Raw genomic sequence first — 56,934 nt, forward strand, 5'->3', positions numbered from 1 at the left:
GTGCCAACCCTGCATCGTGAACCTCAAAAGTGGGAGGCCACCATACCCGTTTACAAAGCGAACAGGAAAGTCAATGAAATCAACGGTCTACCCAGACCACCCCCGCGCCAGTGCTAGCTTTTCGTACCGTCACTTATTGCACTGAAAACGAGGAGACCCCGCCGCAGGCAAAACCGCCCAGCGCCAGCAGCAGGGTGCGCCGCCGGCCCCAGCGGTCGCTGAGCCGGCCCCAGAAACGCGCGAACAGGGCCAGGGTCAAGCCCCCGGCCGTCATCACCAGGCCGGCCTGCCACGGCGCGAACCCCAGGGTCCGCGCAATCGGCCCGAGCACGGCCACGAAGGACATCATGGCCAGCGAGCAGACGAAGGCTTCGAACAGCAGCGGCCGGACGTCGAACGCCCGGCCGGAAGTGGGCCGCGAAAGCATCGGCAGCCCTCAGCAGGCCAGCATGGCCTGGGCCTGCTGGCGGGCGCTGTCCCGGTCGCTCACCACGACCATGGGAAAGCCGTAGAGCTTGCGCACCGTCTGCAGGCGCCCTTCCAGCAGGGCCTGCAGCGTCGGATCGGCGGTCTCGTAGACGTAGCCGGCGCAGAAGCGCCGCAGCATGTCCTTGCGCTGTTTGAGCCACACCACCGAGCGTTTTTCGTCTTCGTGCGGCTCGTCGTCGTGGTCGTGGCGCGGCGGAATCCACACCATCACGAAGCGCTGCTGGTGGTCGAGAAGGCGGTCCAGCGAGCCGAGGATGCGGTCCACGCGCTCGGGCTCGTCGAGTTCGGGAAAACGGCCGTACACGACCGGCCATTCGCGGGTGTCGAACAGCACGGGGTCGAGGCTGGGTGGAGGGGACAGGGGTGTGGTCATGGCAGGCAAACGGAAACGGGTCAAACAGAAAGAAGAAAGGGACCAGGCAGCCCAGGCACCGCGCTACGGCGACCCGGCACGGCGCAGCCCGGCCAGCAGCCAGGCCGTCGACGCGACCAGCGCCGCCATGCCCAGGCCATAGAACAGCGGCCAGCCGAGCCAGCCCACCAGCTTGCCGGCGAACACGGTGGCCACGATGCCGGCCAGGCGGGTGCCGCAGAACAGCACGGCGTAGCGCGTGGCGGCCTGGTCGCCGGCGGACCAGCTCAGCATCAGGGCGGCGTAGACCACCATCAGCCCGCCCACCACCGTGGCCATGCCGACGGCGCCGGCGATCGCCAGGCCGGGCGCCTGCGCCAGGTAGCCCCCGGTCAGCAGCGCTCCGCAGCCCAGGCCCACGGCCGCCAGCACCGTCAGCGCGCCGCGGTGGCCCAGGCGGCGGATCAGCGGCGCGGTCACCAGCGACACCGCCAGCAGGCCCAGCGGCTGCAGCGTGCCGACGATCCAGGCGATGCGCTCCAGCGACACGCCCAGGTCGACCAGCATCACGCGGTTGAGCGCGGTCAGCGGAAAGATGGCGCAGGCCGCGGCCACCAGCATCGCCAGGCGCCGCCCCATGGCCGGCTGGCGCAGCACGCCCAGCAGCCAGCCGGCGACCGGCCGCTGGGCCCCTGCCGCGCCGTCTGCCGCCCGCAACCCCAGCACCGGCAGCACCGAGACCACCAGGAACGCGGCCACCAGCAGAAAGGTCGCCTGCCAGCCCAGTTGCGCCAGCAGCCCGACGAACACACCGCCGCCGAGCACCGCGCCCGAGGCCAGCGCCGCGAGTTTGAGCGAAGCCGCCAGCGGCTTGAGCTGCTCGCCGGTCATCTCCACCGCCAGCGCGTCGAGGGCCAGGTCCATGGTGGCGGCGGCGATGGCCACCACCAGGCCCAGGCCGAACAGCACGGCCAGCGGCGCGGCCTCCAGCAGCGCGACCACCACCACGCCGGCCACGGCCACGGCTTGCGCAGCGACGATCCAGCCGATGCGCGGCGAGAGGAACGGCAGGCGCACCCGGTCCACCCAGGGGGCCCACAGAAAGGACAGGCCGAGCGGCAGGTACAGCGCGAAGGTCCAGGCGATCTGGTCCATGGACAGGCCCCGCGCCCGCAGGATCGGCGGCAGGCCGCCCTGCAGCAGCGCCGCCATCACCCCGAAACCCGCGTAGAGCGCGCCGATGGCCAGCAGCACGCGCCAGCGGGTCGGCGCCCCCGGGGCCGGTTGCAGAAGCTCACCAGCCATACTTGAACGTGGCCAGGAAGGTCCGGCCCTGGCCGTAGTTGCAGAAGTTCACCCCGTTGCAGGTGAAGTACACCTTGTCCGCCAGGTTGGTGACGTTGAGCGCGATCGACATGCCGCGCATGGCCGGGTCCAGCATGCCCAGTTCGTAGCGCAGCATGGCGTCGGCCAGCAGGTACGACGGGATCTTCTGCGTATTGGCCGGGTCGGCGTACGCGGCGCCCACGAAACGCATCCCCGCCCCGACGGTGAGCCCGGCCAGCGGCCCCTGGCCCAGGCGGTAGTCGCCCCACAGGGAAGCGGTCGTGCGGGCCACCGTGATCGGGCGTTTGCCCAGATCGGCGCCGTTGCTGCGCGTGATCTGCGGGTCGATGAGGCTCAGGCCCCCCACGACGTTGAACGCACTGGAGGGGCTGAAACGGGCTTCGAACTCCACCCCGCGCGACCGCACCTCGCCGGTCTGCACCTTGGCGTTGGGCAGGCTCGACGTGGTGTCGCTGGTGAGCACGTTCTGCTGCGTCAGGTCGAACGCCGCCGCGGTGAACAGCGCGTTGCTGCCCGGGGGCTGGTACTTGACGCCGACCTCGTACTGCTCGCCGGTGGTCGGCAGGAACGGGGCGCCGTAGGGGTTGGTGGTCACCGACGGGTCGAACGACGTGGCGTAGCTGGCGTAGGGCGCCACGCCGTTGTCGAAGGTATGGACCACGGCGGCCCGCCAGGTCGATTCCGTCAGGGTCTGGTCCGCGCTGGAGCGGGCCAGCAGGTTGTTGGTGCGGATGTGCGCCCGGTCGAAGCGGCCGCCGAGCGTGACGCTCCACCGGTCGATCTTGAGCTGGTCCTGCGCGTACAGGCCCACCAGGTTCTGGCGCCGGTCGGGGCTGGTGTAGGCCGCCGGCCGGGCAATGGCCTGGCTGTAGTCGGGCGTCACGATGTCCAGCGTGGGCGCGGCCCCGTAGCCCATGGTCTGGGTCCAGCGGTCGCGCTGCAGGTCGAGCCCGAACAGCAGCTGGTGCTGGACCGCGCCGGACTGGATGCGGCCCTGCAAGTGGGTGTCGACGTTGACCGCATGCAGGCGCTCCGAAGACCACAGCGCGTAGCGCGACAGGCTGCGCTGGTCGGCCAGCAGGCCCGTGCTGCCGACCTGGCTCTGCTCCAGCGTCATGCGCCAGGAACGCAGGTTCTGCCGCAGCGTCCACTGGTCGTTGAAGCGGTGGCTCAGGGTGTAGCCGACGCCAGTCTGGGTGCGGTCGAAATCGTTGACGTCGGGCGAGCCGTCGAAGAAGTGGCGCGGGATCGCGCCGTACGGGTTGGGCAGGATGGTCCCGCTGGACGGCAGCACACCGTAGAAGCCGCCCTCGGGATCGTGCTGGTACAGCGCCAGCAGGGTCAGCGAGGTGTCCGCGTCGGGCTTCCAGGTGATCGACGGGGCCACGTAGGCGCGCGCCTCCTTCGTCAGGTCCACCGACGTGTCGGACGCGCGGGCCAGCGCCGTGAGGCGGTACGACAGGCTGCCGTCCTCGTTGAGCGCGCCGCCGCTGTCCCAGGCGACCTGCCGGCGGTTGTGGCTGCCTGCCGACAGGCTCAGCTCGTGGAAGGTCTCGGTCGTCGGGCGCTTGCTCACCAGGCTGACGATGCCCCCCAGCGGGGCCTGGCCGTACATCACCGACGCCGGCCCCTTGAGCACCTCGACCCGTTCGAGGCTGAAGGTGTCGATCTGCGGCACCAGGTACGACGCGCCCCGGGGCAGGCGCAGCCCGTCCAGGTACTGGAAGGTGTCGGACACGGCGCCCAGGCCACGGAAAGCCAGCATGTCGAAGCGCGAGGTGTCGCCGCGGATGTCGGCCGACAGGCCGGGCGTGTAACGCAGGGTCTGGGTGAGCTGCTGCGCGCCCTGGCTCTCGATCTGCTCGCGCGAGACGACGTTGACCGACATCGGCGTTTCCAGAAGGGGCGTGTCGGTCTTGGTGGCGGTGAGGCTGCGCCGGGCCACATACCCCTGCACCGGCCCGTCACCGGTTTCGTTCGTGGCCTGCGCCGTGACCACCACGGTCTTCAAGACGGTGGCGGCCGACGCGTCAGACGCCGGCCGGGGCTCGATCGTCACCAGGCTGCCTTCAAAGCGCCCCCACAGGCCGGTACCGGCCAGCAGCCGCTCCAGCGCCTCGGCCGGGCTCAGCTGGCCCGACACCGCGGGCGCCGTCTTGCCGGCCAGGGCCGCCTGCGGCGCCACGAGCTGCAGGCGCGTCTGCCGCGCCCAGTCGTTGAGCGCCTGGGCCAGCGGCTGCGCAGCGATCTGGATCGGCACCGGCGTGCCGGACGGTTGCGCATGCAGCGCGGGAAGGCCGAAGGCAAAAGCCAGGGCCAGAACAAGCGGCAGGGGCCGCGAGCGACGGCGGTTCATTCAGGGTCTCTCCAAGTGGAAAACAGGTGGGCTACCTGTGTGGACGCAGCCGCTGCCCGCAACCCTGTAAAGAATGCGAAAAATTCTTGTTCAGTCGGCCGCGAGCACCTCGGTGACCCCGTCCTGCTCGCGCAGGCGCACCGGCAGCACGCGCGGCAGCGCCTGGCGCAGCGCGCCGGCCGCCATCGGGTCGAAACTGCCCGACAGCCGCAGGGCGGCCACCGCCGGATCGCGCACGACCAGGCCGGTCGGGCGGTAGCGCTCCAGTTCGGCCAGGGCCTGCGCCAGCGGCACGTCCACGAAACTCACCCGCCGTTCGCGCCACGGCGCGATGCCGTCGGCCGGCACCGCAGCCACCCGGCCCGGCACGCCCTGGCGGTCGGCGCCCACCTGCTGGCCCGCGCCGAGCAGCGTGCCCGCCTGCAGGTCGTACCGGCCATCGGCTTCCTGCACCGGGTCGCGCCGGGCCACGCGAACCCGGCCTTCTTCCACCGCCACCTGCACACCGCTGTGGCCCGGCAGGCCGGGCGTGTAGCGCACCGCAAAGCGTGTGCCCACCACCGTCACGCGCGTGGACCCGGCCAGCACGTGAAACGGCCGCCCGTCGGGCTGCACCTCGAACACGGCCTGCCCGTCCAGCAGCCGCACCTCGCGGCGCTGGCGGTAGAAGCGCACCTCCAGCTGGGTGGCCGTGTCCAGGCGCAGGCGCGAGCCATCGGCCAGCGGCACCTGCTGCTGCTGGCCCCGTTCGGTGCGGAAGGCCTGCTGGTAGATCGGCTGGGCCTGCAGTTGCTGCCAGGCCACGTAGCCCACCCCGCCCAGGGCGGCGGCGGCCAGGGCCGACGCCGCCGGCCAGGCCAGGAAGCGCCGCCGCGCGGGGGCGGCCGGGGCCGCCTGGCCGCTGCGGTGGCCCGGCGGGCGGTGCAGGCGCGCGCGCAGATCGGCGGGCATGCCGTCCAGCGCCTCCCAGCGCTCGGCGCATTGTGCGTAGACCTCGGCATGGCGCGGGTCGGCCGCCAGCCAGGCCTGGAAAGCCGCTTCGTCCGGTGCGCACCAGCCCGCGTCGCGACGGCGCACGAACCAGTCCATGGCGGCCTGGCGCAGGCGCCGCGCATCGTCCGGAGCACTGTTCAGCGGGGTCATACGGGGGTTCTCATCGGTGTAGACGCATGGCGCGCTGCCAACCCTGTAAGGCGGACGGGAAGGAAGGGACGCACGGTCAATTCTCGGGGGGATGGTTTTTGGGCCGGCGCGACCGTGGGGCCGCGTCGCCGCCGTCCAGCTCGCCCAGGCGTTCCCAGCAGGCTGCCAGCGCGATCTGCACCTGCATTTCGACCGTCTTGACCGCGATGCCCATGCGCTGGGCCACTTCGGCATGGCTCAGGCCGTCGAACTTGACCAGGACGAAGGCTTCGCGGCAGCGCGGCGGCAGGCCGTCGACGATGGTTGCGATCGCTTCGAAGCGCTGGCGCGTGGCGAACGCCCGGTCCGGCTCCAGCGCCTCGGGGCCGGCGTGATCGTCGGGTTCGATGAGGCTGTCGCCGGCGTCCGGTGCCGCGGCCTGGCGGGTGCTGGCGCGCCGGTATCCGTCGGTCAGCAGATTGCGCGCCGTGCGGTACAGCAGGGCCCGCGGATCGCGGATGGCCGTGCCGGCGCGCTCGGCGGCGTAGACACGCGCGAAGCTCTCCTGCGTCAGGTCGGCCGCCGTGTCACGGTCACGCACCTTGAGCGCCAGGAAATTCAGCAGTTCTCGGTAATAGCGTTCGAACACGAACCGGACCATCCACAGGGGCTGACAACGCCCCGTGGACAGCGCGGTGGGCGCCACAGGACAGCGGGCATTCAGATAAGAATGCTTCGCATTATCCTTGAACAGCCGAAAGCTTCCGGGTGCGGTGTTCAGCGCACCGGTGGGGCCCCGTCGGCCCCCACGGCCCGGCGCAGCGCGGCGCGGGCCAGCAGCCGCGTGGAGTCCAGGGTGGGCAGGGCCGCGTTGTAATCGCCGATGATCAGGGGGATCTCGGTGCAACCCAGAACGACGGCGTCGCAGCCGCGTTGCGCGAAGCCCTCGATCACGGCCTGGAAGAAGGCCACGGTGTCCGGCCGGAACACCCCGCCCACCAGCTCGTCCATGATGAGGCGGCCCATGGTGGCGCGCTGGGTATCGTCGGGCCGCTCCCAGGCCAGCCCCTGGCGGGCCAGGGCAGCGGGGTACACATCGCTGCCCACCAGCCAGGCCGTGCCCGTGATGCCGATGCGCCGGAAGCCGCGCCGCTGCGCTTCGGCCGCCACCTCGTCCGCAATGTGCAGCCAGGGCAGGGGCGAGCGGGGTTGCACGCGCCCGAACGCCTGGTGGATGGTGTTGTCCGGGCAGATGAGGAAGTCGGCACCGGCAGCCTGCAGACGGCGCGCCGAGTCCAGCATGAGCGCGGCCACGCCATCGAGATCGCCACGGTCCAGGCAGTCGACGTACGCGGCCAGCGACGGCGTGTGCATCGAGACCTCGGGATGGGCATGCGCCCCCAGCCACGCCGGCGCTTCGGCGCAGATCGTCCGGTAACACAGCGCAGCCCCTTCGGCCGAACACCCCACGATGCCGATGTGCCGGGGCGAGCGGGAAAGTGGGGCGATGGCGGGGGCGGCGGGATTGGGCATGGCGGTCTGGCAGAACGGAAAGCTCGCCAGTATGCCCAGCCTCCGGGTCGCGCGGCGGCGCCCCTGGATGGCCCGGGCCTGGCGGCCCGCTACGGCCCGGAAACCTGGGCGCCGTGGACACGTCCCTGAGCGTCGAGATACCCCCGCACCAGTTCCTTCAGTCGCTCGCGCCCGAAGCTCGGGTCGTGGCCGGCGTGCACGACGTTCACCGGCAGGGTCAGCAGGCGCTCCATGGTGCGCGCGTAGGCGGCGCGGTCGGCGTGCGGCAGTTGGTCGAGCAGCGGGCCGTCGTAGACCGCGTCGCCCGAGAACAGGGTACCGGTCTTCGCTTCCCACAGACCGATGCTGCCGGGCGAATGGCCGGGCAGGTGCAGCACCTCGAAATGGCGGTTGCCCAGGTCGATGACATCGCCTTCTTCGAGTTCGCGGGTGACCGAGGCCTGTTGGATCTGCCAGGCCGACAGGTCGTAATCGGGTGAGGGCAGTGCGGTGATGGCGGGGCCGCCGGTGGTGTAACCGGGCACGTCGATGCGCACGTCGCCAAGGTCGAAGTCGGCCAGGGTGAAGGACGGATCGGCGCCGCGCAGTCCCGGCGCTTCGAGCCGGTGGCACCAGCATTCGGCGAATTCGTGGTGGCCGCCGACGTGGTCCAGGTGCACGTGGGTGGCCAGCGCGGCCACGCGCTGGCCGAACAGGTGGCGCGAGGCGCTGTAGAGGCTGCCCACGCCCAGGCCGGTGTCGACCACGAGGTCGGTGTCGCGGCCCTGGATGTGCCAGATGTTGCAGCGCAGGAAGGGGATGACGTGCGGCTCGGTGATCAGCGTCAGGCCGTCGCCGAGGGCGCGAAATTGAAACCAGTCGCCGTCGATGGGTTGGAGCATGGCGGTCCTGTGCCGGGAGGGGCCCGTCTAGGCCGGTGTTTCGCTGAACACCAGGTCGAAGTCCAGCAAGGCGCCGGCCATGTCCGGGTAGCGCTGCACCAGCGCGGCCAGGGTGTCGTCCGGCTTCAGGTCGGCCGGCCAGTCGGCCATGCGCGGCCGCACGGTGAGGGCATAGCGGCCGGCGACGAAGCGCATCGCGCCGGTGGGCTGGCCCTGCGCATCCACCTCACCCTGCGCGGCAAAGGCGCCGGTGGAGCCGGGCAGGCGTTCCCAGATTTCCAGGTAGCGGCCGTGCACGCCGGTCTCGATCACGCGCTCGGGCGTCTCGAACACCATGTGGCCCGCATCGGGCGTGCTGCGCGGCGGTTGCACGTCCCAGCGGCGGTGCCAGGTGCAGATGTCGGGCTGGCCGTCGCGCCCAGGTGTGATGCGCGTGAGGCCGCAGAAACCCTGCAACTGCGCGCGGCCTTCGGGCATCGCGGGGTCGACGCCAGCGGGCACGCGCAGGTCGGCGTGCCAGCCCTCGGTCTGCAGCCAGTGCACGCGGGTGCTGGTGTCGCGGCCCTCGGGTGTTTCGAGCAGGGTGCGTCGCCAGACGCCGCGATAGGCGGCGGGCACGGGCTCGTCGGGCACGGGCAGGTCGATCCAGTGGGTCATGGCTTCATGCCGCTTCCCGGTTCGCGCGCGGCAGGGCGTTGAGCGCGGCCACGGCATCGGCGGTGCTGCAGACGCCGCCGAGGATGCCGCCCTCGACACCGATCATGGCCAGGGCCGGGGCCTGGTGTTCGGGCTGGCTGGCGGCGGTGGCGTCGCCAACCGTGGTGCAAAAGAAGCCGCGATCGATGGCCTCGCGCAGCGTGGAATGCACGCACACCTCGGTGGTGACGCCGCACAGCAGCAGGCGGCGGATGCCGAAGGCGCCGAGCAGCGCGCCCAGCGTGGTCTTGTGGAAGGCGCCGTAGCCGGGCTTGTCGATCACGTGTTCGCACGACAGCGGGCGCAGCTCGGGCACGAAATCGTGGCCCTGCTCGCCGCGCACCAGCAGCCGGCCCAGCGGCCCGGGGCTGCCGATGGGCGCGCCGGCTGCCGCGCTGCGCGCCAGCTTGGCCGGCGGGCAGTCCGAGAGGTCGGGCAGGTGGCCTTCGCGGGTGTGGAACACGTGCAGGCCGGCCGCGCGCGCCGCCACCAGCAGGGCCTTCACCTGGCCCACCACGGCCTGCATGCGCGCGATGTCCAGGCCGGCCTGGTGCGCGTAGCCGCCCGGGCTGCAGAAGTCGCGCTGCATGTCGATGACGATCAGCGCGGTGGCCTGGGGGTCGAGGTCGTGCAGGGAGGTCATGGGCGTGTGAATCCAGTGGTGATGGCCTCGGCCATGCGGCGCGCGACCTCCTCGGACAGCAGCTGGCCCTTGACCGCGTCCGCGCCCTTGGCCGAGGACAGCACGCCCGAGGGCGGCACCCAGTCGGGGCGGCTGGGGTACATGTCGTAGGGCGGGAAGTCGGCCGGGCCGTCGTTCGGCAGCAGGTCCATGCGCACCAGGCCGGGGTGGTGGTGCAGCATCATCGACGTCTCCAGCACGGCCGCGTGCTCCAGCGCGAAGCCGGGGAAGCCGTCGGGGAACACGTGGCCCAGGGTCTCGGGCGTCATGAAGTCCCAGTACTCCAGCCGCATCACCTGCAGCGCGCAGGACGGGTCGGCGGCTTTGGCGTCGCGCAGGCCGAGGTCGATGCCTTCGATCAGGAACCACTGGTTTTCGTAGTGGCCGTTGACCACCACCAGCTTGTCGACGCCGTGGCGCGCGAACTCGCGCACCGCGTCGCGCACCTGGCCGATGAGCGTGGCGGCGTCGACGCTGGTGGTGCCGCAGAAATGTTGGCCACCGCCGCACTTGGGCTGCGACTTGTAGCCGTAGCTCAGCGTGGGCGCGACCAGGCCGCCCACGCGCGCCGCGGTGTCGGCCGCGACGGCGGCGGCCAGCAGGCCGTCGGTGCCCAGAGGGAGGTGGGGGCCATGCTGCTCCAGCGCGCCCACAGGCAGCAGCACGGGCGGGTGCTCGATGCGGATGCGCTGCTGGTAGTCGACCCAGGACAGCTGGTTCATCCAGACGGTGGTGTTCATGGTGTGTGCACGGCGGTGGGGGCGGTTTCGGTCAGGGGCTTCTCAGCGGGCGGGAACAGGGCCTCGGCCAGCGCCGCACAGGTGATCAGCGCGCCGCCGGCCCAGCCCATGGGGCTCAGGCTCTCGCCACCCAATGCAATGGCCGTGCCCACCGACACCAGCAGCTCGGCCAGCAGGATCACGCCCGCGCGGCTGCTCTCCAGATGGGTCACGCCGTACTGCCAGGTCACGGTGGCCAGCAGCATCCAGCCGAAGCCGTAAGCCAGCAGCGCCAGCCACAGCCACGCACCGATTCCGGGCAACGTGCGCCCTGTCAGTGCGGTGGCCAGCGCCGAGAGCAGGCCGCAACCGACGAAGACGGCGAAGGTCTTGGTGCGCAGGGGCACGCGGTCGGCGGCGCGGGCGATGACGTTGTTGGCGGCAAAGGCGAAGCCGGCCGAGAGCGAGAGCGCGTCGACCCAGGTGAAGGCCAGCGCCTCGGCGCCACCGACGCCGGGCCCGCCCAGCACCAGCCACAGCCCGACGATCGCGCCGGCCACCGCGCCCCAGCGCGCAGGCGGAATACGCTCGTTCAGGAACAGCCGCCCGCCCAGCACCGACCACACGGGCGAGAGGTAAAACAGGAACATCACCCGCGCCACATCGCCCAGCATCACCGCATTCACGAACGAGGTGTTGGCCCAGCCGCCGACCAGCGTGAGCGCAAGCACCAGGCCCCACTGCGCGCGCCACGCGGCGCGGTCGCGCCAGAGCAGCCCCACGGCGAGCAGGCCCACCGAGCCGTAGGTCAGCAGCGAGACCAGCGGGCCGGGCAGGCCCTGGGCGACGAACCACTTCAGCGGCATCCAGGTCAGGCCCCAGACCGTGGCCGAGAACAGCAGCACCGCCGTGGCGACGCGGTCGCTGGGGTGGGCTGGCAACAACTTCATGATGTACCGCGGAGCTCGGAGAACATGAGGCACTGAGTGCAGGGGGCCAGGCCAGAGACACCGAAGAACCGGCTTCGCCGGGCCTCAGCTGCCGCCCCTCTGAAGAGGGGTGACGCGAAGCGGCGCGGGGGGTGCTTCCTGTTCATGGCATGACGGAGCCACCGTTGGGCCCGAGGACCTGCCCGGTGTAGAAGCGCGAGAGGTCGCTGGCCAGAAAAAGCACGCTGTCGGCGATCTCCTCCGGCGCACCGAGCCGGTGCTGCGGAATGGCGAGTTCTTTCTCCACCCACTCCGCGCTCATGTGTTCGAGCGAGACCATCGCGGTGGCCACGGGACCGGGCGCCACCGCGTTGGCGCGGATGTGCTGCGAGGCGAACTCACGCGCCAGCGACTTGGTGAGCGCGATCACGCCGGCCTTGGCCGCGCAGTAGGGCGCGTAGCGCTCACGGCCCAGCAGGGCCAGGTCGGAGGCGATGTTGACGATGGCCCCCTGCCCCAGGCTCAGCATGCCGGGAACGAAGGCGCGGCAAACCAGGAACACCGCCTTGAGGTCCACGGCCAGCAACCGGTCCCAGTCGGCCTCGGTGGTGTCGAGAAAGGGCTTCTCCTGGATGACGCCGGCGTTGTTCACCAGCACGTCCACGGCGCCCACGGCTTCGGCCATGCGCTGCACCGCCAAGGCGTCGCTCACGTCGGCCTCGATGGTCTGGGCCCGGCCGCCGGCGGCGACGATATCGCGCACCAGCGCAGCGGCCGCGTCCGCCTGCCCGAGGTGATTGATCCAGACCGTCGCGCCGGCCTGCGCCAGGCGCACGGCGCAGGCGCGGCCGATGCCGGTGGCGGCGCCGGTGACCAGGGCGGTGCGGCCCTGCAGCGAGAGGGCGGGGATCACAGCATCACCTCGCCATGGCTGGCGCTCAGGCACTGGCCGGTGAGCGCGGCCGACCCGTCGGAGGCGAGGAACAGGAACACGCCGGCCAGGTCGGCGGGATCGAGCATCACCGGCACCGCCTGGCGCGCCAGGATCTCGCGTTCGACATCGGCTTCGCTGCGGCCCTGCTCGGCCGCCATCACCGCCAGCGAGCGCAGGGCCGCGGCGGTGCGCACCCAGCCGGGGCAGACCGCGTTGACGCGCACGCCGCGCGGCCCGAGTTCGAGCGCGAGCGAGCGCGTGAGGCCCACCACCGCGTGCTTGCTCGCGCCGTAGGCCGAGAAGCCGGCAACGCCGATGCAGCCCCAGATGGAGGACTGGTTGATCACGCTCGCGCCGCGCGGCAGCGAAGGCAGCAGCGCGCGCGTGAGGCGCCACATGCTGGTGGTGTTGTTGTCCAGCAGCGCGGCCCAGCGGGCGTTGGCGTCGGGCGCCGCGTCGTCGACGGGCGTCGGGTATTCGGTGCCCGCGTTGTTGACCAGCGCGTCGAGGCGGCCGAAGCGGTGGGCCACCAGATCGGCCACGGCCGCCACCGAGGCGTCGCTGCCGAGATCGCACACGGCGCTGTGCACCTGGTGGCTGCTCAGGGCTTCGACCAGCGCATCCAGCGGCGCGGCCTCGCGGTCCAGCAGCAGCAGCCGCGCGCCCTGTTCGAGGAAGGCCCGGGCCAGCGCCTGGCCGATGCCGCCGGCTGCGCCGGTGATGAGCACGGTGCGGCCGTCCAGGCCATAGTGCATCGTCATACCGCTGTGAGGAAAGACACGCCCACGGCGCCGATGAAGGTGTCGGCCCGGTGCGGCGTGCCACGCGGCCGGACCTCGCCGTAGTTTTCGGCCATCACGCGGGTGACGCGGTGGTGGTGGTACGCACGCAGCAGCTCGCCCACCGTGACCACCTGCGGGTAGTCGTCGGCGTAGAGCTGGCGGTGCAAGGCCGGCAACTGGTGCCAGGGCGCCACCGGGCGCTCGTGGTGCGCGTTGTGGAAGCCGAAATTGAGCCAGACCAGATTGAGCCACTTTGCGTCCAGGCCGACCACGTCGCTGTAGGTGTTGGCCTGTTCGTAGGCGCGGTCGCGCAGCTTGTCTTTCGGAATGGGCGTTTCGTCGAGGATGGGGTAGGTGTCGTAGGTGTGCTGGAAGCAGTCGGCAAAACGCAGCAGGTGCACGAACAGCAGGTACGACAGCGCGTACAGCAGCAGGGCCTTGAGCGACCACACCGCCAGCAGCACCCAGGCCGCCAGGCGCACCGCGGCCACGCCCAGGATGCGGCCGCGGGCGTCGCGCTTGCGCTCGTCGATGAAGGGCAGCGCCATCACGATGCCGCGCATCAGGAACTCCACCGCCGGGATGTGCAGCCACTCCAGCGCCAGCACACCGCGCCGCAGCAGCGGGCGTTCGCGCAGCAAGCGCTGGAAGTCGAAGGTGAGCACGTCGGCGCGTTCGACATGGTGGCGCATGTGCTTGCGCCGCAGGTCGGCGAAGCGGGCGTAGGCGCTGCCATTGATCCAGCTCATCAGCACGCCCCAGCGCTCATTGGCTTCGGGCGTGCGGAAGATGGCCTGGTGCGCAAATTCGTGAATGAAGTAGGCCGACCAGGTCAGCGTCAGGGTGACCAGCAGCACGCCGGCCACGTTCCAGACCCAGTGGGCCTGGCCGAGCAGGGCGATGCCCAGCGGCCAGCCCAGCACGGTGAAGGCCAGCGCCGCCGTGTTGGGCCGGACGCCATCGGCATGGCGGAACAGGGGTTTTTTCATCGGGTGTCTCCGTCGGACAGGGCCACCGGACCGTGAGCGCGGCGGCCAGGGCTCTGCCCGCCCCCGCATGCCAGCCGGCACGGTGAGGGCGGCAGATCCGGGCGCGGCGCCCGGCCGGACTTACTTGGCCAGGGCCTTGACGAAGGACGGATCCATCGTGGCTTCGGTGGCGGGCACCTTGCTGATCTGGCCCTTGGCCTTGAGCAACTCGCCGATCACCTCACCGCTGGCGTAGTACGAGGTCGTTTCCTTGGCTGGCAAGAAAGCCTTGGGCATCTCGGCCAACGGGATGTTGTAGACGCCGCTGAGCTGGTCCTTGACCTCGGCCGGCGGGATGCCCATGAACTTGCCGATGATCTTGGCGGCGTCGTCGGGCTTGGCCTTCATGTAGGCCAGGCCGTCGAGGTAGGCCTTGATGATGCCGTTGATCGGCGCCGGCTTGGCCTTGATGACCTTGTCGTCGAACACCAGCACGTCGGCGATCAGGCCGGGCGCGTCCTTGGAGGAAAACACCACCTTGAACTTGTTGCCGCCGCCCTGGCTGAGGATCTGCGACAGGCTGGGTTCGTAGGTCACGCCCACGGGCAGCTGGCCGGAGGCCATGGCGGCGGGCACGGCTTCGGGCGTCATGCTGACGGGGCTGATGTCCTTCTCGCCCAGGCCATGGACCTTGAGCGCGTACGACAGCAGGAAGTCGCTGGGCGAGAGCGGGTTGTAGCCGATCTTCTTGCCCTTGAAGTCCTTGACCGACTTGACCGAGGCATCGGCCACGATGGCGTCGCCACCGTTGGAGTAGTCGATGGGCATGACCACCTTCATGGCCTTGCCGGCCGCGACCTGGCCAACCACCTGGTCGTAGGTCAGCATGCCGCCGTCGACCGCGCCCGAGGCGATGGCCGGGGGAATCAGTGCCGGGTCGGTGAAGACCTGCAGCGAAACCTTGAGGTTGTATTTCTTGAACAGGTCCAGCGACTCGGCCACGTAGAACGGGCCGTAGCCGATCCACACGACGGTGGCGATCTTCATGCTGGTGACGCCCTGCGCGAACGTGGTGGCGGCTGCCAGCGACAGCGCTGCACCCAGCGCGGGTTTGAGGAGTCGGCCGAGCACGGAGGGAGAGGCTGCGGACGGGGAGAAGAGACCTGCCAGTTTCATAGGGAAGCTCCATGGAGTGGGACAAGACGCAGGAGAGACGATCAACGTCGTTCTCCCGGGCTTTTGTCCCTCCGTGGAGCCTGCGATCAGGCCGGTCCACTCTCGGACCAGACCCTGCGCTGCCGCAGACGGAACCCTAGTGGACCTACGCACGAGCCGCTGCAACAACCGTGTGCAGACCGCTCTCCATGCTGCCTTCACCTATGCACGGAGCGTGCCAGGCACGTCTGCGCGGTTTTGCACCAAAGCACGGCACGAACGGCCCGGCCCCCACCCGGGCCGCGCTGACCGCGGCTGAAACTGGTGCATGCCGCCACCGGTGACCGGCCCGGCCCTTCAGCGCAGCGCCAGCGAGTCGCGCTTCCACGCCGGGTCGGCCCAGCGGTTGAAGGGCCCCAGCGCGTCCGGGTCGAAGGCGGTGCGCTCGGGCAGGCCGGTGGTCACGCGCACCACCTCGAAACGGCGAACGGTCTTGCCTTCGGCCAGCGCTTCGCGCGCCACCAGCAGGCGCTGGCCGCCCGGTTCCCAGCCCGCGAATTCGGCATAGCCCGCACCGGGCTGCAGCGGCGCCGGGGGCAACACCTGCACACCCCAGTCCTGGCCCTCGCGGCGGAACACCCAGAGCTCGCGCCAGCCGTCCACCGGCTGCACCGCCAGCGCCAGCGCCGTGCCTTCGCGGTTGGGCGCGGCCGAGGCCGCCCACACCTGGCCCCAGGTGCAGCGCTCGGCCAGCGCGGGGGCATCGGCCCGGGCGCGGAGGTCGCGCAACGCGACGCAGGTCTGGCCGTCGTCGGCGCGGCGGGTCGCCACCGCCAGGCGCCCCGGCGCCGCCGCCGGCCCGGCGGCCGCCCAGCGCACGGCGTTGACGCGCACCGCGGCGGCGTGGAAGCGCGCCAGGTCGTCGTCGGCGATGGCGGTCTTGTCGACACGGCCCACCGCCCGGAGCGCGGTTTCAGTGGCCCTGCCGGCGGCGGCGGCGTCGCCGCGCTGGGCCCGCGCGAACGCGACGCGGCTCCACACCTCGGCCTGGCGCGTGGCCAGCCGGGCCCGCCAGTGCGGGGCCAGGCCCGGCGTGTCGGCACGGTCCAGCACGTCGGCCAGGCCTTCGTCGAGCGCCTCGCGCTCGGCCTGGCGTGGGGGCAGGTCCTGGCACTCGGCGCGGGTCAGCGCCAGCGCGGCACGGGCACGCTGTTCGGGCGTGGCCGCCGGCAGCGCCAGCAGGCGGCGCTGGGCGTCGCCTTCGTAACAGACCGTCACGCGACCATCGCGTTCGTGCGAGCGCAGCGCCACGCCGTGGCGGCTGGCCACGTCGGTGTGGGCGCTCAGCCAGGGGTCGGCGCTGGCCGCGTTGGCGCGGTCGGCCAGGCGGTCTGCCAGTTGGCCCACGGCGTCGAAGACGGCGGCCCCTTCGGCGCCCTGCAAGGCGGCGGCGGGCAGGGCCTGGATGCTGGCGGCCGCCAGCGCCAGCCCGAGCGGCTCCGCGCCCGGCTGCCCGCTCACGAAGGCCAGCAGCGCCAGCAGTTGCGGCGCCTCGGTTGCGGCCACCGACACCGGCATCACCAGCGTGCTGTGCACATACCCGCCGCGCTCGCGGTGGTGGTCCCAGACCTGGACGAAGTCGCCGCGCGTGGCCCGGATTTCGAGCACCTCGCCGCGCCAGAGATGGGCCAGGCTGGCGGCGCTCTCGCGCGGCGCGGCGCGCAGGGCCACACGGTCGCGGGTGACCAGGCCGGCGGTGGGAGCCGACGCCGCGGTGCCCGCCACGGGGGCCGGCGCAGCCGCCCGGGCCGACAGCAGCACGCCCGTCAGCGCCATGGCCAGCAAGGCCGCCCAGAGGTATTTGACCCAGCGGTGCATGTCATTCCTCCCCATCGTCCAGGCCCTGCCGGCCCCGGCCGGCGCTGGCCACGGTCCCGAGCAGGCCGCTGCCGATGAAGCCGTCCTGCGAGGGCGGCGCGATGATGACCTGCACCTTGTCGCTCAGGCGGTCGGCCATGGTCTTCTGGATCAGCAGCGGGTGCCTGGTGATCAGCGCGCCTTCGAGCGCCATCTGCTCGGCGTTGACCTTGCCGATGTTCTTGAGCCGATAGGCCTCGGCGTCGGCCAGCTTCTGGCGGGCTTCGGCCTCGCCGGTGGCCTCGATACGGCGGGCCTGCGCTTCGCCCTCGGCCAGCTTGACGCGCGCCACGCGCGCCGCCTCGGCTTCGAGCTGGCGCTGTTCCACCTGGCGCTGCTTGAGCGGCAGCACGTGCTTCATGGCCTCTTCCTGCGCCTTGGCAGCGATCACCTGCTCGCGCGCCGCGGCTTCGGCCGCCACCTCGCGCCGCGCCTTGTCGGCCGCCGCCGCCAGCTCGCTTTCCTTGACCTGCTTCTCGCGCAGCTCCAGCGTGTAGCGCATCTTCTCGGCCGACAGGCCTTCGGTCAGCAGCCCTTCCATGCCACGGCGGTAGTCCTCCGGCAGGTCGATCTTGCCGATGGTCACCGACCGCAGCAGCAGGCCGTCGGCCGCCAGGCGCTCGCGCAACTGGCCTTCGATGGTCTGTTCGATCTGCGCGCGCTGCGACGAAAAGATCTCGCGCACCGTGTGCCGCGCCACGATCTTGTAGACCGTGGCCTGCACCGCCGGCTCGATGACGCGGGCATCGAGGTCGGGCACGAAGGCCACCGCCCGCGGACCGGCCAGGCGTGCCGGATCGATGGCGTAGCGCACGCGCAGGTCCAGGCCGATGGACAGACCCTCGACCGTCTGCGCCGGCGCCGGGCCGTCGGCCGTGGCCATGGTGGCGGCCTGCCAGGTGCGGTCCTGCAGCGACCAGCTCACCGCCTGGTGGACGCCGGGCAGCACCCACACCGGCCCTTCGCGCCAGACCGTCACGGCGCCGCTGAGCTGGCTGGTGCGCACCACCCGGTGCCCGGGCTCGACCGGCAGCACCGGCGGGCGGGTCACCAGCACATAGGCCGCGCCGGCCGCCAGGGCCAGCGTGCCCAGGGTCAGGAGCAGGGGTGCCAGCGGCAGCGCCGGGCGCGCCGCCGGCACCGGGGCGTAGCGGTCGGCGGGCTCGGCCTCCTCCGAAACGGGCGCGCCTTCGGGGTCCGGCGCAGGCCGGCGGCCCAGCGCCGCCCGGGCCGATTCAGACAGGTTCTTCCAACGTGGCCACATGGGCTTCTCCTCCGGTTTTCGGGGCCAACCCACCGCGGGTTCGCCATGGCCTGCATCGTTCCGGAAGCCGCCGGAAGTCTCAATGCGGCCGGCGGGTGGCTTGGCGGACGGGCGCGGAAGAAAAACTCACAGGCCCTGCGCGCAGCGCGCTTCGATAATCGGCGCCATGGACACCATCGCCGTGATTGAGGACGACCGCCCGACCAGCGACCAGCTGGCCGGCTGGATCCGGGCCGCGCGCCCGGAGCTGACCGTCCACCAGTGGCACGACCGCGACAGCGCCGAAGCCGCCCTGGCGCGCGAGCGCTACGACCTGGTGGTGCTGGACATCGAGCTCGGCCGCGAGCGCCACGCGGGCGTGGCCGTCATCAACACCATCAACAAGCTGCACCAGGGCACGCCGGTGCTGGTGGTCTCGGCGATGCCGGCGGCGATCTACCGCGGCATCATGAAGGCGCTGGACGCCTGGGACTACCTGCAGAAGACCCACTTCGACGAGGCCGAATTCGTCGAAACCTTTCTCGACATCCTGCGCGCCTCGCGCGCCCGGCGCGGCAGCGACCCCGAACCCGCCACCGAAGACGGGCTGAGCCTGGACCCGCTGTGGCAGCGCAACCCGACCTGGCGCGGCCAGCGCATCAACCTGCCGCTGACAGCGCAGCGCATCCTGGCCACGCTGGTGCAGAAAAAGGGCCAGACGGTGAGCTACGAAGAGCTGTACGAGGTGGTCAAGAGCGGGCGCAACCGCGACAACGTGCGCAAGCACGTGAGCGCCATCCGCGACGCCTTCCGCGACCTCGACCCGGCGTTCGACGCGATCGAGAACGTGCCCATGCGCGGCTTCCGCTGGTCACGATGAAATTCGGCCCGCTGGACCTTCCTTCGCTGCCCGCGCTGGCGCTGCCGCGGCTGCCGCTCTCGGCGTTCCGCCGCCGCCTCGTCTTCCACGGCGTGTTCCTGCTGCTGGCGCTGGCCGTGGTGGTGCTGGCGGTGACGCTGCTGGCCGAAGAAAAGCAGCGCAGCCGCGACCGCTACGAGTCGGGCTTTCGCCAGCGCCTGTCGACCCTGACCGCACAACTGCGGCACCCGACCGGGCAGCTCGCGCTCATCAACGCCGGCGCGGCGCCGGCCGCCGGGCCAGGGCGCGTGCCCGTGGTGCTGCCGTTTTCGGCGCTCGACTATTCGGACCCGTTCAAGGCCCGGCAGGCGGTCGAAATGAGCGGCTGCGCCGTGCACTGGCCCGAAGACGGCGGACAACTGTGCGTGGGCGTGGGCAACAGCGCCTACGCGGGCGGCGTGGTCTATCTGGTGGCCGACCTGGTGCTGCCGCCGGCCCTGCCGCGCGAGCGCGGCACGCTGGCCCTGGACGGCGTGAGCCACGCGGTAATCCGGGCCGACACCACGCAAGGCAGCGAACGCTGGGTCGCGCCGCTCGAAGCGCCCGCCGACAGCCCGGTTGCGCAGGACGACGGCGGCCTGCGCGGGCGCCTGACGGGTTTCGCCGGCGAGGGCCGCATGCTGGTCAAGGGCTCGCGGCCGGTGCGCGATTTCCGCGGCTGGCTCTGGCAGGAGGCCAGCTGTGCCCAGCCCGAACAGGCGCTGCCCGGTTGCGCGCGGCGCACCCTGCTGTCGCTGCGCGTGCCGATCGAGGCCTGGCGCCGGGCCCTGTTCGCCAAGGGCCAACGCACCTGGCCGCCGGCCGACCTGGACCAGACCCGGCTGCGGCTGCAATGGATCGGTCCGGCCGGCGAGACGCTGTTCGACAGCGACCGCGCCGGGGCCGTGCAGCCGTTTTCGCTGCAGCATCTGGCCGCCACGCTGTCGGCCGGCGAGACGCTGCGCATCGAGCGCCTGGGCCCGGGCGAGCCCCAGCTGGTGACCGCGCTGCGCGGCCAGGACAGCCCCGAAGCCGCCGCGCCCTGGCTCACGCGCCTGGTGCTGCGCCTGCCGTCGGCCGACACCCGCACCCAGGTGCAGGCCAGCGAAACCGTCAACACCTCCAGCGGCCGCTACCAGTTGCGCCTGAGCGGCGAGCTGGCCAGCGTGGACCGCAACCTCAGCGCCACCGCCACCCGCATGAGCGGCTTCGTCGGCGCGATGCTGGCCGCCATCGCGCTGGCCTGGCTGCTGATCGAGGTCGGCCTGATCCGCCGCATCGCACTGCTGACGCAGCGTGCCGCGGCGCTGAACTACAACATGAAGGACCCGCAGATCGAGCGCCGCCTGGGCGATCTGGATGTGAGCGACATGGCCGGCCGCGACGAGATGGGCATCCTGGCCAGCACGCTGGCCGCGCTGCTGCAGCGCGTCAAGGAAGGCGTTCGCCGCGAGCACCTGCGCAACGAGCAGGAGCGCGAGATGTGGCACGCCGTGGGGCACGAAATCATGTCGCCGCTGCAGTCGCTGATGGTGCTGCACGGCGATCCGCAGGACCCGAGCCACCGCTACGTCAGCCGCATGCAGCAGGCGGTGCGCGTGCTCTACGGCAGCGCCTCGCCCAGCGAAGCCATCACCTCGGCCACGGTGGACATCGATGCGCTGGACCTGAACGCGTTCCTGGCCCATGTGGCCGAAAACGCGCCCTACGCCGGCATCGCCGACGTGCGCTACATCCGCGCGCCGGACCCGGTGTGGGTGCAGGCCGACGAGCACTCGCTGGAAGACGTGGTGACCCACGTGCTGCGCAACGCCGACCGCTACCGGCTCGCGGGCACGCCCGTCACGCTGAACCTGGACACCAGCGATGCCGCCATGGCCCGCGTCGGCATCCACAACCAGGGCCCCGCCATCCCGCCCGAACTGCGGGAACGTATCTTCGAATTCGGCGTGACCGACGGTGCCGCCACCGGCGCGGGCGAAGGCCGGGGCCAGGGCCTGTTCGTGGCCCGCACCTACCTGGCGAAAATGGGGGGCACCATCGCCGCCACCCACACCGGGGACGGCGTCCGTTTCGACATCCGCCTGCCCCGCACCACCGTGCACCCGTTTCCATGAGCCGCATCGCCGTCATCGACTTCGAAACCACCGGCATCTCGATCAGCCAGGGCAGCCGCGCCACCGAGGTCGCCATCGTGCTGATGGAGAACGGCCAGCCGGTGGACCGCTACCAGAGCCTGATGAACGCGGGCGTGTCCATCCCGCCCTTCATCACCCAGCTCACCGGCATCACCAACGCCATGGTGGCCGCCGCCCCGGCGGCCACGCAGGTGATGGCCGAGGCCGCGCGCTTCGTGGGCGACACGCCCATGGTGGCGCACAACGCCGGCTTCGACCGCCGCTTCTGGCAGGCCGAACTGGCGCTGGCCGGCCTGCCGGCGCCGCAGCCGTTTGCCTGCACGGTGCTGCTCTCGCGCCGGCTCTACCCCGAGGCGCCGAGCCACAAGCTGGGCATGCTGGCCGAACGCTTCGCGCTGCCGCGCAAAGGCGCCGCCCACCGGGCCCTGGTCGACGCCGAGATGGCCGCGTGGCTGCTGGTGCGCATCCAGCACGACCTGCGCGAACGCCACGGCGTGGCCGAGCCGGACCACGCCTTCCTGTGCGCCCTGCAGACCTGCACGACCAAGGCGCTGCCGCGCTTCCTCGCGGCCCACGGCCGCCGGCCGGTGCACTGAGCCGACGACCTGGCCGGTTCGCGCCCTCAGGCGTCGGCCGACGGGGCAGCGGCAGGCGGCGGAACGGTCTCCGGCACCGCTTCGGCGTCCAGCGGCGGGTGGGCCAGCGATTCGGGCGGGCCCTTCTGGCGGCGGTTCAGCCGGCCCTGGGCCAGGTAGTGGCCCATGCGCCAGATGTGGTGGGCGCTGCGTTCGATCCAGCGGTAGCTGTCGGTGCGGCGCAGGGCGTCGGACGCGCCCGCGGCGCCGCTGGCCGCCTGGCCCAGTACGGCCTGGCGGTGCTGGTTGGACAGGCCCGTCAGCGCCACGGCCTCCAGCTCCAGCGCGTCCAGGCTGGCGGCCAGGTCGCGCGCGGCCAGCCCGCGCCGCGCGATGTCGGCGATGCGGTGGCAGGGCGTCGTGGCCCAGGCGTAGTCGGGGCCACCCAGGGGCGCCGTGGCCTGTGCCAGGTCGTGCAGGCGCGTGCGCAGGCGCAGCAGGTGGTCGATGGCATGCAGCTGGGCGATGCGCGAGGCGGCGCTCGCCTCGTCGCCGGCCGGCAGCTCGATGCGGCCCACGAAGTCGTAGACGCGGTCGATTTCCCCGTCGAGCGCGCGCAGGCGCTCGGCCAGCGCGCTGCCGTCCTCGTCGCGCAGCCGGGCCTCGAAGATCGCCAGGGCCTCGCCGGCGAGGTGTTCGAGCGCGCGCTCGGACGCTTCCAGCGCCACGTCGGGCAGGGTCAGCAGGCTGGCGTCTAGGCGGGCCGTGGCGGCGCTGCCGGTGTCGGGCACCAGGCGTTCGATCCAGCGCGAGAACGGCCCCGCCACGGGCAGGAACAGCAGCACGCCCACGGCGATGAACAGGGTGTGGAAGGCGGCCAGGGAACTGGCCCCGGCGTCCAGCCCCATGTGCGCGTTCAGCCAGCCGATGGCGGTGTGGAACAGCGGCAGCAGGGCGATGGCGATGATGCCCGCGCCGGCGTTGAACAGCACGTAGGCCAGCGCCGTGCGCTTGGCGTGCACGGTGCCGCCGATGGCCGAGATGACGCCGGTGAGCGTGGTGCCGATGGCCGCGCCCACCACCAGGGCCGCCGCCTGATCGAAGTTGATCACCTGGCCGTGCAACGCCGTCAGCGTGGTGGCGATGGCCGCCGTGGACGACTGCATGATGGCCGTCATCGTCAGCCCGACCAGCATCACCGCCATGCGCGCGCCATAACCGCCCACCGGCAGCGAAGCCAGGTTGAACACCGTCGACAGCGCCTGCATGCCTTTGGAGAGGGTGTCCAGCCCGGTGAACATGAGCCCGAAGCCGGCCAGCGCCAGGCCCAGTTCGGTGATGCGGCCACGCCCCAGCAGCTTGAGGAAGGCGCCGACGCCGATCAGCGGCATGGTGTAGTAGCCCAGGCTGATCTTGAGCCCCAGCCCGGCCACGATCCAGCCGGTGGCGGTGTTGCCCAGGCTGGCACCGATCAGCACGCCGATGGCCTGCGAAAAGCCGATCAGCCCCGCGCTGACGAAGCCGATCAGCGTCACCGTGGTGGCGGTGGAAGACTGCACCAGCATGGTCACCACGGTGCCCGAGGCGAAGGCCCGGAACGGGCTGCCGGTGAAGCGGATCAGCGCCCGCTGCAGCGCGCCGCCGGCAAAACCGACCAGGCCTTGCGACATCAGCATCATGCCGATCAGGAACAGGCCGAGGCCGCCGGCAAAAGGAAACAGGATCTCCGTCATCGCCCGATTGTCGCCAACCGCCGGGCGCCTTCCGGGCGCGAAATGCGGCCGGTGGCGGCTTGCGGGCGCCACCAGCGGCTGCGGGCCTTGCCTTGCTCTGTTAAGGTTTCAAGCATCCGTGACTTATTCCACCCCGCGCCAGGAACCCGCTCCCGATGCCGCACGACGTCAGCCTGATTGCCACCATCGCCGCCGGCTTCGGCCTGGCGATGGTTTTCGGCCTGGTCGTCAGCCGCCTGGGCATGCCGCCGCTGGTGGGTTACCTGCTGGCCGGCATCGTCATCAGCCCGTCGACCCCGGGCTTCGTGGCCGACCTCGGGCTGGCCGGCCAGCTGGCCGAGATCGGCGTGATGCTGCTGATGTTCGGGGTCGGGCTGCACTTCTCGCTCAAGGACCTGATGGCGGTCAAGCGCATCGCGGTGCCAGGCGCGATCGTGCAGATTGGCGTGGCCACGCTGCTGGGCATGGGCGTGGCCATGCTGTGGGGCTGGTCGCTCGGCGGCGCCATCGTGTTCGGCCTGTGCCTGTCGGTGGCCAGCACCGTGGTGCTGCTGCGCGCGCTCGAAGCGCGCGGCCTGCTCAAGTCGGTCAACGGCCAGATCGCGGTCGGCTGGCTGGTGGTGGAAGACCTGGTGATGGTCATGGTGCTGGTGCTGCTGCCGGCCCTGGCCGGGCTGCTGCAGGAAAGCACCGCGGCCACAGCCCTGGCCCCCACCTCGCTGCGCGAGATCTGGGCCACGGTCGGCATGACGCTGGCCAAGGTCACGGCCTTCATCGTGCTGATGCTGGTGGTGGGCCGGCGCGTGCTGCCCAAGCTGCTGTGGTGGGTGGCGCGCACCGGCTCGCAGGAGCTGTTCACCCTGGCCGTGGTGGCCACCGCCGTGGGCGTGGCTTTCGGCGCCGCCAAGCTGTTCGACGTGTCGTTCGCGCTCGGGGCCTTCTTCGCCGGCATGATGATGCGCGAGTCCGAGTTCAGCCACCGCGCCGCCGACGAATCGCTGCCGCTGCGCGACGCCTTCGCGGTGCTGTTCTTCGTGTCGGTGGGCATGCTGTTCGACCCGGCCGTGATCTGGACCCAGCCCATCAAGCTGCTGGCGGTGGTGGTGATCATCCTGGTGGGCAAGACGGTGGCGGCTGTGGCCCTGGTGCTGCTGTTCCGCTACCCGCTGAACACGGCGCTCACGGTGGGCGCCAGCCTGGCCCAGATCGGCGAGTTCTCTTTCATTCTGGCCGGCCTGGGCGTGGCCCTGGGCCTGATGCCGGTGGAAGGCCAGAGCCTGGTGCTGGCCGGCGCGCTGATTTCCATCGCGCTCAACGCCGCCGCCTTCACGCTGTCCGAGCCGCTGCGGCTGTGGATTCTGGCGCGCTCCGCACTCGCCCGCCGGCTGGAGCTGCGCGATGACCCGCTGGCCGAGCTGCCCACCAGCACCGACCAGCGCCTGCTCAGCGGCCAGGTGGTGCTGGTCGGCTACGGCCGCGTGGGCCGGCGCATCGCCGGCACGTTGCGCGAGCGCGGCCTGCCCTTCGTGGTGGCCGAACAGAACCGCGAGCTGGTGGACGCGCTGCGCCGCGACGGCATGGCCGCGGTGAGCGGCGACGCCGGCACGCCCGAGGTGCTGATCCAGGCGCACATCGCGCGCGCGGCGATGCTGGTGGTGGCCATCCCCGACACCGTCAATGTGCGCAAGATGGTCGAGATCGCGCGCACGCTCAACCCCGGCATCGAAGTGGTGCTGCGCACCCACAACGAAGAAGAAGCCGCGCTGCTGCGGCAGGAGAGCCTGGGCGAAGTCTTCCTGGGCGAACACGAACTGGCGCGCGGCATGGCCGCCCACATTCTTTCGCGCGTGGCCGTGCCGGCCGCCGCCCAACCGCCCAAAGCATGAAGGACACCGATCCGGCCGCCCTGGCCCCCACGCCCTGGCACACCCTCTCCCCCAGCGACACCGCCGCCCGGCTGGCGGTCGATCCGGCGCTGGGGCTGGCCCCGCCGGCCATCGCCGAACGCCGGCAGCGCCACGGCCCCAACCGCCTGCCCGAAGCGAAACGCCGGCCGCCCTGGCTGCGCTTTCTGGGGCAGTTCCACAACCCGCTGATCTACGTGCTGCTGGCCGCCGGCCTGACCACCCTGGCGCTGGGCCACCTGGTGGACGCGGGCGTGATCCTGGGCGTGGTGCTGATCAACGCGGTGATCGGCCACATCCAGGAAGGCAAGGCCGAGCGCGCGCTCGACGCGGTGCGCGGCATGCTGGCCGCGCACGCCACCGTGCTGCGCCAGGGCGAGCGCCAGCAGATCGACGCCGGCGACCTGGTGCCCGGCGACTTGGTGCTGCTGGAGGCGGGCGACAAGGTCCCGGCCGACCTGCGCCTGCTGCAGGCGCGCAACCTGCGCGTGGTCGAAGCGGCGCTGACCGGTGAGTCGGCCCCGGTCGACAAGGACACCGCCGCGACCGCCGCCGACGCGGGCGTGGGCGACCGCCGCGGCCTGTGCCATTCGGGCACGCTGGTGGCCTGCGGCACCGGTTGTGGCGTGGTGGTGGCCACGGGCGCGCAGACCGAAATCGGCCGCATCGGCACGCTGGTGGGCGAGGTCCGGACCCTGGCCACGCCGCTGACGCGCCGACTCGACCGCTTTGCCCGCCAGATCACCGCCGCCATCCTGGCCGTGTCGGTGCTGACCATGGCCTGGGGCCACTTCGTGGCCGGCATGGCCCCGCTGGAGCTGTTCCTGGCCGTGGTCGGCCTGGCGGTGGCGGCCATTCCCGAAGGCATGCCCGCGGTGGTGACCATCGTGCTGGCCATCGGCACCCGCGTGATGGCGCGCAAGCAGGCCATCGTAAGGCGCCTGCCGGCGGTGGAGTCGCTGGGTTCGGTCACCGTGATCTGCAGCGACAAGACCGGCACGCTCACACGCAATGAGATGACCGCCGTGCGCGTGGTGCTGGCCGACCGCGAACTGCGGATCACCGGCACCGGCTACGCGCCCAACGGCAGCTTCCTGATGAACGACCAGGTCTGCCAGACCTGCGACAGCGCGGCGCTGCAGGCGCTGCTGCATTGCGCGCTGCTGTGCAACGACGCACGCGTTCACCGCGACGAAACCGGCGAATGGCGCATGACGGGAGACCCGACCGAAGGCGCGCTGATCACGCTGGCGCACAAAGGCGGGCTGGATGCCGCTGAGGGCATTCAGGCCCACCCGCGTGTGGACGCGATTCCGTTCGAGTCCGAGCGCCAGTACATGGCCACGCTGCACCACGACCACGCGGGCCACCACGAGGTCTTGCTCAAGGGCGCGCCCGAACGCGTGCTGGCGCTGTGCGCCACGCAGGCCGGCGGCCAGCCGCTGGACGCTGCGCACTGGGCTGCTGCCCTCGAACGCGCCGCCAGCGCGGGTGAACGCGTGCTGGCGCTGGCGCGTGCCGACTGGCCCGCCGACCACGCCGAGATCGACATCGCCGACATGCGGCCGCGCTTTGAGATGCTGGGCCTGGTCGGCATCATCGACCCACCCCGCGACGAGGCCATCGCCGCCGTGGCCGAATGCCAGCAGGCCGGCATCCGCATCAAGATGATCACCGGCGACCACGCCGTCACCGCCGCCGCCATCGGCCGCCAGCTCGGCCTGCGGGCCGGGCACGCGCTCACGGGCGACGTCATCGCCACCCTGGACGCGGCCGCCCTGCGCCGCGCCGCGCAGGACACCGACGTGTTCGCGCGCGCCAGCCCCGAGCACAAGCTGCGCCTGATCGCCGCGCTGCAGGCCGAAGGCCACCTGGTGGCCATGACCGGCGACGGCGTCAACGACGCACCCGCGCTCAAGGCCGCCGACGTCGGCGTGGCCATGGGCGGCAAGGGCACCGACGCCGCGCGCGAAGCGGCCGACCTGGTGCTCACCGACGACAACTTCGCCACCATCGCGCGCGCCGTGCGCGAAGGCCGCGTGGTCTACGACAACATCAAAAAGTCGCTGATGCACATGCTGCCCACCAACGGCGGCGAGGCGGGCGTGATCCTGCTGGCCATCTTCGCCGGCCTGCCGCTGCCGGTGACGGCCGCGCAGATCCTGTGGGTCAACACCGTCACCTCGGTCACGCTGGCGCTGTCGCTGGCCTTCGAGCCGGCCGAACCCGGCGTGATGCGGCACGCGCCTCGGCCGACGGGCGAGTCCATCATCACGCGCGCACTGGGCACGCGCATCCTGTACGTGATCGCGCTCATGGTCGCGGCCACGTTCTGGGTCTTCCACTGGGAGTTGGCCCGGGGCGCGGCGCTGGAGACCGCGCGCACCGCCGCCGTCAACACCATCGTGGTGTGCGAGCTGTTCTACCTGTTCAACGTGCGCCACTTCACGCGCCACGCCTTCCGGTGGGAAACGCTCACCGGCAACCGCGTGGCGTTGGGCGTGGCCCTGCTGCTGGTGCTGCTGCAACTGCTGTTCACCTACGCCCCCACGCTGCAGCAGCTGTTCCGCAGCACGCCGCTGTCCTTGTCGTCGTGGACCATGATCGTGGCCATCGGCGCCGGGCTGTTCGTCCTGGTGGAACTGGAAAAGGCGTGGCTGCGCCGCTCGAACGTGGACCGCCTCTGACGCGGCCCGCCCTTGCAAGGAGACCCGACATGCCGACGATCCGACACATCCTCGCCGCCACCGACCTGTCCGCCAGCGCCCGGCACGCGGTCGACCGGGGCTTCGGTCTGGCCGCCGCCACCGGCGCCCGCCTGACGCTGGCGCACACGCTCGGCCCCGATGCGCTGGCCCCCCTGCGCGCGCTGCTCGGCAGCCAGGCCGACGACGTGGTGCAGCAGGCCACGGCACGCCAGCGCGAAGCGATGGAGGCGCTGGCCCGCGACCCGGCCCGGCCGCACGGTGTGGCGGTCGACATCCGCCTGGAAAACGGCGCTGCCGGCAGCACGCTGCCGGCGCTGGCCGCCACCACCGGCGCCGACCTGATGGTGCTGGGCGCGCGCGGCGACAACCCGCTGCGGCGCATGGTGCTCGGCTCCACCGCCACGCGCGTGCTGCGCCACAGCCCCTGTCCGGTGCTGCTGGCGCGCCAGCCCGATGCGGCCCCGTACCGGCGCGTACTGCTGCCGATCGACTTTTCGCCCGCGTCGGCGCTGCAGATCCGGCTGGTGCGGACGCTGGCGCCGCAGGCCGGCCTGGTGCTGCTGCACGGCTTTGAAGCCCCCTTCGAAGGCCTGCTGCGCTACGCCAGCGTCTCCGCCGACATCGTGGCGCAGTACCGCGCCGAGGCGCGCGAGCGGGCGCTGCAGCAGTTGCGGGCCCTGGCTGCGGCCGAGGGCTTGCGCGAAGGCGACTACACGAGCTGGGTCGGCCATGGCGAGGCGGTCGGCCTGATCACCGCGCAGCAGGAACGCCTGGGCTGCGACCTGATCGCCATGGGCAAACACGGCACGCACGTGACCGAGGAGCTGCTGCTGGGCAGCGTGACCCGGCGCGTGCTCGACGAGAGCGACGCCGACCTGCTGGTGGTGGTGGAGCCGCAGCGGCCGGCCGTGGCGCCCGCCTGAGGGCGGCCGCTCAGAGAAAGCGCTCGATCAACCGCCGGGAATGGCGGTCCAGCGCGAACAGGTCGCGGACCCGGAACACGGTGCCGTGCCCGCTGGTGATGAGCAGGCTGCCGCGCGCGCCGGGCAGGCGCCGGATGTCTTCTTCCGCCTTGAGCGCCAGCGTGGTCGGACCGCGGTCGGTCTCAACCTCCCAGAGGCTGGGCGTGGCGAAGGTCGAGACGCTGACGATGCGCTGGATCTCGGGCACGAATTCGCGCACCGCCAGCTCGGCCTCGATCAGCGCGCGCGTCTCGGCGGGCAGGTCGGCCAGGCGGTCGATCCACACCAGCTCGCGGCCTTCGGCGCTGACCAGCGACAGGCCTTCACCGGGCGCCGTGAGCGGAAAGGCGCGCACCGGCAGCGCGCCCACGTGCGCAACGCCGGCCGCGTCGGTGCACACCAGCCGGCCCAGCGGATCGCGCGCCAGGGTGAAAAAGGGCAGGGGAGAAGCGCTCATGCTCGGCTTTCGGCGGCGGGTCAGGCGGTGGGGCGGGACGGGGGCACAGGCTGGCGCGCCAGCAGCACGGCGTCGTGCTCGGAGTCGCCGTCGTCCTCCGCCTCGGCCTTGCGTGCCTGGGCTTCGTACAGGCGCCAGTACGCGCCCTGGCGCGCCATGAGCGTTTCGTGCGGGCCCACTTCGACGATCTCGCCACGGTCCATCACCACCAGCCGGTCGGCCTTGCGCAGCGTGGACAGGCGGTGCGCGATGGCGATGGTGGTGCGGCCCTGCACCAGGTTGTCCAGCGCCTTCTGGATTTCCTTTTCGGTCTCGGTGTCGACCGCCGAGGTGGCCTCGTCGAGGATCAGGAACTTCGGGTCGATCAGCAGCGCCCGCGCGATGCTGATGCGCTGGCGCTCGCCGCCCGACAGGCCCTGGCCGCGTTCGCCGACCAGCGAGTCGTAGCCCTGCGGCAGGCGCAGGATGAAGTCGTGCGCGTGCGCGGCGCGCGCGGCGGCCACGATCTGTTCGCGCGTGGCGTCGGGCCGGCCGTAGGCGATGTTTTCGGCGATGGTGCCGAAGAACAGGAAAGGTTCCTGCAGCACCAGGCCGATGTGGCGGCGGTAATCGGCCACGGCGATGCGGCGCAGGTCGATGCCGTCGACCTTGATCGAGCCGCCGCTGACGTCGTAGAAGCGGCACAGCAGGTTGACCAGGGTGCTCTTGCCCGAGCCGCTGTGGCCCACCAGGCCGATCATCTCGCCGGGGCGGATGTCCAGGCTCAGGCGCCGGATCACCGAGCGGTTGCCGTAGCGGAAAGCCACATCCTCCAGCGTCACGCCGCCGCTCAGGCCGGCTGGCGGCAGCGTCACCGGCTCGGCCGGCTCGGGCACGCTGGAGACGTGGTCGAGGATGTCGAAGATGCGCTTGGCACCGGCCGCGGCCTTCTGCGTCACGCTGACGATGCGGCTCATCGAATCGAGCCGGCCGTAGAAGCGCCCGATGTAGGCCAGGAAGGCCGAGAGCACGCCCACGGTGATCTCGCCGCGGCTGACCTGCCAGATGCCGAAGCCCCAGACCACCAACAGGCCGATGTCGGTCAGCAGCGCCACCGTGGGCGAGAACAGGCTCCAGACCTTGTTGAGCCGGTCGTTGACCGCCAGGTTGGCCTGGTTGGCGTCGCGGAAGCGCCGCGCCTCGCGCCGTTCGGCGGCGAAGGCCTTGACCACGCGGATGCCGGGAATGGTGTCGGCCAGCACGTTGGTCACGTCGCCCCAGGCGCGGTCGATCTTCTCGAAGCCGGTGCGCAGCCGGTCGCGCACCACGTGGATCATCCAGGCGATGAAGGGCAGCGGCAGCAGCGTGACCAGCGCCAGCCAGGGGTTGATGGAAAACAGGATGGCGCTGGTCATGGCCAGCATCAGCACGTCGGTGGCGAAGTCCAGCGCATGCAGCGAGAGAAACACCGAAATGCGGTCGGTCTCGGAGCCGATGCGCGCCATCAGGTCGCCCGTGCGCTTGGCACCGAAGTAGTCCAGCGACAGGCCCAGCAGGTGTTCAAAGGCGTGGGTGCGCAAATCGGCCGCGATGCGTTCGGACACCAGCGCCAGCACCCAGGTGCGCGCCCAGCCCAGGCCCCAGGCCAGCAGCGCCGAGCCCAGCAAACCGGACAGCAGCCACAGCACATAGACCGGATCGATGCGCTGGCCGTTCTGGAACGGGATCAGCACCTCGTCCATGAGCGGAATCGTCAGGTACGGCGGCACCAGGGTGGCGGCGGTGGCGGCCAGCGTCAGCAGGAAGCCGCTGAGCAACTGGCCCTGGTACGGGCGCGCGAAGCGCCACAGCCGCAGCAGCACCCAGGTGCTGGGCGGGGTGTTGAGCTCGCGCGTGCAGACCGGGCATTCGTCGGAGTCTTCGGGCAGCGGGTGGTGGCACGAGGGGCAGTGGCCCGGGTCGTCGCCCGTCACGGGTGCCCCGTGCGCGCGGGCCTCCTGCAGTTGCTCGAAGCGCTTGGCCAGGCGCAGGGCCTGCACGTTGGCGCCCAGGGTGAAGCGCCAGCGCGCCCGCAGCGCCCCGCCGGCCTGCAGCTCCAGCGTGCCCACGCCCGCGTGGTCGGTGTGGCGCAGCACCAGGCCATCGGCCAGCGCAAAGGCCTGCCAGCGGCCTTCGCCGTCGCGGGCCAGCAGGCGTTGTTCGGTCAGCACCAGCAACCCCGGCACGAAGCGCAGCGCGTCGTCCAGATCGATCGCCAGCCGGGCCTGTTCGGTTTCGCCGGGCCAAAGCGCCTCGGCGCCGGATGGCGCGGGCGCCAGTGCCGGGGTGGTGGATCGAATGGGGGTCATGAAAACGGTGTCGTGAAAACCACTGGACGCGAATTTTCCATGATCTGAAAGCACCGGACACGGGCGGACGGTTCACAATATGGGATTGAGCGAGCAGCCGCTGGCCGGAGACACCGTGGCCTCGCCCCTGTCCACCACGCCATCATGCCCCTCGCCACGACCGAGATCCAACTCCTGCGCGTCACCTATCTGCGCGGCCCGAACATCTGGACATTCCGTCCGGTCCTGGAGGTCTGGCTGGACCTGGGGCCCCTCGAAGACTACCCCTCGAACCGGATTCCCGGTCTCTCGGACCGCCTGGTGGCGCTGCTGCCGGCGCTGGTGGAACACCACTGCGGGGTGGGCGAACGGGGCGGCTTTCTGCAGCGCCTGCACGAAGGCACCTGGGCCGGCCACATCCTGGAGCACTGCGTGATCGAGCTGCTGAACCTGGCGGGCATGCCCACCGGTTTCGGCCAGACGCGCAGCACCACCCGGCACGGCGTCTACCGCATGGTGTTCCGGGCACGCGACGAACAGGTGGCCCGCGTGGCGCTGGCCCAGGCCCATGCCCTGCTGACGGCCGCGATCCGCGACCAGGCCTTCGACGTGGCGGCCGCGGTGCGCGCCGTGCGCGACGCCATCGACGACAGCTACCTCGGGCCGTCCACGGCCTGCATCGTGGCCGCCGCCACCGACCGCCAGATTCCCCACATCCGCCTCAACGACGGCAACCTCGTGCAGTTGGGCTACGGCGCACGCCAGCGCCGCATCTGGACCGCCGAGACCGACCGCACCGGCGCCATCGCCGAGGGCGTGGCCGGCGACAAGGACCTGACCAAGACCCTGTTGCAGGCGGTGGGCGTGCCGGTGCCCGAGGGTCAGGCCGTGACCAGCGCCGCCGCCGCCTGGGAGGCCGCCTGCGACATCGGGCTGCCGGTCGCGGTCAAGCCCAGCGACGGCAACCACGGCCGCGGCGTGACGCTGGACCTGCGCGAGCAGGCCGACGTCGAGGCCGCGTTCGCGCTGGCCGACCGGCACGGCAGCGAGGTGCTGGTCGAACGCTGCATCCCTGGCAACGAGCACCGGCTGCTGGTGGTCGGGGGTGAAATGGTGGCGGCCGCGCGCGGCGAATCGGCCTGGATCACGGGCGACGGGCGCCACACCGTGGCCGAGCTGCTCGACCTGCAGATCAACACCGACCCGCGCCGCGGCACCACCGAAGACCACCCGCTCAACCGGCTGGACATCGCCGAAGACGGTGTGATCCGGCTCGACCTGCAGCGCCAGGGCCTCAGCCCCGAGACCGTGCCCGCGGCGGGCCGGCGCATCCTGATCCAGCGCAATGGCAACGTCGCCATCGACTGCACCGACGACGTGCACCCCGAAGTGGCCTACCTGGCCGGGCTCGCGGCGCGCACCGTCGGGCTGGACATCGCGGGCATCGACCTGGTGGCCGAGGACATCGGCCGGCCGCTGCACGAACAGGGCGGCGCCGTGGTTGAAGTCAACGCCGGGCCCGGCCTGCTGATGCACCTCAAGCCCGCCATCGGCCAGCCCCGGCCGGTGGGGCAGGCCATCGTCGAACACCTGTTCCCCACCAGCGAGGACGATGACGACAACGACCCGAACCCGGGCCGCATCCCGGTGGTCGGCGTGGCCGGCACCCGCGCCACGCCGCTGGTCGCGCGCGCCATCGCCTGGCTCACACGCCTGTCCGGCCTGTCCACGGGGCTGGCCTGTGCCGACGGCATTTTTCTCGGCCAGCGCCGCATCGAAGCCCCCGGGCCGGCGCTGGCGCGCGACTACTGGAGCGCCAGCCACCGGCTGCTGATGAACCGCAACCTGCGCGCGGCGGTGTTTGAAAACGGCCCGGGCCTGATCCTCGACGACGGCCTGCCCTACGACCGCTGCCTGATCGGCGTGGTCACCGACTTCGACGGCTGGCCCGACCTGGCCCGCCACGACGTGAGCGGCATCGGCGCCATGCGCAAGGTCATGCGCACCCAGATCGACGTGGTGCTGCCCGAAGGGGTGGGCGTGCTCAACGGTGACGACGAGTGGGTTGCCGACCTGGCCGAGCTGTGCGACGGCGAAGTCCTGTTCTACGGCCGCACCGGTGCGCAAGGCCCGGCCAAGGTGATCATCAGCCACCTCGAACGAGGGGGCCGGGCCGCCCTGATGGATGCGCAGGGCCTGGTGCAACTGGCCGGCAGCCAGGGCAGCGAGCCCATCACCCCGATCGACGTGGCCGGCCTGCTGGCCCGCCACGGCCGCGCCGACGAGCCCGCGCTGGCCGATGCCCTGCTGGTGGCGATTGCCGCCGCCTGGGGCTTCGGCATCGCGCCGGAACTCGTCGCCGCCGGCCTGGAAACCTTCGTGCTCCACCTGCCCCGCTGACCGCTTCCCCGCCCAGCCCCGACGCCGCAGCCGCCTGCCGCTCACCCCCCAAAAAAACCTACACGCCTTCCATGGACATCTCCCGCATCCGTGCGCTGCGCGGTCCCAACCTGTGGAGCCGCCAGACCGCCATCGAAGCCATCGTGGCCTGCGACGAACACGAACGCGCCCTGACCACGCTGCCCGGGTTCGAGCTGCGGCTGCGCACCCTGTTTCCCGGCCTGGGCAACCTGCGGCGCCAGCCCGACGAAGCCTCGCTGGCCCACGTGCTGGAAGCGGTGGCGCTGGCCCTGCAGGCGCAGGCGGGCTGTGTGGTCAGCTTCAGCCGCACCACCGAAACCGTGGAACGCGGCACCTTCCAGGTGGTGGTCGAATACACCGAAGAGGCCGTGGGCCGCCAGGCCCTGGCCGCGGCCGAAGCCCTGATCCAGGCCGCCCTGGCCGACCAGCCTTTCGATGTGGCGCAGACGCTGGCCGCGCTGCGCGAGCTGGACGAAGACGTGCGCCTGGGCCCGTCCACCGGCTGCATCGTGCAGGCCGCCGTGGCGCGCGGCATTCCCTACCGGCGCCTGACCAGCGGCAGCCTGGTGCAGTTCGGCTGGGGCTCGCGCCAGCGCCGCATCTGGGCCGCCGAGGTCGACTCCACCAGCGCCGTCTCCGAATCCATCGCCCAGGACAAGGACCTGACCAAGACCCTGCTGCGCGCGGCCGGCGTGCCGGTGCCCCTGGGCCGGCCGGTGGACAGCATCGACGAGGCCTGGGAGGTCGCGCAGGAGATCGGCCTGCCCGTGGTGCTCAAGCCGCAGGACGGCAACCAGGGCAAGGGTGTCACCGTCAACATCGTCAGCCGCGACCACCTCGAAGCCGCCTACCGCGTGGCGGCCGAAATCGGCCAGGTGATGGTGGAGAAGTTCCTGCCCGGCAGCGACTTCCGGCTGCTGGTCGTGGGCGACAAGCTGGTCGCGGCGGCACGCCGAGACCCGCCGCACGTGATCGGCGACGGCGAGCACACGGTGCGCGAGCTGGTCGACCAGGTCAACACCGACCCGCGCCGGGGCGACGGCCACGCCACCTCGCTGACCAAGATCCGCATCGACGACATCGCGCTGGCGCGCCTGCAGATCCAGGGCCTGTCGCCCGACGGCGTGCCCGAAGCCGGCCACCGCGTGGTGCTGCGCAACAACGCCAACCTGTCCACCGGCGGATCGGCCACCGACGTGACCGACGACGTGCACCCCGAAGTGGCCGCGCGCGCCGTGACCGCCGCGCGCATGATCGGCCTGGAAATCTGCGGCGTGGACGTGGTCTGCGAAACCGTGGGCCGGCCGCTGGAGGAACAGTCCGGCGGCATCGTGGAAGTGAACGCCGCGCCCGGCCTGCGCATGCACCTGTCGCCCTCCTACGGCAAACCCCGGCCGGTGGGCGAGGCCATCGTCTCGCGCCTGTACGCGCCCGACGACGACGGGCGCGTACCGGTGGTGGCCGTCACCGGCACCAACGGCAAGACCACCACCACGCGCCTGATCGCGCACCTGCTGGCCGCCAGCGGCCTGCGCGTGGGCATGACCAACACCGACGGCGTGTACGTCGACGGCCGCCAGACCGATTCCGGCGACTGCGCCGGCCCCAAGAGCGCGCGCAACGTGCTGATGCACCCCGACGTGGACGCGGCGGTGTTCGAGACCGCGCGCGGCGGCGTGCTGCGCGAAGGCCTGGGCTTCGACCGCTGCCAGGTGGCGGTGGTCACCAACATCGGCGCCGGCGACCACCTGGGCCTGAACTTCATCACCACGGTGGAAGACCTGGCGGTGCTCAAGCGGGTGATCGTGCAGAACGTCGCCAGCGACGGTTTCGCCGTGCTCAACGCCACCGACCCGCACGTGGTCGCTATGGCCGGCGTGTGCACGGGCGGCGTCATCTACTTCGCGGCCGACCGCCACCACCCGGTGCTGGCCACCCACCGCGCGCAGGGCCGCCGCTGCGTCTTCGTCGATGGCGGCCACATCATCGCGACCGAAGGCAACTGGCGCGAAAGCGTGTCGCTGCGCGACATCCCGCTGACGCGCGAGGGCAGCATCGGCTTCCAGGTGGACAACGCCATGGCCGCCATCGCCGCGGCCTGGGGCGTGGACCTGTCGTGGGAGGCGATCCGCGCCGGGCTGGCCAGCTTCGTCAACGACAGCGACAACGCCCCCGGCCGCTTCAACGTGATGGCCTACAAAGGCGCCACCCTGATCGCCGACTACGGCCACAACCCCGACGCGATGCGCGCGCTGGTGGCGGCGGTGGAGGCGATGCCGGCGCAGCGCCGCTCGGTGGTGATCAGCGGCGCCGGCGACCGGCGCGACGAAGACATTCGCGAGCAGACCCAGATCCTGGGCCGCGCCTTCGACGACGTCATCCTCTACCAGGACGCCTGCCAGCGCGGGCGCGAAGACGGCGAAGTGATCGCGCTGCTGCGCGAAGGCCTGGCCGACGCGCCCCGGACCACGCGGGTGGATGAAATCCGGGGCGAGTTCGTCGCCATCGACACCGCCCTGGAACGCCTGCAGCCCGGCGACCTGTGCCTGGTGCTGGTCGACCAGGTGGACGAGGCACTGGCCCACCTGGCCGCGCGCGTCGGGCAGGCGGGCTGAGCAGCGGCCCCGGCCGGGCGCCGCGCCAGCCGGGCGTGCCCGGGATCAGTTCGCCACCGTGAAGCGCTGGCGGATGTGCTGGGGCTGTTCGATCTCGTCGACGATGGCCACGGCCATGTCCTGCACCGAGATGCGGCCGGGCCCGTCGCTGTTCATCAGCGGCGCGTCCTGGCCCACGCGATACTGGCCGGTGCGCACCCCGGGCTCCAGCAGGATCGCGGGCGAGAGGAAGGTCCATTCGAGACCGGTTTCCAGGCGGATCAGGTTCAGCGCCTCGCGCGCCGCCAGCGCGCCCTGTTTCCAGTCGGCCGGGAATTCGGGCGTGTCCACCAGTTGCACACCGGGCGCCACGTACAGGCTGCCCGCACCGCCGACCACCAGCAGGCGCTTGGTGCCCGCGGCCTTGACGCCCGCGAAGATGGCGCGCGTGCCGGCCAGAAACTGGTCGTGGATGTCCGGCACCGTCCAGCCCGGGTTGTAGGCGCTGATGACGGCGTCCTGGCCCGCCGCAGCGGCCTGCACGTCCTCGGGGTTCTGCGCCGAACCGGCGCGCACCGTCAGCCCCGGGCGGGCCGCCAGTTTCTCCGGATGGCGGGCCAGCACCGTGACCTGGTGGCCGCGTTGCAGCAGTTCGTCGAGCACGGCCGAACCGACAAAACCGGTGCCGATGAGGGTGACTTTCATGGGAATCTCCAAAACAGGTTGATCGATGGGCTCTATGCTATGGGCCGCAAAATATCCCCGGTAGAGGGCATCTCAGGCCTTATTTTTGAAGCTGTACTTCACAATCAACCCATGGACGATCTCCGGCGCATGGCCATCTTCGCCACCGTGGTGCAACACGGTTCGATGAGCGGCGCGGCGCGCGCGCTGGGCATGAGCCCGTCGGCCGTGAGCCAGCAGGTGCGCCAGCTCGAAACCGATGGCGGCGTCACGCTGCTGCACCGCTCCACCCGGCAACTGGCGCTGACCGAGGCCGGTGAGCGTTTTCACGAACACTGCGCGGCGCTGCTGCGCGCGGCCGCCCAGGCGCGCGCCGAACTCCAGCACACGCGGGAAGCCCCGGTCGGCCTGCTGCGCCTGTCGGCGCCGGTCGGGTTTGCGCGCCACATCGCCCCCGCACTCGGGCCGCTGCTGGCGCAGCACCCGGCGCTGCGGCTGCACCTGCTGGTGGACGACGCGCCGATCGACCTGATCCAGGCGCGCATCGACCTGGCGATCCGTTTCGGCCCGCTGCCCGATTCGTCGTGGGTGGCGCGCCGGCTGGGCGCGCTGCGCTGGTGGATCTGCGCCAGCCCGGCCTGGATCGCGGCGCACGGCCCGGTGGCGCACCCGGACGCGCTGCTGGGGCACGCCTGGCTGGGCTTCGTGCGCGAGCGCCCCTGGCTGCGCCTGGACATGACCGGGCCCGACGGCGCCGCGCGCGAACTGCGCATCGAACCGCGCCTGTCGAGCAACAACCAGCTGTCGATCCAGCAGATGTGCGCCGCGGGCCTGGGGCCGGCGCTGCTGGGCAGTGCCGACGCCCACGACGACGTCGCCGCCGGCCACCTGGTCCGCCTGCTGCCCGAATGGACGCTGCCGGCGCTCGACATCAGCGCCGTGACCCCGCAACGCGACACCCAGCCGGCCAAGGTGCGGCTGGCGGTCCAGGCGCTGCAGGCGTATCTGCAGAACCTCGCTGGCGTGGAAAGCTGACAGGCCGCGGAGGCTCCGGGTTGAGGCCGGCAACCTCTGTGTCGCCAAAGAGCGCGCCGCGACGCCCGAAGGGAAGTTCAAAGTCCAGGGCACCCGTGGAACCGGCTCTGCCGGGCCACAGGGTGCGTCCCCCTCCAAGCGTCTGAAAGACGCGCCAGAGAGGGGGAAGCCGCCTCCGGCGGCGCAGGGGGTGGACAATCCTCCCCCATGCCCCACGTCCACACCGCCCCCCCGCCGTCCACCCACGACACCACCCGCATCGACGATCTGCGCATTGGCGCGGTGCGTCCGCTGATCACCCCCGCGCTGCTGCAGGAATGGCTGCCCACGCCGCCGGCCACGCAGCAGTTGGTCGAGACCAGCCGCGCCGCGCTCGCGCGCGTGCTGCACGGCCAGGACGACCGCCTGATCGTCGTCGTGGGGCCGTGCTCCATCCACGATCACGGCCAGGCCATGGACTACGCCCGGCGCCTGAAGGAACAGGCCGACGCGCTGGCCGACGACCTGCTGGTCGTGATGCGCGTGTACTTCGAAAAGCCGCGCACCACCGTGGGCTGGAAGGGCTACATCAACGACCCGCACCTGGACGGCAGTTTCGCCATCAACGAAGGGCTGGAGCTGGCGCGCCAGCTGCTGCTGGACGTGCTCGATGTCGGTCTGCCGGTGGGCACCGAGTTCCTCGATCTGCTCTCGCCGCAGTTCATCTCCGACCTGGTGAGCTGGGGCGCTATCGGCGCGCGCACCACCGAAAGCCAGAGCCACCGCCAGCTGGCCAGCGGCCTGAGCTGCCCGGTGGGCTTCAAGAACGGCACCGACGGCGGTATCAAGGTGGCGGCCGACGCCATCGTCGCGGCCCACTCGGCCCACGCCTTCATGGGCATGACCAAGATGGGTCAGGCGGCCATTTTTGAAACCCGCGGCAACGCCGACTGCCACGTCATCCTGCGTGGCGGCAAAGCGCCCAACTACAGCGCCGCCGATGTGCAGGCCACGTGCGAACTGCTGGCCAAGGCCGGCCTGCGCGAGCAGGTGATGATCGACCTCTCGCACGCCAACAGCAGCAAACAGCACCGCAAACAGATCGAGGTGGCCACCGACGTGGCGGCACAGATCGCGGCCGGCGACGCGCGCATCACCGGCGTGATGATCGAAAGCCACCTCGAAGAAGGCCGTCAGGACATCGTGCCCGGCCAGCCGCTGCAGCCCGGCGTGAGCGTGACCGATGCCTGCATCAGCTTCGCGCAGACCGTGCCCGTGCTGCAAGGCCTGGCCGCGGCGGTGCGCGCACGTCGCCAGCGCTGAGCGTCCCCCACCGTCCCCCTGTCAGGACCGACAGGGGTGGCGCCCCGTCGGGTGGAAGGACTGCGCACAATGCCGCGCGATCCATACCAAACAGACAGGGAAACCATGCGCCAGACCACCGACACCTCTTCATGCCTGCAAGGCCGGACCGCCCTCGTGACCGGGGGCGCCCGGGGTCTGGGCGCCGGCATGGCCCAGGCCCTGGCTGCGGCCGGTGCGGCCGTGATGATCGGTGACCTGCTCGAAACCGAGGGCCGGCAGATGGCCGATCTGCTGCGCGAAACGGGCGCGCGTGCCGCCTTCGTGCACCTGGACGTGACCGACGAGGCCCACTGGCTGGCGGCCGTGGCCAACACGCACAGCCAGCTGGGCGGCTTCGACATCCTGATCAACAACGCCGGCGTGGAAGAAACGGCGCTGCTCACCGAGCTCGACCCCGAGGCGCTGCGCCGCATGCTCGACGTGAACGTGCTGGGCACGGCGCTCGGGCTCAAGCACGCGCTGCGTGCGATGCGGCCCGGCGGCCTGGCGGGGCAGGGCGGCGCGGTGGTCAACGTGGCCTCGGTGGCGGCCACCATCGCCTTCCCCGGCATCGCCGGCTATTCGGCCACCAAGTCGGCGGTGGACCGGCTCACCCGCGTGGCCGCCATGGAGTCCGGCCGGCTCGGCCACGGCGTGCGCGTGAACGCGATCTACCCTGGCCTGGTGCCCACCGACATGGGCCAGAAGCTGGCCGCCGACGTGGTGGACGCCGGCCTGTTCCCGTCGGTCGACGCCGCGGTGGGTGCCATCGTGCAGCAGACCCCCCTGGGCCGCCTGGGCACGGTCGCCGACATGGCCGACGCGGTGGTGTTCCTGTGTTCGGACGCGGCGCGCTTCATCACCGGCGCCGGGCTGCCGGTGGACGGCGGCATGGGCATGTGACGCCCACGACCGACCTGCGAATCAGTCGCTGCCGATGTCCTTGCCGCGGCTGCTGCGCCAGATGGCCCGCACCAGCCACAGCCCGCCGATGAAGGCGCTGCTGAAGCCCAGGAAGCCAAAGGCCGGCAGGCCGAACAGTGTCGGGCCGCCCTGCACGGTCATCACGATGGACGAGCCGATGATGAGCGCGGCGATCACCAGCGCCATGGCCATGCGGTTGGCCGCGCGGTCGATCTGGTCGCCCACACGCCGCAGGTGGGTGACGTCGATGCCCACGTGCAACCGCCCGCGCCGCGCATTGCGCAGCAACCGCGTGATGTCGGCCGGCAACTGCTCGGCCACCGACAGCGTGCGCCGCAGGGTCTGCCAGGCGCGGTGGGCCAGCACGCGGGGCTGATAGCGTTCGCGCAGCACCTGCTTGAGCAGGGGCAGCGCCTCGCTGGTCATGTGGAAGTCCGGGTCGAGGCCGCGGCCCATGCCTTCGAGCGTGATGAAGGCCTTGATCAGCAGCGCCAGGTCGGACGGCAGGCCCAACTGGTGGCCGCGCAGGATCGCCGTCACGTCGGCCAGCATCTGGCCGAGGTTGAGTTCGGCCAGGGGCGCGCCGTGGTACTGGTCGACGAAGGCCTCGATCTCGGTCTCCAGCAGGCCGAGGTTGACCCCGTGATCGTCGCCGGCCCAGTCGAGCAGCACGTCGGCCACGGTCTGGGGATGGCGCTCGACCAGGCCCATGAGCAGTTGCAGCAGCTCGTCGCGCCGGCGTTCGGACAGGCGCCCGACCATGCCGAAGTCGATGAAGGCGATGCGGTTGCCATCGAGGTAGATCACGTTACCGGGGTGCGGGTCGGCGTGGTAGAGGCCGTCCTGCACGATCATCTTGAGCACGGCCTGGGCACCGCGCTGGGCCAGCACCTGGCGGTCCAGCCCCCGGGCGTCCAGCTCGCCGAGGTCCTTGCCCGCCACGCCGGTCATGCAGTCCTGCACGTTCACCCGGGCGCTGGTGTGCGCCCAGTGCACCCTGGGCACCACGATCCAGGGCAGGGCCGCCATGTTGGCCGCGATGCGCTCGGCGTTGCGGCACTCGCTGGCCAGATCGAGTTCGCGCTGGAGCGAACGCGCCAGCTCGCGCACCAGTTGCTGGGGTCGGTAGGGTTTGAGCGCGGGCATCTCGGCTTCGGCCACCGCGGCCAGGCGCTGCATGAGTCGCAGGTCGGCTTCGATGATGCGGTCGATGCCCGGCCGCCGGATCTTGACCACCACCTCGGTGCCGTCGTGCAGCGTGGCGCGGTGCACCTGGGCGATGCTGGCCGCCGCCAGCGGCTCGGTCTCGAAGTGCGCGAAAACCGTTTCGGGCTCCCCGCCCAGGTCTTCGCGCAACTGGGGTCGCAGCAGTTCAAATGGCAAGGCCGGCACATTGCTGTGCAGCTTTTCGAATTCGGCGATGTATTCGGGGCCGAACAGATCGGCCCGCCCGGCCAGGATCTGGCCCAGCTTGACGAAGGTGGGGCCCAGCTCTTCCAGCGCCAGCCGCAGCTGCACGGGCGGCTCGATCCGGGCCAGGTCGGCCGCATGGTCCCACTTGAGCGCGTGGCCCGCCCGCTCCAGCGAGTCGGCCAGCCCCAGCCGGCGCACGCTGTCGCCAAAGCCGTGCCGGATGAGCACGCCCAGAATCTGGTTCAGGCGCCCCATGTCACGGGCCGCGCCAAGGGTTTCGATCAGCATGAATCGATGATAGCGAGCCCTTCGGGGGGCAGCGATCCGCGCCAGCGGCGGCGCGTGGGGGCTACAGGAATCCAGCGCCGGGCCGCTCCCAAGCTGGATTCGCGCCCCCTCGGGGGGCAGCGACCCGCGCCAGCGGCGGCGCGTGGGGGCTACTTCATTCCACCACCACCGTCTTGACCAGCCGGCCCGCCGGCGGATCGGCCTGGCCGTAGGTGCCGTTGATGAGCTGCAGCCGTTCGCGGGACACCGCCGCGCGCCGCGCCAGCTCGGCAAAACCGCCGGCCGGCAGGGCCACGGTGCGGATCTGCCAGGGGCGCGCCTGCTGCCGGTCGGCAGCACTGAGTGCGCGGAAGCTCTTTTCCGCCGCCATCATGCCGGCGGCCTGCCGTTGCAGGGCATCGGCGCTGGCCGCAAGATAGAGCAGCGCGTAGGTGGCGTTCTTCGGCCCGCTGACCAGGGTCACGTCCACGCCCTGCGACTGGCCGTTCGGCAACCGGGCGGTGCCGGAAAAATGGGTCGCTGCCAACCCGTTGATCTGCCCGCGCGTGGTTTTGCCGTTCTGCGGATTGAAGAGCTTGCGCAGCATCTCGTCGTGGGTGGTGCCGGCGTCCCGGGGCACACCGACCAGGCGCAGGGCCGCATCACCTTGCGGGCTGACGATGTTCAGCGCATCGCTGCCATTGACCAGCCGCCAGCCGGGCGGGGCGGTCAGGGCGAAGCCCAGGGGCACATGGTAGAAGTCCTGGCCCCGTACCAGACCCTGTTCCGGCCCGTCGCCGTAGCGCAGACCCTCCAGCGCCTTCAGGAAGCGGCGGCGGCCTTCGTCACCGCCGCCGCGGTCGCTGCTTTCATAGGCCAGGGCTTTCTGTTCGATCGCGCGCAGGCGCTGGTCGTTGCCGGGGTGGGTCGACAACCAGTGGCTGGCGCTGGGTGCCGGCAGGCCGGCAGCCCGCGCCTCGTCGGCCTGGAAGGTTTCCTGCCGCTGCAGCACGCGGATCACGTCGATCATGCGCCGCGGGTCGTAGCGGGTGCGCGCGAGGTATTCGGCCCCCAGCGCGTCGGCTTCGAGTTCCTGCTCCCGGCTGTAGCCCGCCACGTAACCCGCCGCCACGCCCTGGGCGGCCTGGCCGATGAATTCGGTGCTGCCCTGGACGCCGGCCGCGTTCTCCAGCACCGCGCCCAGCAAGGTCGCGGCCAGCACGCCCAGGCCGGCGTGCTGCTGGCGTGTGGCGCGCTGGGCACCGTGGCGGGCGGTGACGTGGCCGATCTCGTGCCCGAGCACGCCGGCCATTTCGGCCTCGTTGTCCATGTGGGCCAGGATGCCGCGCGTGATGTAGACATAGCCGCCGGGCAGCGCGAACGCGTTGATCTCGGGGCTGTCGAGCACGGTAAAGGTCCAGCTCAGGCCCGCCCGGTGCGACTGGGCCGCCAACCGCTGGCCGACCTCGTTCACATAGGCCTGCAGCGCCGGATGGGCATAGGCCCCATATTCCTTGAGCACCCCTTCGTGGGCCTTGCGGCCTTCGGCCAGCTCGGCGCGCTCGTCCATGACGGTGCGCTCGGTGCGACCGGTGACCGGATTGACCACCGGCGTGCCGCAGGCGGCCAGCAGGACGGCAGACAGGCAGAGGACCAGAACCTTGCGCATGCAGAAGGGCTTCGGTGAAGACGGACAACGGGGACGCTTCATGATAGCCAAGCGGGGCCTGCCCGGCACCGGCCATGGGCACCCCTACAATAGTCTTCACCATGTACCACGGGTTCAGCGTGATTTTTGCCCGGCACTTCGTGCCCGGTGCAAGCCTGTTCGCGCCGGGCACCAGCCCCGATGTTCCGGCCCAGCGCTCCGGCCGGACGGCTTGTGGGCCGACCCGGTCCCACGACCCCGGCATCGGCGGGCCCTGCCGAGCGACCGGCATGCCGCCCATGGCCTGACACAGCGCCCGGCATGCCGGGCTTTTCGCGGCCGGCCCGCATCTTGCTGCCTTGCCGGCTTTCCTGTCCGACCCCGGGTCGGGCGTTTTCCAGAGGTGACATCACCACCATGAACCCTGCCAGTACGTTCGCCGGCGCCCAGCCGGCGGATTCCGAGCCTCCTTCGACGGAGGCCTCCTCATGAGCCAGTCCCTGGGCTGGGCCGAAGCGGCCTTTCTGGGACTGGTTCAAGGACTCACCGAGTTCCTGCCCGTCTCCTCCAGCGCCCATCTGCGCATCATCGGCCCCTTGCTGCCTTCCGGTGGCGACCCGGGCGCCGCCTTCACCGCCATCACCCAGATCGGGACCGAAGCCGCGGTGCTGCTCTATTTCCGCCACGACATCCTGCGCATCGCCCGGGCCTGGTTCGCTTCGCTGGTGCCGGGCGCCCGGCGCGGCGATCCGGACGCGCGCATGGGCTGGCTGATCCTGATCGGCACGCTGCCGATCGCGCTGCTGGGCCTGATGTTCAAGGACGCCATCGAAACCAGCCTGCGCAACCTCTACATCACCGCCACCATGCTGATCGGTTTTGCCCTGGTGCTGGCGGTGGCCGACCGGGTGGGCGCCAAGCAGCGGCCGCTGTCGCAACTGAGCTGGGGACATGGCCTGCTGTTCGGCCTGGCCCAGGCCATGGCGCTGATTCCCGGGGTGTCGCGCTCCGGCGGCACCATCACCGCCGGCCTGCTGCTGGGCTACACGCGCGAGGCCGCGGCCCGCTACTCCTTCCTGCTGGCGATCCCGGCGGTGCTGGCCTCGGGCTTCTACCAGCTCTACCGCAGCTGGGGCCAGCCCTCCGCGGTGGCCGCCGGCCCCACGCTGCTGGCCACGCTGGTGGCCTTCGGCGTGGGCTATGCGGTCATCGTCTGGTTCCTCAAGCTGGTCAGCACGCGCAGCTATCTGCCGTTCGTGATCTACCGCGTCGCGCTGGGTGCCCTGGTCTTCGTGCTGCTGGGCCTCGGCATCCTGTCCCCGCTCTGACCACCGCGCCATGGAAATCCTGATTCTTCTGGCCCTGATCCTGCTCAACGGGGTGTTCGCCATGTCCGAGATCGCGCTGGTGACGGCGCGCAAGGCCCGGCTGCAGAAACTCATCGACGAGGGCGATACGGCCGCGGCCGCTGCGCTCAAGCTCGGCGAGGACCCGACGCGCTTCCTCTCCACCATCCAGATCGGCATCACCTCGATCGGGGTGCTCAACGGGATCGTCGGCGAGGCGGCGCTGGCAGCCCCGCTGTCGCAGTGGCTGCTCGGTCTGGGCATGGCCGAAAGGGCCAGCCAGATCACCGCCACCGGCCTGGTGGTGATGCTGATCACCTATTTCTCCATCGTGGTCGGCGAACTCGTGCCCAAGCGCATGGGCCAGTCGAACCCGGAAGTGCTGGCGCGGCTGGTGGCCCGGCCGATCAACTGGCTGGCCACCGCCACCAAGCCGTTCGTGCTGCTGCTGTCGGTGTCCACCCGCGCGCTGCTGCGCCTGCTGGGGGTGAAAGAAAACCAGGTCAACGCGGTGACCGAAGAAGAGATCCACGCCATGCTGGCCGAAGGCACGACGGCCGGCGTGATCGAGTCGCACGAACACGCCATGGTGCGCAACGTGTTCCGCCTCGACGACCGCCAGATCGGCTCGCTCATGGTGCCGCGCTCCGACGTAGCGGTGCTCGATCTGGAAGAAAGCTTCGAGATCAACATGGCGCGGGTAGAAAGCGCCGACCACGCCCGCTTTCCGGTGGTGCGGGGCGACTGGGACCACCTGGCCGGCGTGATCAACGCACGCCAGTGGCTGCTGACGGCGCTGCGCTCCAACCAGCGCGACATGACGCAGCAGACACTGGAAGAACCGCTGTACGTGCCCGAGACCATCACCGGCATGGAACTGCTGGACAACTTCCGCCAGTCCGGCGGCGAGATGGCGTTCGTGATCGACGAATACGGCGAGGTGCAGGGCATCGTCACGCTCAAGGACCTGATCGAGGCCATCACCGGTGAATTCATGCCGCGCGACCCCGACACCTCGTGGGCGGTGCAGCGCGAAGACGGCAGCTGGCTGCTCGATGGCCACATCCCCGTGCCCGAACTCAAAGACCGGCTCAAGCTCGACGAAGTGCCCGACGAGGAGCGCGGACGCTACCACACGCTCAGCGGCATGATGATGCTGCTCACCGGCCGCCTGCCCCACATCGCCGACAAGGTCAGCTGGGAAGGCTGGTCGTTCGAGATCGTCGACATGGACGGCCGCACCATCGACAAGGTGCTGGCCACCCGCCTGCCTACGGACGAAGCGGACCCGGAAGGCACCGAAGGGGCTTCGGAAGGGTGATGAACGCCGGCCCGCTCGTCCGCACGGCACTGGCCCTCGGGGTGGTGCTGGGACTGGCCGCCTGCGCCGATGGCTATCCCAGCGACAACACCTCGCTGGCGCTGCATTTCGGCATGGACGGCGCGGAGATCGAAACGGCCATGAACCACATCGGCAGCCAGCGCTACCTCAAACAGCGCTGGGCCTATGCGTTGACCGATCGCTGTTCGTTGCAGGCCGGTGAAGTGCCCGGGCTCATGGGATCGGCCACCGAGCCCGTGGTGCTGGACCTGCGCCACGTGGCGGTGTCGATGGAAAAGACCGTCGGGCCCGGGGGCCACCGGGTCTGGGTGACGCCGGCCCCCGACAGCAGCGAGGCTGTGCCGCTGATCGAAGGCGCCCACTGGAGCGACGCCTCGCAGATCAAATGGCTGGTGGAATTTGCCCGCAGCCGCTGCCTGCGCCCGCAGCGGGCGTCCTGACGGCGATGTCTCAGCGCCGTTCGGGCAGCTCGATCTTGACTTCCAGCACTTCCAGATCGTCCTGGCGTTCGAGCTGGACCTTGATGTCGTCCGTGTTGATCTGGATGTACTTGCCGATCACCGCGACCAGTTCCCTCTGCAAGGCGGGCAGGTAGTCGGGTTCGGCGGCGCTGCGCCCGCTGCGTTCGTGCGCCAGGATGATCTGCAGCCGTTCCTTGGCAACGCTGGCGGTCTTCTTTTTTTCGCCCAGGAAGAAGGACAGGAAAGACATGCTCATTTGCTCCCGAACAGGCGCTTGAAGAAGCCGGGCTTTTCGGCGTCGATGAAGCGCAGGGGTTTGTCGGCCCCCAGGAAGCGGTCGATCACGTCGCTGTAGGCTTCGGCCACGTCGCTGCCCTTGAGGTGGATGGCCGGCGTGCCCTGGTTGGAGGCCTGCAGCACGCTCTCGCTCTCGGGAATCACGCCGATGAGCTGGATGCGCAGGATGTCCTGGATGTCTTCCAGGCTGAGCATCTGGCCGTCGGCCACGCGGTTGGGGTTGTAGCGTGTGATCAGCAGGTGCTCCTTGATCGGTTCCTTGCCTTCGATCGCGCGCTGGGTCTTGCTGCCCAGCATGCCCAGGATGCGGTCGGAGTCGCGCACCGAGGACACCTCGGGGTTGGTCACCACCAGCGCCTCGTCGGCGTAGTGCATGGCCATGAGTGCGCCGGTCTCGATACCGGCCGGCGAATCGCAGACGATGTAGTCGAAGCCCATGCCCGACAGGTCGGTCAGCACCTTGTGCACGCCTTCCTGCGTCAGCGCGTCCTTGTCGCGCGTCTGGCTGGCCGCGAGGATGAACAGGTTTTCGCAGCTCTTGTCCTTGATCAGCGCCTGGTTGAGGTTGGCCTCGCCGTGGATCACGTTGATCAGGTCGTAGACCACGCGGCGTTCGCAGCCCATGATGAGGTCGAGGTTGCGCAGGCCGACATCGAAGTCGATGACGGCGGTCTTGTGCCCGCGCAGGGCGAGGCCGGCGGCAAAGCTGGCGCTGGTCGTGGTCTTGCCCACGCCGCCTTTGCCGGAAGTGACGACAACGATCTTGGTCATGATGCGGGTCTTTCTGGATCGGAAATGCGGTCAGGAATGCGGAATGGCCTTCAGGGCGCGATCGGGTCGATCACCAGCTTGTCCCCCTCGGGGCCGCTGAGCAGCCGCACCTGGGCCGGTTTGCCCTGGACCGCGGCGGGCAGGGGGGTGTCGCTGGTGCGGTAGATGCCGGCGATGGAAATCAGCTCCGGGTCCATGGCCAGCGCGAAGATGCGCGCCTCGCCATTGCCGCGCGCGCCGGCGATGGCCTTGCCACGCAGGGGCGCGTACACATGGATGTGGCCGTCGGCGATCACCTCGGCGCCCGGGTTGACCATGGCCATGACCACCAGGTCGCGCCCGCGGGCATAAACCTGCTGGCCCGAGCGCAGCGGCCGGTCGACCACCAGGGCGCCTGGCGCGGGTGTCGGCGGGGCCACCACCACAGGGGCTTCGACCGGCGTCGCCGCCACCGCAGCCGCCGGTGGTGTGGCGGCCTGGGCCCTTTGCACCACGGCGTCGTCGGCCACCACCAGGCCCGCCAGGGCAGCGGCGGCCATCTGGGCAGCGTCGCCGCCCCGAACGCCCAGGGGATGCAGACGGTACGGGCGCAGCAGTGCCAGCAAGGCCGGGAAGTCAATCGCCGCACCCGGTTCGGCAGCCTGCAGGGGCGACAGATCGATCACCAGCGGATCGTTGTCGAAAAAGTCGGGCATGTCCCCGAAGCGCTGCTGCAGTTCCGTGGACAACCGGCCGAGGTCGGCCGACTTGAGCAGCAAGGCCACCAGCGGCAGATGAGCGCTCTTGATCTCGAACGTGGCGGGCGCCTGGGCGGCCAGGGCAACGGACATGGCGGATGCGGGTGGTGGACCGGCCGGGCCGGTGATCAGGCGGGGAGGGCGCGGCCGGCAGGCCACACCAATGCCCGGCAGTTTACCAGCCGGGTCTGTGCCTGCTGCGGGTGGCCACGCGGCTTTGTCACTCCCTGTGTCCAGCGCCTCCATCCGTCAGGCACCCGGTTTCGGCCCGGGTTTTGCACAAGTCTGTGGATAAAAATCGCATAACCATCATGTTATTCACAGGGCAGTGGAAAACCCGGGCCTTGTCCCCGTTCGTGAACCCCACCATCCGGTGTGGACTGCACACCCTTGCCACCAGCACAGAGGATTGATTCATAAAGTGAAATTGGACTTGTCCACAGAAAAAGGCGCCCTCTACTACTCCTACTAATTTAAATATTGAATAACCTAGGTAAATAACAAAAGAAAAAGTCCGGACGAAAAAAAGCCGCCCGAAGGCGGCCCGGAAAGGGTCTTTGCGCGCCTCAGAGCGCGTGCGTGACGAGTTTGAAGTCGGGGTCTTCCGGAAACGGCCGGATATCGAAGCCCAGACCCCGCATCAGCTTGAGCATGCTGGGGTTGTTGGCCAGCACCAGACCCTCGATCTGGGCCAGGCCCTTGTCGCGTGCTTCTTCCATGATGCTGAGCATCAGCCGCGAACCCAGGCCCTTGCCGTTGAAATCGTCGGCCACCAACAAAGAGAACTCGCAGGTGGACTGGTCCGGGTTGGTGATGTAGCGCGACACGCCCACGATGCGCACGGTCTCCTGGATCGCGCCATCACTGCCGACCTGGCGGTCCCGGTGCACCGCCACCAGGGCCATTTCCCGGTCGTAGTCGATCAGCGTCAGGCGCGCCAGCATCGACGTCGGCAGTTCGTTGAGCGCCGAAACAAAACGGAAATAGCGGCTTTGTGGGCTCACGGACCTGACCAGGTCCTGCAGCATCTGGGCATCGTCCGGATGGATCGGGCGGATGGTGTATTCACCGCCGCCACGCATGGGCCAGATCTGCTCGTAACGGGCCGGGTAGGGCAGGATCGCCAGGTGGGCGTAGTTGCGGGCCGTGGCCGGCGCGCTTTCGATCACGATGCGTGCGTCCACCGCCACCGCGCCCGATTCGTCGACGATGATGGGGTTGATGTCCATCTCACGCAGTTGGGGCAGCTCGCACACCATTTCCGAAACGCGCAGCAGCACGTGTTCCAGCGCTTCGCGGTCCACCGCGGTGGCACCGCGCCAGGCCTTGAGGGTTTCAGCCACGCGGGAGCGTTCGATCAGGCGCCGCGCCAGGAACTGGTTGAGCGGCGGCAGCTCCATCGCCTGGTCGTTGAACAGCTCGATCATGGTGCCGCCAGCGCCAAAGGCGATGACGGGGCCAAAGGGTTCGTCGGCCTTGAGACCGATGTAGAGCTCGCGCCCGCGCCGGCTGTTCGCCATTTTCTGGATCGTCACGCCGTTGATGCGGGCCTGCGGCAGCAGCCGGCTGACACCCTGGATCATGGTCTGGTAGACGTCGCGCACCGCGGTGGCGTTCATCACGTTGAGCGCCACGCCATTGACGTCGCTCTTGTGGCTGATGTCGGGCGAGTCGATCTTGAGCGCCACCGGGAAACCGAGCTGGGTCGCGATCATCATGGCCTCGGTGGCGTTGCGCGCCAGCAGGGTCTGCGTGACCGGGATGTGGAAGGCCGACAGCAGGGCCTTGGACTCCATTTCGGTGAGCACCTTGCGGCGCTCGGTCAACACGTTTTCGATCAGCAGGCGCGCGCCTTCGATGTCGGGCTTGGCCAGGGCCGACAGCGGCGGCGGCGTCTGCTGCAGCAGCTGCTGGTTCTGGTAGAAGCTGGCGATGTTGCCGAAGGCGCCCACGGCGGCTTCGGGCGTGCGGAAGCTGGGAATGGCGGCGGCCACCAGGGCCGAGCGCGCGTCGGTGACCGAAGCGTCGCCCATCCAGCACGAGAGCAGCGGCTTGCCCAGGCGCGATTTGGTTTCGGCCAGCACGTTGGCCACTTCGGTGGCGTCCACGCCGACCTTGGGCGAATGCACGACCAGGATGCCGTCGATGCTGCGCTCCTGCCCGGCGGCCTCGATGGCCGCGCGGTAGTGGGCGGGCGAGGCCTCTTCGGACAGGTCCATCAGGTCGACCAGCGAGGCCAGCGGCGGCAGCGCTGGCTGCAGCCTGGCCGCGCTTTCGGCCGACAGCACACCCAGGTCCAGCCCGATCTCGCTGATCCAGTCGGCCGCCAGCACGCCCGGGCCGCCGCCGTTGGTGATGATGGCCAGGCGTTTGCCCACCGGGCGGTAGCGCGAGGCCAGGCACTTGGCGGCCGAAAACAGCTGCACGAAGGAACGCACGCGCACCGCGCCGGCGCGGCGCAGGGCGGCGTCGAACACATCGTCGCTGCCCACGATGGTGCCGCTGTGGGTCTGGGCCGCCACGTTGCCGGCCTTGCGGCGCCCGGCTTTGAGCACCACCACCGGTTTGGCGTTGGCGGCGGCGCGCAGCGCGCTCATGAAGCGGCGTGCGTTGGCAATGCCTTCCATGTAGACCACGATGCTGTGTGTCTGCGGGTCGTTGGCCAGGAAATCGAGCACCTGGGCGATGTCGACCGCGGTGTTGGGGCCGAGCGAGACCACGGTGGAAAAGCCGACGGCGTTCTGGCTCGCCCAGTCGAGGATCGACGCCGTGAGGGCACCCGACTGCGACACCAGCGCCAGCGGCCCCGGGGTCGCCAGCGGCCCGACGGTGCTGGCGTTGAGGCCCGCGCGCGGGCGCTGCAGGCCCAGGCTGTTGGGGCCCAGCAGCTGCATGCCGTGGCGCTTGGCCACGCGGTGCATGTCCTTGGCCAGATCGGTGGGGGTGCCGCTGCCGATCACCAGCGCCGCCTTGCACTTGATGCGGCCCGCCACTTCCAGCGCCTGCACCGCTTCGGCCGGGGGCAGCGCGATGATGGCCAGGTCGGCGCGGGTCTGGGCCAGATCGGCCAGCGTGCCCGAGACCTGGATGTCCAGGAACACGAGCCGGCCGGTAAAACGCTGGGTGGTCAGGGCTTCGACCAGCACACGCGCCTGCGCCGTCTGCTGTTCCGGCGCGTCCCTGCTGGCGAACACGGCCACGTTGTCGGGCTGGAACAGGGGGGTGAGGTAGTGTTTGTCCATGGGTCAGTCTGCACCGAGGGGTGCGAGGATGGGGACGTTGAGGGCGCTCGGCCGTGGGCGGCGCTGTGAAGGTGGTGCCGGGTCGTGGCGGTCGCTGCGGGCGGGATGAAAGGAACTGGGGGGCATGCGGGGCTCTGGGCGCCGTGGTGGCGGGTCGCCGGACCGGTGTGGGGCCGTCCGTGCGGTCCCCGGCCAATCTAGGGGCGAATGCGGCCGCCTGCCTTGACCCAGCACAACCGCCAGGTGCGCAAGCAGTGGCAGCGTCGTCAGTGCCACCAGGAACCCCAGTAGTGGTGGCGGGCATAGGCCAGCCCATGCTGGGTCGATGACAACTGGGCCTCGCCGATGCGGCCGTCGGCTTCCTTGACCAGGGGGTAGAGCAGCGCTGGTGGCAGGATGGCCACCCCGGCGGACGGTCCGAAATCTTCACAGGCCCGGGTCAGCATAAAAGGCCCGGTGCTGTGCAGCACATGACTGAATCCGGCATTGCGCTGGCGGTGGCGTACTTCATCCAGGGGCAGCTGTTCGCACACCCGCTGCAGCAGGGGATGGCCGGGAACGCTGGCCATAAAGGCGTTGGAGACGATGGCGGTCATGCCGTGGGTGCGGGCATGTTCCTCGGGCTCGGTACCCACCACGAACTGGCGGTCCTGCAGCAGGGGTTCGATGTTGCGCAGGCATTCGAAGTCGAGGTCGACGAACACGCCGCCGTGGTGGCGCAGGATGAAATAGCGCGCGGCATCCACGCGCTGGATGGCGTGCGGATAGCTGTCGTAGACGGGCAGGAATCCGGGCACCTCGCGGCGGATGAAATCGCGGTTCATCGCGTCGGTCCAGAGCCGGTGTTCCCAGTCCGGATGGTGCTGTTTCCAGCTCGCGGCATGGGCCTGCATGGCGGGAGGAATCTGTTCGGTCTTCCACGTCTGGTGGAGGATCCGGGGAATCTGCGCGGCCATGCGGGTCAGTGTGCAAACCCGGTGCGCCAGGACCCTTCGTGCCGGTGCACCGCGTATGGGCCGAAGTGGCAGGCCGGTTGCGGACTGCAGCGTTTAGGGCAGGGCAGGCCGGGGTCGGGCAGCAGGTGCAGGTCCGGGTGCTCGTGCCGGTGGGCGTGAAAGAAGTTGGTGAGGTGGCCGGGGCCGGTGGTCTCCAGCACGTCCATCTCCGTGCGCACGGGCTGGTCGTGTCGGGCCAGTGCCGCCAGGGCGAACTGCCACAGGAAGGGGTGGCCGGGCCGGGCGCCGAACAGGTAGTTGGCGATGCGCACCGCGTGGCGGTGTTCCGGCACCTGCATTTCCCGCTCCAGCAGGACTTTCTCGACGCCCAGGACCAGACCGTGGCTCAGCAGGTCGTCCAGGGGCTGGAGCAGGGTGACGTCGGAATCCAGGTAGAAGCCGCCGTGTGCGTGCACCAGCAGCAGGCGCAGCACATCCAGACGCTGGATGTGGCGCGGAAACCGTTCATAGGCCGGCAGCAGGCCGGGGTGGTGGCGGGCCATGAAGGCTGCCGCGTCGGTGTCGTCCCAGAGGCGCAGGTCCCAGCCGGGCGGGATCTCGGGAAAACGGGTCTTGTCGGGGGTGATGACGTGAAGGATGCGGGGAATGGCGTCGGGCATGTACGTCGGTTCCGGGCGATGCGGCAATCGGGCACGCCAAGATAGGGCATGTGGCGCTTCCCCGCAACCGCCCGGTGTCTTTTCGGAGATCGCCGCACGCAGGGCGGTGTCAGTGCAGCCCGGTCAGCGACGCGGCAACGGCCCGCTTGAAAGGGGTGAAGCGCTCGCCCAGGTCCACCAGGGCCTGGCGCAGCAGGCGTGCCGGGGCTTCTTCGCGGGTGTAGAGCGAGGCCACGGCGTGGGTGGCCAGGTACAGGCCCCGGCTGGCGTGGCGGTGGGTGCGTTCGTAGCTGCGCAGCAGCGCCGGGTCGGCGATGTCGCGTCCGCCTGCGTGGGCCTGGCGCAGCAGGCGCGCCAGGGTGTCGATGCTGCGCAGGCCGAGGTTGAAGCCGTGGGCGGTGACCGGGTGCATGCCCACCGCCGCGTCGCCGACGGCGGCAAAACGCTGCGACACCAGCCCGCCTGGCCAGACGCCCACCAGCGGGTAGGCGTGGCGCGTGCTGGCCAGATGCATGGGGCCGAGCTGGTGGTGGAAGCGTTCGGTCATGGCCTGGCCGAACGCGGCAGCTTCCATCGTCAGCAGCGGTTGCAGCGCCTGGTGCGGCAGGGTCAGCACCGCCGATGAGCGGGGGCGGCCGGTGTCCGGGCAGGGGTTCATGGGCAGCAACGCCAGGGTCTGGCCGTGGTCGAACCACTCCCAGGCGGTTTCGTGGTGGGGCTGCTCGTGGGTCATGGCGCAGACCAGCATGGTCCGGCCGTAGTCGTGCAGTTGCGCGGAAATGCCCACGGCGCGGCGGGTGCTGGAGTGGCGGCTGTCGGCCGCCACCAGCAGGCGGGTGTGCAGCGTGTGGCCGTCCGAGAGCGTGACCTGGCAGCGGTCGCCGCGGGTGTCGATCGGGCCGACCTGCAGGCCATCGATGAGCTCGGGCGGTGCGCCACTGTCGTCGGCGGGCGCGAGCGCGGCTTCGAAGGCGGCGCGGCGGATGTGGTGGTTGCCCACGAGGTAGCCCAGTTCGCTGCGCGGGCTGAGCTGGTGGCTGATGACCATGCGGCCCTGGCGCCTGCCCGGTCCGCCGTTGAGCACCAGGGCGTCACGCAAGGGGGCGACGGCACCCGTTTCCAGGTGTTCCCAGATACCCAGTTGCCGCAACAGGCCGGCGCTGTGCTGGGTCAGCGCGATTTCCCGGCCATCGAAGGCCGGCGCCTGCAGCGCCGCAACCGTCTGGGATTCGACCAAGGTGATCCGAAGGCCGCTGCCTCGCAGGGCCCGGGCCAGACTGAGACCCGCCGGCCCGGCGCCGGTGATGAGTACGTCGCAATGCATGATGGGCCCGCACTGTATAGGTGCATGCTGGTGGGGGGCTTGACCAAGGTCAAGCTGCCCGACCTCGGGGCAGGCATGAAAAAGCCCCGCAGACCGGGGCCTGCGGGGCGGTGGGCGGGATCGGGCCCGGTGTCAGCTCCGGGGAGCGGGCATCGGCGCCGGACCTTCGCCTGGGTGGCGGCCCTGACGGTGTTGCGGGCCGTGGCCCTTGAAGCCGGCTTGGTGGAACGGGCGGGCTTGCTGGTCGAACACCTGCTTCTGTTCGGCCGTGAGCTGGCCGTAGAAGCTGCGGGTGGCGTCGATGCACTGGGTGAAAGCGGCATCGCGTTCGGCCTTGAGGGCGGTCATGCGGTCCAGCCGTTCCGGCGTGGTGAGCTTGGCCCAGTCCTGCGGAGCCTCGGGCGGTTGCGCAGGTCGCTGCGGGGTGGTCCGGGCCACGAATGCGGCCCAGGCGGCTTCCTGTTCCGGCGCCAGTTTGAGTTCGGCCTTCAGCTTGGCCTGGTGCTCGGCACGCATCTTTTCCATTTTCTGCAGGCGCTCGCCGCGCTGGGCGTGGCGGGCTTCCCGGCGGGGTTGCGCCGGCTTGGCGTCCGGGCTGGCCTGGGCCGCTTGCGGCACCGGCGTGGCCGGGGGCTGCGTGGCCGCACCCTGGGCGATGGCGGTGGCGGACAGGCCGGCGATGGTGGTGGCCAGCACGGTGGCGATGACGGATCGGGTGAGAGTCGGTTGCATGATCGCTCCTGAATGGGGTGGAAGAACCGGTCGTTGCGGGTTTCAGCGACGACGTGGGTTCAGTGTCCGGCGAGCGTGTAAACGCGAAGGCACCCGCATGCTGCTGCGGTGTAAAGATTTGTGCCGTTTCAGGCGTGGCCGAGGTCGTCGAGGATCGGACAGTCGGGCCGGTCGTCGCCGGGACAGTGGCACAGCAGCGTGTCCAGGCTGCGCTGCATGGCCTGCAGGGCCGCGATGCGCTGGGCCAGCTCGTCGTGGTGGCGCTGCGCGATGCGCTTGACGGCGGCGCTGCTGCGGCGCCGGTTGTGCCAGAGTCCGACCAGTTCCGTGATGGCGTCGAGACTGAAGCCCATGTCGCGCGCGCGCCGGATGAAACGCAGCGTGTGCACATCGGCCTGGCCGTACTGGCGGTAGTTGCCGTCGGTGCGGGTCACCGCACCGAGCAGCCCCAGGGCTTCGTAGTGGCGCAGCATCTTGGGGGAAATGCCCGACAACCGAGCGGCCGTGCCGATCGGCACCGGCCAGCGGGCCACGGCCGGCAGCGGGGTGTCTGCCGACGGACCGGATGCGCTGTCTGCCGGCCCGCTGGCATCGTCGTGAACGGACACGGCGCGGCGGAGCGGCGGGGTCATGCCGCGACCGTGTAGCCCTCTTCGCGGATGGCCGCGGCCACCGCCTCGCGCGACTGGGGTGTGTTGACCTCGACCAGGTTCTGGCTGCGGTCGATGCGGACTTCGGCCTGCGGATCGAGGGTCTTTATGGCGGTCTGCACGGCACGTTCGCAGTGGCCGCAGGTCATGCCTTGCACGGTGAAGGTCTGGAGGGACATGGAAAATCTCCTTGAAAAGGGCATCATCTTCAAGTCTGACATGGTGTCAATGTCAAGCCCGGCGGGTCGGAAACATCTGGTGGCTTGACCTTCCCATGGGGGTAAAGCTTATGCTGACTCCCATGAATGCTTCCACACCCGAA

49 protein-coding genes and 1 riboswitch (1 of these 50 only partly in view) are annotated in these 56,934 nt (G+C 70.6%); of the genes, 15 read left to right on the forward strand and 34 right to left on the reverse strand.

Annotation, left to right across the window (positions count from 1 at the left end):
* Positions 1–133: 133 nt before the first annotated feature.
* From L0977_RS18105 to L0977_RS18190, 18 genes are all read right to left on the reverse strand, one after another.
* Positions 134–427: an MFS transporter gene (locus L0977_RS18105; RefSeq protein ID WP_234266264.1), complete on the reverse strand. Its 294-nt coding sequence runs from the start codon at positions 425–427 to the stop codon at positions 134–136.
* A 9-nt stretch (positions 428–436) separates the two neighbouring features.
* A complete protein-coding gene (locus L0977_RS18110) occupies positions 437–862 on the reverse strand; it encodes a hypothetical protein (protein ID WP_234266265.1) in 426 nt (141 codons plus the stop codon).
* Between the two features lie 63 nt (positions 863–925).
* Positions 926–2,146, reverse strand: coding sequence for an MFS transporter (locus L0977_RS18115; protein WP_234266266.1), 1,221 nt, complete (start codon positions 2,144–2,146; stop codon positions 926–928).
* The gene (locus L0977_RS18120; RefSeq protein WP_234266267.1) at positions 2,136–4,544 is read right to left on the reverse strand and encodes a TonB-dependent siderophore receptor; all 2,409 of its coding nucleotides are present in this window, start codon (positions 4,542–4,544) and stop codon (positions 2,136–2,138) included. Before L0977_RS18120 ends, L0977_RS18115 begins: the two co-directional genes overlap by 11 nt.
* A 90-nt stretch (positions 4,545–4,634) precedes the next feature.
* Entirely contained in the window at positions 4,635–5,687 is a 1,053-nt protein-coding gene (locus tag L0977_RS18125; RefSeq protein WP_234266268.1) for a FecR family protein, read from the reverse strand.
* 76 nt (positions 5,688–5,763) lie between these two features.
* Complete coding sequence (locus L0977_RS18130; protein ID WP_234266269.1) at positions 5,764–6,315, reverse strand: RNA polymerase sigma factor; 552 nt, start codon at positions 6,313–6,315, stop codon at positions 5,764–5,766.
* A 128-nt stretch (positions 6,316–6,443) separates the two neighbouring features.
* Positions 6,444–7,199, reverse strand: coding sequence for an aspartate/glutamate racemase family protein (locus L0977_RS18135; RefSeq protein WP_234266270.1), 756 nt, complete (start codon positions 7,197–7,199; stop codon positions 6,444–6,446).
* Positions 7,200–7,288: 89 nt separating this feature from the next.
* Positions 7,289–8,080: an MBL fold metallo-hydrolase gene (locus tag L0977_RS18140; protein WP_234266271.1), complete on the reverse strand. Its 792-nt coding sequence runs from the start codon at positions 8,078–8,080 to the stop codon at positions 7,289–7,291.
* Between the two features lie 27 nt (positions 8,081–8,107).
* Positions 8,108–8,737: a hypothetical protein gene (locus L0977_RS18145; RefSeq protein ID WP_234266272.1), complete on the reverse strand. Its 630-nt coding sequence runs from the start codon at positions 8,735–8,737 to the stop codon at positions 8,108–8,110.
* Positions 8,738–8,741: 4 nt separating this feature from the next.
* The gene (locus L0977_RS18150; protein WP_234266273.1) at positions 8,742–9,419 is read right to left on the reverse strand and encodes a cysteine hydrolase family protein; all 678 of its coding nucleotides are present in this window, start codon (positions 9,417–9,419) and stop codon (positions 8,742–8,744) included.
* Entirely contained in the window at positions 9,416–10,198 is a 783-nt protein-coding gene (locus L0977_RS18155; protein ID WP_234266274.1) for a creatininase, read from the reverse strand. The genes L0977_RS18150 and L0977_RS18155 overlap by 4 nt, the downstream gene beginning before the upstream one ends.
* Positions 10,195–11,127, reverse strand: coding sequence for a DMT family transporter (locus L0977_RS18160; protein WP_234266275.1), 933 nt, complete (start codon positions 11,125–11,127; stop codon positions 10,195–10,197). The genes L0977_RS18155 and L0977_RS18160 overlap by 4 nt, the downstream gene beginning before the upstream one ends.
* A gap of 142 nt (positions 11,128–11,269) precedes the next feature.
* Entirely contained in the window at positions 11,270–12,019 is a 750-nt protein-coding gene (locus tag L0977_RS18165; protein ID WP_234266276.1) for an SDR family NAD(P)-dependent oxidoreductase, read from the reverse strand.
* The gene (locus L0977_RS18170; RefSeq protein ID WP_234266277.1) at positions 12,016–12,801 is read right to left on the reverse strand and encodes an SDR family NAD(P)-dependent oxidoreductase; all 786 of its coding nucleotides are present in this window, start codon (positions 12,799–12,801) and stop codon (positions 12,016–12,018) included. Before L0977_RS18170 ends, L0977_RS18165 begins: the two co-directional genes overlap by 4 nt.
* Complete coding sequence (locus L0977_RS18175; RefSeq protein ID WP_234266278.1) at positions 12,798–13,811, reverse strand: fatty acid desaturase family protein; 1,014 nt, start codon at positions 13,809–13,811, stop codon at positions 12,798–12,800. The genes L0977_RS18170 and L0977_RS18175 overlap by 4 nt, the downstream gene beginning before the upstream one ends.
* Positions 13,812–13,931: 120 nt before the next feature.
* Entirely contained in the window at positions 13,932–14,966 is a 1,035-nt protein-coding gene (locus L0977_RS18180) for an ABC transporter substrate-binding protein (RefSeq protein WP_234266279.1), read from the reverse strand.
* 50 nt (positions 14,967–15,016) lie between these two features.
* Positions 15,017–15,117: riboswitch (guanidine-I (ykkC/yxkD leader) on the reverse strand.
* 185 nt (positions 15,118–15,302) lie between these two features.
* The gene (locus L0977_RS18185) at positions 15,303–16,823 is read right to left on the reverse strand and encodes a hypothetical protein (RefSeq protein WP_234266280.1); all 1,521 of its coding nucleotides are present in this window, start codon (positions 16,821–16,823) and stop codon (positions 15,303–15,305) included.
* Between the two features lies 1 nt (position 16,824).
* On the reverse strand, positions 16,825–18,126 hold the full coding sequence (locus tag L0977_RS18190; RefSeq protein ID WP_234266281.1) for an SPFH domain-containing protein: 1,302 nt from the start codon (positions 18,124–18,126) through the stop codon (positions 16,825–16,827).
* Between the two features lie 166 nt (positions 18,127–18,292).
* Here L0977_RS18190 and L0977_RS18195 point away from each other — a divergent pair, with 166 nt between their 5' ends.
* The 3 genes from L0977_RS18195 to L0977_RS18205 are packed head-to-tail and all read left to right on the forward strand — an operon-like array spanning position 18,293 to position 21,737.
* Positions 18,293–18,985: a response regulator transcription factor gene (locus tag L0977_RS18195; protein WP_234266282.1), complete on the forward strand. Its 693-nt coding sequence runs from the start codon at positions 18,293–18,295 to the stop codon at positions 18,983–18,985.
* Positions 18,982–21,120 (forward strand): sensor histidine kinase, encoded by a 2,139-nt coding sequence (locus tag L0977_RS18200; RefSeq protein WP_234266283.1) that lies wholly within the window; start codon positions 18,982–18,984, stop codon positions 21,118–21,120. Before L0977_RS18195 ends, L0977_RS18200 begins: the two co-directional genes overlap by 4 nt.
* Positions 21,117–21,737, forward strand: coding sequence for a 3'-5' exonuclease (locus L0977_RS18205; protein ID WP_234266284.1), 621 nt, complete (start codon positions 21,117–21,119; stop codon positions 21,735–21,737). Before L0977_RS18200 ends, L0977_RS18205 begins: the two co-directional genes overlap by 4 nt.
* 26 nt (positions 21,738–21,763) lie before the next feature.
* Here the strand turns inward: L0977_RS18205 and L0977_RS18210 are convergent, their stop codons facing one another.
* Entirely contained in the window at positions 21,764–23,449 is a 1,686-nt protein-coding gene (locus tag L0977_RS18210; RefSeq protein ID WP_234266285.1) for a Na/Pi cotransporter family protein, read from the reverse strand.
* A gap of 155 nt (positions 23,450–23,604) precedes the next feature.
* Here L0977_RS18210 and ybaL point away from each other — a divergent pair, with 155 nt between their 5' ends.
* Genes ybaL through L0977_RS18225 form a run of 3 tightly spaced genes read left to right on the forward strand, consistent with a single transcriptional unit; the run spans position 23,605 to position 28,984 of the window.
* Positions 23,605–25,335: a YbaL family putative K(+) efflux transporter gene (gene ybaL / locus L0977_RS18215; RefSeq protein WP_234266286.1), complete on the forward strand. Its 1,731-nt coding sequence runs from the start codon at positions 23,605–23,607 to the stop codon at positions 25,333–25,335.
* Complete coding sequence (locus tag L0977_RS18220; protein WP_234266287.1) at positions 25,332–28,040, forward strand: cation-translocating P-type ATPase; 2,709 nt, start codon at positions 25,332–25,334, stop codon at positions 28,038–28,040. The genes ybaL and L0977_RS18220 overlap by 4 nt, the downstream gene beginning before the upstream one ends.
* 29 nt (positions 28,041–28,069) lie before the next feature.
* The gene (locus tag L0977_RS18225; protein ID WP_234266288.1) at positions 28,070–28,984 is read left to right on the forward strand and encodes a universal stress protein; all 915 of its coding nucleotides are present in this window, start codon (positions 28,070–28,072) and stop codon (positions 28,982–28,984) included.
* Positions 28,985–28,994: 10 nt separating this feature from the next.
* On the opposite strand, the gene L0977_RS18230 is transcribed toward L0977_RS18225, so the two are convergent.
* Both L0977_RS18230 and L0977_RS18235 read right to left on the reverse strand, forming a co-directional pair.
* Positions 28,995–29,480, reverse strand: a complete 486-nt coding sequence (locus L0977_RS18230; RefSeq protein WP_234266289.1) for a cyanophycin metabolism-associated DUF1854 family protein — start codon at positions 29,478–29,480, stop codon at positions 28,995–28,997.
* A gap of 20 nt (positions 29,481–29,500) precedes the next feature.
* Positions 29,501–31,807, reverse strand: coding sequence for a cyanophycin metabolism-associated ABC transporter (locus L0977_RS18235; RefSeq protein ID WP_234266290.1), 2,307 nt, complete (start codon positions 31,805–31,807; stop codon positions 29,501–29,503).
* Positions 31,808–31,951: 144 nt separating this feature from the next.
* On the opposite strand from L0977_RS18235, the gene L0977_RS18240 reads away from it, so the two are divergent.
* Positions 31,952–34,186 (forward strand): cyanophycin synthetase, encoded by a 2,235-nt coding sequence (locus L0977_RS18240; protein WP_234266291.1) that lies wholly within the window; start codon positions 31,952–31,954, stop codon positions 34,184–34,186.
* A 71-nt stretch (positions 34,187–34,257) separates the two neighbouring features.
* Positions 34,258–36,822 (forward strand): cyanophycin synthetase, encoded by a 2,565-nt coding sequence (gene cphA, locus L0977_RS18245; protein WP_234266292.1) that lies wholly within the window; start codon positions 34,258–34,260, stop codon positions 36,820–36,822.
* A 45-nt stretch (positions 36,823–36,867) separates the two neighbouring features.
* Here cphA and L0977_RS18250 read toward each other — a convergent pair whose 3' ends face one another.
* Entirely contained in the window at positions 36,868–37,506 is a 639-nt protein-coding gene (locus L0977_RS18250) for an NAD(P)-dependent oxidoreductase (protein ID WP_234266293.1), read from the reverse strand.
* 111 nt (positions 37,507–37,617) lie between these two features.
* On the opposite strand from L0977_RS18250, the gene L0977_RS18255 reads away from it, so the two are divergent.
* From L0977_RS18255 to L0977_RS18265, 3 genes are all read left to right on the forward strand, one after another.
* Positions 37,618–38,520 (forward strand): LysR family transcriptional regulator, encoded by a 903-nt coding sequence (locus L0977_RS18255; RefSeq protein WP_234266294.1) that lies wholly within the window; start codon positions 37,618–37,620, stop codon positions 38,518–38,520.
* A gap of 207 nt (positions 38,521–38,727) precedes the next feature.
* Entirely contained in the window at positions 38,728–39,822 is a 1,095-nt protein-coding gene (locus L0977_RS18260) for a 3-deoxy-7-phosphoheptulonate synthase (RefSeq protein WP_234266295.1), read from the forward strand.
* A gap of 105 nt (positions 39,823–39,927) precedes the next feature.
* A complete protein-coding gene (locus L0977_RS18265) occupies positions 39,928–40,746 on the forward strand; it encodes an SDR family NAD(P)-dependent oxidoreductase (RefSeq protein ID WP_234266296.1) in 819 nt (272 codons plus the stop codon).
* Positions 40,747–40,767: 21 nt separating this feature from the next.
* On the opposite strand, the gene L0977_RS18270 is transcribed toward L0977_RS18265, so the two are convergent.
* A complete protein-coding gene (locus tag L0977_RS18270; RefSeq protein WP_234266297.1) occupies positions 40,768–42,468 on the reverse strand; it encodes an ABC1 kinase family protein in 1,701 nt (566 codons plus the stop codon).
* A 154-nt stretch (positions 42,469–42,622) separates the two neighbouring features.
* Positions 42,623–44,116 (reverse strand): M48 family metalloprotease, encoded by a 1,494-nt coding sequence (locus L0977_RS18275; protein WP_234266298.1) that lies wholly within the window; start codon positions 44,114–44,116, stop codon positions 42,623–42,625.
* A gap of 467 nt (positions 44,117–44,583) precedes the next feature.
* Here L0977_RS18275 and L0977_RS18280 point away from each other — a divergent pair, with 467 nt between their 5' ends.
* The 3 genes from L0977_RS18280 to L0977_RS18290 are packed head-to-tail and all read left to right on the forward strand — an operon-like array spanning position 44,584 to position 47,223.
* Positions 44,584–45,423, forward strand: coding sequence for an undecaprenyl-diphosphate phosphatase (locus L0977_RS18280; protein ID WP_234266299.1), 840 nt, complete (start codon positions 44,584–44,586; stop codon positions 45,421–45,423).
* A 10-nt stretch (positions 45,424–45,433) separates the two neighbouring features.
* The gene (locus L0977_RS18285) at positions 45,434–46,762 is read left to right on the forward strand and encodes a hemolysin family protein (RefSeq protein ID WP_234266300.1); all 1,329 of its coding nucleotides are present in this window, start codon (positions 45,434–45,436) and stop codon (positions 46,760–46,762) included.
* A complete protein-coding gene (locus L0977_RS18290; protein WP_234266301.1) occupies positions 46,762–47,223 on the forward strand; it encodes a hypothetical protein in 462 nt (153 codons plus the stop codon). Before L0977_RS18285 ends, L0977_RS18290 begins: the two co-directional genes overlap by 1 nt.
* A 10-nt stretch (positions 47,224–47,233) precedes the next feature.
* Here L0977_RS18290 and minE read toward each other — a convergent pair whose 3' ends face one another.
* The 10 genes from minE to L0977_RS18340 all read right to left on the reverse strand — a co-directional run bounded on the left by minE (position 47,234) and on the right by L0977_RS18340 (position 56,791).
* Positions 47,234–47,494: a cell division topological specificity factor MinE gene (minE, locus tag L0977_RS18295; RefSeq protein WP_234266302.1), complete on the reverse strand. Its 261-nt coding sequence runs from the start codon at positions 47,492–47,494 to the stop codon at positions 47,234–47,236.
* Positions 47,495–47,496: 2 nt separating this feature from the next.
* Positions 47,497–48,312 carry a septum site-determining protein MinD gene (minD, locus tag L0977_RS18300; protein WP_234266303.1) on the reverse strand — a complete coding sequence of 272 codons (816 nt, stop codon included), beginning with the start codon at positions 48,310–48,312 and terminating at the stop codon, positions 47,497–47,499.
* Positions 48,313–48,362: 50 nt separating this feature from the next.
* Positions 48,363–49,142: a septum site-determining protein MinC gene (gene minC / locus L0977_RS18305; protein ID WP_234266304.1), complete on the reverse strand. Its 780-nt coding sequence runs from the start codon at positions 49,140–49,142 to the stop codon at positions 48,363–48,365.
* Positions 49,143–49,615: 473 nt separating this feature from the next.
* Positions 49,616–52,291 (reverse strand): bifunctional acetate--CoA ligase family protein/GNAT family N-acetyltransferase, encoded by a 2,676-nt coding sequence (locus tag L0977_RS18310; protein WP_234266305.1) that lies wholly within the window; start codon positions 52,289–52,291, stop codon positions 49,616–49,618.
* A gap of 266 nt (positions 52,292–52,557) precedes the next feature.
* Positions 52,558–53,247, reverse strand: a complete 690-nt coding sequence (locus L0977_RS18315; RefSeq protein ID WP_234266306.1) for a glycosyltransferase family 32 protein — start codon at positions 53,245–53,247, stop codon at positions 52,558–52,560.
* A 5-nt stretch (positions 53,248–53,252) separates the two neighbouring features.
* Positions 53,253–53,906 carry a glycosyltransferase family 32 protein gene (locus tag L0977_RS18320; RefSeq protein WP_234266307.1) on the reverse strand — a complete coding sequence of 218 codons (654 nt, stop codon included), beginning with the start codon at positions 53,904–53,906 and terminating at the stop codon, positions 53,253–53,255.
* A 109-nt stretch (positions 53,907–54,015) separates the two neighbouring features.
* Positions 54,016–55,230, reverse strand: coding sequence for a 5-demethoxyubiquinol-8 5-hydroxylase UbiM (gene ubiM, locus L0977_RS18325; RefSeq protein ID WP_234266308.1), 1,215 nt, complete (start codon positions 55,228–55,230; stop codon positions 54,016–54,018).
* A 132-nt stretch (positions 55,231–55,362) separates the two neighbouring features.
* Complete coding sequence (locus tag L0977_RS18330) at positions 55,363–55,962, reverse strand: Spy/CpxP family protein refolding chaperone (RefSeq protein ID WP_234266309.1); 600 nt, start codon at positions 55,960–55,962, stop codon at positions 55,363–55,365.
* 128 nt (positions 55,963–56,090) lie between these two features.
* Positions 56,091–56,594 (reverse strand): Cu(I)-responsive transcriptional regulator, encoded by a 504-nt coding sequence (gene cueR / locus L0977_RS18335; protein WP_234266310.1) that lies wholly within the window; start codon positions 56,592–56,594, stop codon positions 56,091–56,093.
* Positions 56,591–56,791 carry a heavy-metal-associated domain-containing protein gene (locus L0977_RS18340; protein ID WP_234266311.1) on the reverse strand — a complete coding sequence of 67 codons (201 nt, stop codon included), beginning with the start codon at positions 56,789–56,791 and terminating at the stop codon, positions 56,591–56,593. Before L0977_RS18340 ends, cueR begins: the two co-directional genes overlap by 4 nt.
* A gap of 122 nt (positions 56,792–56,913) precedes the next feature.
* On the opposite strand from L0977_RS18340, the gene L0977_RS18345 reads away from it, so the two are divergent.
* Positions 56,914–56,934, forward strand: the 5' portion of a protein-coding gene (locus L0977_RS18345; RefSeq protein WP_234266312.1) for a heavy metal translocating P-type ATPase. Its footprint extends 2,316 nt past the window's final position; 21 of the gene's 2,337 nt are visible here — the first part of the coding sequence; its start codon is at positions 56,914–56,916; the stop codon falls past the right edge of the window.

Origin of the sequence: Hydrogenophaga sp. NFH-34 (assembly GCF_021401345.1) — a bacterium.
Classification (GTDB): domain Bacteria; phylum Pseudomonadota; class Gammaproteobacteria; order Burkholderiales; family Burkholderiaceae_C; genus Hydrogenophaga; species Hydrogenophaga electricum.

Coding starts and splice junctions, on each gene's coding strand:
- L0977_RS18105 (WP_234266264.1), bottom strand. CDS start 427: ATGCTTTCGCGGCCCACTTCCGGCCGGGCGTTCGACGTCCGGCCGCTG.
- L0977_RS18110 (WP_234266265.1), bottom strand. CDS start 862: ATGACCACACCCCTGTCCCCTCCACCCAGCCTCGACCCCGTGCTGTTC.
- L0977_RS18115 (WP_234266266.1), bottom strand. CDS start 2,146: ATGGCTGGTGAGCTTCTGCAACCGGCCCCGGGGGCGCCGACCCGCTGG.
- L0977_RS18120 (WP_234266267.1), bottom strand. CDS start 4,544: ATGAACCGCCGTCGCTCGCGGCCCCTGCCGCTTGTTCTGGCCCTGGCT.
- L0977_RS18125 (WP_234266268.1), bottom strand. CDS start 5,687: ATGACCCCGCTGAACAGTGCTCCGGACGATGCGCGGCGCCTGCGCCAG.
- L0977_RS18135 (WP_234266270.1), bottom strand. CDS start 7,199: ATGCCCAATCCCGCCGCCCCCGCCATCGCCCCACTTTCCCGCTCGCCC.
- L0977_RS18140 (WP_234266271.1), bottom strand. CDS start 8,080: ATGCTCCAACCCATCGACGGCGACTGGTTTCAATTTCGCGCCCTCGGC.
- L0977_RS18145 (WP_234266272.1), bottom strand. CDS start 8,737: ATGACCCACTGGATCGACCTGCCCGTGCCCGACGAGCCCGTGCCCGCC.
- L0977_RS18150 (WP_234266273.1), bottom strand. CDS start 9,419: ATGACCTCCCTGCACGACCTCGACCCCCAGGCCACCGCGCTGATCGTC.
- L0977_RS18155 (WP_234266274.1), bottom strand. CDS start 10,198: ATGAACACCACCGTCTGGATGAACCAGCTGTCCTGGGTCGACTACCAG.
- L0977_RS18160 (WP_234266275.1), bottom strand. CDS start 11,127: ATGAAGTTGTTGCCAGCCCACCCCAGCGACCGCGTCGCCACGGCGGTG.
- L0977_RS18170 (WP_234266277.1), bottom strand. CDS start 12,801: ATGACGATGCACTATGGCCTGGACGGCCGCACCGTGCTCATCACCGGC.
- L0977_RS18175 (WP_234266278.1), bottom strand. CDS start 13,811: ATGAAAAAACCCCTGTTCCGCCATGCCGATGGCGTCCGGCCCAACACG.
- L0977_RS18180 (WP_234266279.1), bottom strand. CDS start 14,966: ATGAAACTGGCAGGTCTCTTCTCCCCGTCCGCAGCCTCTCCCTCCGTG.
- L0977_RS18185 (WP_234266280.1), bottom strand. CDS start 16,823: ATGCACCGCTGGGTCAAATACCTCTGGGCGGCCTTGCTGGCCATGGCG.
- L0977_RS18190 (WP_234266281.1), bottom strand. CDS start 18,126: ATGTGGCCACGTTGGAAGAACCTGTCTGAATCGGCCCGGGCGGCGCTG.
- L0977_RS18195 (WP_234266282.1), top strand. CDS start 18,293: ATGGACACCATCGCCGTGATTGAGGACGACCGCCCGACCAGCGACCAG.
- L0977_RS18200 (WP_234266283.1), top strand. CDS start 18,982: ATGAAATTCGGCCCGCTGGACCTTCCTTCGCTGCCCGCGCTGGCGCTG.
- L0977_RS18205 (WP_234266284.1), top strand. CDS start 21,117: ATGAGCCGCATCGCCGTCATCGACTTCGAAACCACCGGCATCTCGATC.
- L0977_RS18210 (WP_234266285.1), bottom strand. CDS start 23,449: ATGACGGAGATCCTGTTTCCTTTTGCCGGCGGCCTCGGCCTGTTCCTG.
- ybaL (WP_234266286.1), top strand. CDS start 23,605: ATGCCGCACGACGTCAGCCTGATTGCCACCATCGCCGCCGGCTTCGGC.
- L0977_RS18220 (WP_234266287.1), top strand. CDS start 25,332: ATGAAGGACACCGATCCGGCCGCCCTGGCCCCCACGCCCTGGCACACC.
- L0977_RS18225 (WP_234266288.1), top strand. CDS start 28,070: ATGCCGACGATCCGACACATCCTCGCCGCCACCGACCTGTCCGCCAGC.
- L0977_RS18230 (WP_234266289.1), bottom strand. CDS start 29,480: ATGAGCGCTTCTCCCCTGCCCTTTTTCACCCTGGCGCGCGATCCGCTG.
- L0977_RS18235 (WP_234266290.1), bottom strand. CDS start 31,807: ATGACCCCCATTCGATCCACCACCCCGGCACTGGCGCCCGCGCCATCC.
- L0977_RS18240 (WP_234266291.1), top strand. CDS start 31,952: ATGCCCCTCGCCACGACCGAGATCCAACTCCTGCGCGTCACCTATCTG.
- cphA (WP_234266292.1), top strand. CDS start 34,258: ATGGACATCTCCCGCATCCGTGCGCTGCGCGGTCCCAACCTGTGGAGC.
- L0977_RS18250 (WP_234266293.1), bottom strand. CDS start 37,506: ATGAAAGTCACCCTCATCGGCACCGGTTTTGTCGGTTCGGCCGTGCTC.
- L0977_RS18255 (WP_234266294.1), top strand. CDS start 37,618: ATGGACGATCTCCGGCGCATGGCCATCTTCGCCACCGTGGTGCAACAC.
- L0977_RS18260 (WP_234266295.1), top strand. CDS start 38,728: ATGCCCCACGTCCACACCGCCCCCCCGCCGTCCACCCACGACACCACC.
- L0977_RS18265 (WP_234266296.1), top strand. CDS start 39,928: ATGCGCCAGACCACCGACACCTCTTCATGCCTGCAAGGCCGGACCGCC.
- L0977_RS18270 (WP_234266297.1), bottom strand. CDS start 42,468: ATGCTGATCGAAACCCTTGGCGCGGCCCGTGACATGGGGCGCCTGAAC.
- L0977_RS18275 (WP_234266298.1), bottom strand. CDS start 44,116: ATGCGCAAGGTTCTGGTCCTCTGCCTGTCTGCCGTCCTGCTGGCCGCC.
- L0977_RS18280 (WP_234266299.1), top strand. CDS start 44,584: ATGAGCCAGTCCCTGGGCTGGGCCGAAGCGGCCTTTCTGGGACTGGTT.
- L0977_RS18285 (WP_234266300.1), top strand. CDS start 45,434: ATGGAAATCCTGATTCTTCTGGCCCTGATCCTGCTCAACGGGGTGTTC.
- L0977_RS18290 (WP_234266301.1), top strand. CDS start 46,762: ATGAACGCCGGCCCGCTCGTCCGCACGGCACTGGCCCTCGGGGTGGTG.
- minE (WP_234266302.1), bottom strand. CDS start 47,494: ATGTCTTTCCTGTCCTTCTTCCTGGGCGAAAAAAAGAAGACCGCCAGC.
- minD (WP_234266303.1), bottom strand. CDS start 48,312: ATGACCAAGATCGTTGTCGTCACTTCCGGCAAAGGCGGCGTGGGCAAG.
- minC (WP_234266304.1), bottom strand. CDS start 49,142: ATGTCCGTTGCCCTGGCCGCCCAGGCGCCCGCCACGTTCGAGATCAAG.
- L0977_RS18310 (WP_234266305.1), bottom strand. CDS start 52,291: ATGGACAAACACTACCTCACCCCCCTGTTCCAGCCCGACAACGTGGCC.
- L0977_RS18315 (WP_234266306.1), bottom strand. CDS start 53,247: ATGGCCGCGCAGATTCCCCGGATCCTCCACCAGACGTGGAAGACCGAA.
- L0977_RS18320 (WP_234266307.1), bottom strand. CDS start 53,906: ATGCCCGACGCCATTCCCCGCATCCTTCACGTCATCACCCCCGACAAG.
- ubiM (WP_234266308.1), bottom strand. CDS start 55,230: ATGCATTGCGACGTACTCATCACCGGCGCCGGGCCGGCGGGTCTCAGT.
- L0977_RS18330 (WP_234266309.1), bottom strand. CDS start 55,962: ATGCAACCGACTCTCACCCGATCCGTCATCGCCACCGTGCTGGCCACC.
- cueR (WP_234266310.1), bottom strand. CDS start 56,594: ATGACCCCGCCGCTCCGCCGCGCCGTGTCCGTTCACGACGATGCCAGC.
- L0977_RS18340 (WP_234266311.1), bottom strand. CDS start 56,791: ATGTCCCTCCAGACCTTCACCGTGCAAGGCATGACCTGCGGCCACTGC.